Origin of the sequence: Microcoleus sp. AT3-D2, from assembly GCF_036705715.1 — a bacterium.
GTDB lineage: Bacteria > Cyanobacteriota > Cyanobacteriia > Cyanobacteriales > Microcoleaceae > Microcoleus.
Genome location: NZ_JAUBVE010000014.1, coordinates 1 through 56876, shown reverse-complemented (window position 1 = coordinate 56876; position 56876 = coordinate 1). Strand labels below are relative to the sequence as shown.

The 56876-nt window shown below is 45.5% G+C and carries 60 protein-coding genes and 2 pseudogenes (1 of these 62 running past the window's edge); 26 read left to right on the top strand and 36 right to left on the bottom strand.

Features of this window, described 5'->3' with window-relative positions; genetic code table 11:
- A protein-coding gene (locus QUB44_RS08825) for a cytochrome P450 (RefSeq protein WP_333365671.1) crosses the window boundary here: on the top strand, positions 1 to 387 show its 3' end. The gene continues 918 nt to the left of window position 1, outside the view; 387 of the gene's 1305 nt are visible here — the last part of the coding sequence; the start codon falls outside the window, past its left edge; its stop codon occupies positions 385 to 387.
- A gap of 187 nt (positions 388 to 574) precedes the next feature.
- On the opposite strand, the gene QUB44_RS08820 is transcribed toward QUB44_RS08825, so the two are convergent.
- Positions 575 to 1180, bottom strand: coding sequence for a chorismate lyase (locus QUB44_RS08820; RefSeq protein ID WP_333229969.1), 606 nt, complete (start codon positions 1178 to 1180; stop codon positions 575 to 577).
- Positions 1181 to 1364: 184 nt separating this feature from the next.
- Here QUB44_RS08820 and QUB44_RS08815 point away from each other — a divergent pair, with 184 nt between their 5' ends.
- Positions 1365 to 2984 (top strand): NAD(P)/FAD-dependent oxidoreductase, encoded by a 1620-nt coding sequence (locus tag QUB44_RS08815; RefSeq protein ID WP_333365667.1) that lies wholly within the window; start codon positions 1365 to 1367, stop codon positions 2982 to 2984.
- A gap of 6 nt (positions 2985 to 2990) precedes the next feature.
- On the opposite strand, the gene QUB44_RS08810 is transcribed toward QUB44_RS08815, so the two are convergent.
- The 3 genes from QUB44_RS08810 to QUB44_RS08800 are packed head-to-tail and all read right to left on the bottom strand — an operon-like array spanning position 2991 to position 4287.
- The gene (locus QUB44_RS08810; protein ID WP_333365664.1) at positions 2991 to 3329 is read right to left on the bottom strand and encodes a XisI protein; all 339 of its coding nucleotides are present in this window, start codon (positions 3327 to 3329) and stop codon (positions 2991 to 2993) included.
- Positions 3317 to 3733 carry a XisH family protein gene (locus tag QUB44_RS08805; protein WP_333365661.1) on the bottom strand — a complete coding sequence of 139 codons (417 nt, stop codon included), beginning with the start codon at positions 3731 to 3733 and terminating at the stop codon, positions 3317 to 3319. Before QUB44_RS08805 ends, QUB44_RS08810 begins: the two co-directional genes overlap by 13 nt.
- A 2-nt stretch (positions 3734 to 3735) precedes the next feature.
- Positions 3736 to 4287, bottom strand: coding sequence for an acireductone dioxygenase (locus tag QUB44_RS08800; RefSeq protein ID WP_333365658.1), 552 nt, complete (start codon positions 4285 to 4287; stop codon positions 3736 to 3738).
- A 226-nt stretch (positions 4288 to 4513) separates the two neighbouring features.
- Between QUB44_RS08800 and QUB44_RS08795 the strand changes: the two genes are divergently transcribed.
- From QUB44_RS08795 to QUB44_RS08775, 5 genes are all read left to right on the top strand, one after another.
- The gene (locus QUB44_RS08795) at positions 4514 to 5479 is read left to right on the top strand and encodes a M48 family metallopeptidase (RefSeq protein WP_333365655.1); all 966 of its coding nucleotides are present in this window, start codon (positions 4514 to 4516) and stop codon (positions 5477 to 5479) included.
- 260 nt (positions 5480 to 5739) lie between these two features.
- On the top strand, positions 5740 to 6165 hold the full coding sequence (locus tag QUB44_RS08790; RefSeq protein ID WP_333365652.1) for a DUF4359 domain-containing protein: 426 nt from the start codon (positions 5740 to 5742) through the stop codon (positions 6163 to 6165).
- 227 nt (positions 6166 to 6392) lie between these two features.
- Entirely contained in the window at positions 6393 to 6959 is a 567-nt protein-coding gene (locus tag QUB44_RS08785; RefSeq protein WP_445299880.1) for a TerD family protein, read from the top strand.
- Between the two features lie 33 nt (positions 6960 to 6992).
- On the top strand, positions 6993 to 7193 hold the full coding sequence (locus QUB44_RS08780) for a hypothetical protein (protein WP_333365646.1): 201 nt from the start codon (positions 6993 to 6995) through the stop codon (positions 7191 to 7193).
- Between the two features lie 173 nt (positions 7194 to 7366).
- Complete coding sequence (locus QUB44_RS08775) at positions 7367 to 9340, top strand: TerD family protein (RefSeq protein WP_333365643.1); 1974 nt, start codon at positions 7367 to 7369, stop codon at positions 9338 to 9340.
- A gap of 12 nt (positions 9341 to 9352) precedes the next feature.
- Here the strand turns inward: QUB44_RS08775 and hpsP are convergent, their stop codons facing one another.
- Positions 9353 to 10531 carry a hormogonium polysaccharide biosynthesis glycosyltransferase HpsP gene (gene hpsP / locus QUB44_RS08770; RefSeq protein ID WP_333365639.1) on the bottom strand — a complete coding sequence of 393 codons (1179 nt, stop codon included), beginning with the start codon at positions 10529 to 10531 and terminating at the stop codon, positions 9353 to 9355.
- A gap of 12 nt (positions 10532 to 10543) precedes the next feature.
- Here hpsP and QUB44_RS08765 point away from each other — a divergent pair, with 12 nt between their 5' ends.
- Together QUB44_RS08765 and QUB44_RS08760 are read left to right on the top strand one after the other, a co-directional pair.
- Positions 10544 to 11935, top strand: coding sequence for an ATP-binding protein (locus QUB44_RS08765; protein ID WP_333166174.1), 1392 nt, complete (start codon positions 10544 to 10546; stop codon positions 11933 to 11935).
- Positions 11928 to 12560, top strand: coding sequence for an RloB family protein (locus tag QUB44_RS08760; protein ID WP_333166172.1), 633 nt, complete (start codon positions 11928 to 11930; stop codon positions 12558 to 12560). The genes QUB44_RS08765 and QUB44_RS08760 overlap by 8 nt, the downstream gene beginning before the upstream one ends.
- Before the next feature lie 137 nt (positions 12561 to 12697).
- On the opposite strand, the gene QUB44_RS08755 is transcribed toward QUB44_RS08760, so the two are convergent.
- The 10 genes from QUB44_RS08755 to hisH all read right to left on the bottom strand — a co-directional run bounded on the left by QUB44_RS08755 (position 12698) and on the right by hisH (position 20664).
- The gene (locus tag QUB44_RS08755; protein ID WP_333166169.1) at positions 12698 to 12955 is read right to left on the bottom strand and encodes a hypothetical protein; all 258 of its coding nucleotides are present in this window, start codon (positions 12953 to 12955) and stop codon (positions 12698 to 12700) included.
- A gap of 47 nt (positions 12956 to 13002) precedes the next feature.
- Complete coding sequence (locus QUB44_RS08750; protein ID WP_333166165.1) at positions 13003 to 13182, bottom strand: hypothetical protein; 180 nt, start codon at positions 13180 to 13182, stop codon at positions 13003 to 13005.
- Positions 13179 to 13526 (bottom strand): hypothetical protein, encoded by a 348-nt coding sequence (locus tag QUB44_RS08745; RefSeq protein ID WP_333166163.1) that lies wholly within the window; start codon positions 13524 to 13526, stop codon positions 13179 to 13181. The genes QUB44_RS08750 and QUB44_RS08745 overlap by 4 nt, the downstream gene beginning before the upstream one ends.
- Positions 13527 to 13567: 41 nt before the next feature.
- Positions 13568 to 14737, bottom strand: a complete 1170-nt coding sequence (gene hpsO / locus QUB44_RS08740) for a hormogonium polysaccharide biosynthesis glycosyltransferase HpsO (RefSeq protein WP_333365635.1) — start codon at positions 14735 to 14737, stop codon at positions 13568 to 13570.
- A gap of 31 nt (positions 14738 to 14768) precedes the next feature.
- Entirely contained in the window at positions 14769 to 15743 is a 975-nt protein-coding gene (hpsN, locus tag QUB44_RS08735; RefSeq protein WP_333365632.1) for a hormogonium polysaccharide biosynthesis glycosyltransferase HpsN, read from the bottom strand.
- A gap of 18 nt (positions 15744 to 15761) precedes the next feature.
- On the bottom strand, positions 15762 to 16517 hold the full coding sequence (locus QUB44_RS08730) for a hypothetical protein (protein ID WP_333365629.1): 756 nt from the start codon (positions 16515 to 16517) through the stop codon (positions 15762 to 15764).
- A gap of 26 nt (positions 16518 to 16543) precedes the next feature.
- A complete protein-coding gene (locus QUB44_RS08725) occupies positions 16544 to 17386 on the bottom strand; it encodes a glycosyltransferase family 39 protein (protein ID WP_333365626.1) in 843 nt (280 codons plus the stop codon).
- A 205-nt stretch (positions 17387 to 17591) separates the two neighbouring features.
- Positions 17592 to 19052 (bottom strand): phosphoglucosamine mutase, encoded by a 1461-nt coding sequence (gene glmM, locus QUB44_RS08720; RefSeq protein WP_333365800.1) that lies wholly within the window; start codon positions 19050 to 19052, stop codon positions 17592 to 17594.
- Between the two features lie 256 nt (positions 19053 to 19308).
- Positions 19309 to 19851, bottom strand: a complete 543-nt coding sequence (gene rsmD / locus QUB44_RS08715; RefSeq protein WP_333166153.1) for a 16S rRNA (guanine(966)-N(2))-methyltransferase RsmD — start codon at positions 19849 to 19851, stop codon at positions 19309 to 19311.
- A gap of 177 nt (positions 19852 to 20028) precedes the next feature.
- A complete protein-coding gene (hisH, locus tag QUB44_RS08710) occupies positions 20029 to 20664 on the bottom strand; it encodes an imidazole glycerol phosphate synthase subunit HisH (RefSeq protein ID WP_333309565.1) in 636 nt (211 codons plus the stop codon).
- On the opposite strand from hisH, the gene QUB44_RS08705 reads away from it, so the two are divergent.
- Positions 20654 to 21217, top strand: a complete 564-nt coding sequence (locus QUB44_RS08705) for a pyroglutamyl-peptidase I family protein (protein ID WP_445299879.1) — start codon at positions 20654 to 20656, stop codon at positions 21215 to 21217. The genes hisH and QUB44_RS08705 overlap by 11 nt on opposite strands.
- Before the next feature lie 91 nt (positions 21218 to 21308).
- On the opposite strand, the gene QUB44_RS08700 is transcribed toward QUB44_RS08705, so the two are convergent.
- The 4 genes from QUB44_RS08700 to lgt all read right to left on the bottom strand — a co-directional run bounded on the left by QUB44_RS08700 (position 21309) and on the right by lgt (position 24716).
- Complete coding sequence (locus QUB44_RS08700; RefSeq protein ID WP_333166147.1) at positions 21309 to 21791, bottom strand: flavin reductase family protein; 483 nt, start codon at positions 21789 to 21791, stop codon at positions 21309 to 21311.
- A gap of 152 nt (positions 21792 to 21943) precedes the next feature.
- Complete coding sequence (locus tag QUB44_RS08695) at positions 21944 to 22780, bottom strand: dienelactone hydrolase family protein (RefSeq protein ID WP_333365621.1); 837 nt, start codon at positions 22778 to 22780, stop codon at positions 21944 to 21946.
- Positions 22781 to 22922: 142 nt separating this feature from the next.
- On the bottom strand, positions 22923 to 23702 hold the full coding sequence (gene cobM / locus QUB44_RS08690; RefSeq protein WP_333365618.1) for a precorrin-4 C(11)-methyltransferase: 780 nt from the start codon (positions 23700 to 23702) through the stop codon (positions 22923 to 22925).
- Between the two features lie 120 nt (positions 23703 to 23822).
- Complete coding sequence (lgt, locus tag QUB44_RS08685) at positions 23823 to 24716, bottom strand: prolipoprotein diacylglyceryl transferase (RefSeq protein WP_333365615.1); 894 nt, start codon at positions 24714 to 24716, stop codon at positions 23823 to 23825.
- Between the two features lie 349 nt (positions 24717 to 25065).
- Between lgt and rlmN the strand changes: the two genes are divergently transcribed.
- Positions 25066 to 26181 carry a 23S rRNA (adenine(2503)-C(2))-methyltransferase RlmN gene (gene rlmN / locus QUB44_RS08680; protein WP_333365612.1) on the top strand — a complete coding sequence of 372 codons (1116 nt, stop codon included), beginning with the start codon at positions 25066 to 25068 and terminating at the stop codon, positions 26179 to 26181.
- A 95-nt stretch (positions 26182 to 26276) separates the two neighbouring features.
- Here the strand turns inward: rlmN and QUB44_RS08675 are convergent, their stop codons facing one another.
- The 6 genes and pseudogenes from QUB44_RS08675 to QUB44_RS08650 all read right to left on the bottom strand — a co-directional run bounded on the left by QUB44_RS08675 (position 26277) and on the right by QUB44_RS08650 (position 27416).
- Complete coding sequence (locus QUB44_RS08675) at positions 26277 to 26516, bottom strand: hypothetical protein (RefSeq protein ID WP_333365610.1); 240 nt, start codon at positions 26514 to 26516, stop codon at positions 26277 to 26279.
- 57 nt (positions 26517 to 26573) lie between these two features.
- A pseudogene (locus QUB44_RS08670) lies at positions 26574 to 26633 on the bottom strand (hypothetical protein); the annotation flags it as partial.
- Positions 26634 to 26651: 18 nt separating this feature from the next.
- On the bottom strand, positions 26652 to 26699 hold the full coding sequence (locus tag QUB44_RS08665; protein WP_333365797.1) for a hypothetical protein: 48 nt from the start codon (positions 26697 to 26699) through the stop codon (positions 26652 to 26654).
- 9 nt (positions 26700 to 26708) lie between these two features.
- Positions 26709 to 26765: pseudogene (locus QUB44_RS08660) on the bottom strand (hypothetical protein); the annotation flags it as partial.
- A 9-nt stretch (positions 26766 to 26774) separates the two neighbouring features.
- Positions 26775 to 27143 carry a hypothetical protein gene (locus tag QUB44_RS08655; RefSeq protein ID WP_333365607.1) on the bottom strand — a complete coding sequence of 123 codons (369 nt, stop codon included), beginning with the start codon at positions 27141 to 27143 and terminating at the stop codon, positions 26775 to 26777.
- 24 nt (positions 27144 to 27167) lie between these two features.
- Positions 27168 to 27416, bottom strand: coding sequence for a Calx-beta domain-containing protein (locus QUB44_RS08650; protein WP_333365793.1), 249 nt, complete (start codon positions 27414 to 27416; stop codon positions 27168 to 27170).
- A 166-nt stretch (positions 27417 to 27582) separates the two neighbouring features.
- Between QUB44_RS08650 and QUB44_RS08645 the strand changes: the two genes are divergently transcribed.
- Positions 27583 to 29703, top strand: coding sequence for a cytochrome c peroxidase (locus tag QUB44_RS08645; RefSeq protein ID WP_333365604.1), 2121 nt, complete (start codon positions 27583 to 27585; stop codon positions 29701 to 29703).
- Positions 29704 to 30204: 501 nt separating this feature from the next.
- Here QUB44_RS08645 and QUB44_RS08640 read toward each other — a convergent pair.
- The 3 genes from QUB44_RS08640 to QUB44_RS08630 form a co-directional block, all read right to left on the bottom strand.
- Positions 30205 to 31314: a class I SAM-dependent methyltransferase gene (locus QUB44_RS08640; protein WP_333365601.1), complete on the bottom strand. Its 1110-nt coding sequence runs from the start codon at positions 31312 to 31314 to the stop codon at positions 30205 to 30207.
- Entirely contained in the window at positions 31307 to 31978 is a 672-nt protein-coding gene (gene purN, locus QUB44_RS08635) for a phosphoribosylglycinamide formyltransferase (protein WP_333365598.1), read from the bottom strand. Before purN ends, QUB44_RS08640 begins: the two co-directional genes overlap by 8 nt.
- A gap of 270 nt (positions 31979 to 32248) precedes the next feature.
- Positions 32249 to 32824 (bottom strand): GNAT family protein, encoded by a 576-nt coding sequence (locus tag QUB44_RS08630; RefSeq protein WP_333365594.1) that lies wholly within the window; start codon positions 32822 to 32824, stop codon positions 32249 to 32251.
- A 59-nt stretch (positions 32825 to 32883) separates the two neighbouring features.
- On the opposite strand from QUB44_RS08630, the gene QUB44_RS08625 reads away from it, so the two are divergent.
- Positions 32884 to 33774 (top strand): sugar ABC transporter permease, encoded by an 891-nt coding sequence (locus QUB44_RS08625; protein WP_333365591.1) that lies wholly within the window; start codon positions 32884 to 32886, stop codon positions 33772 to 33774.
- A 272-nt stretch (positions 33775 to 34046) separates the two neighbouring features.
- On the opposite strand, the gene QUB44_RS08620 is transcribed toward QUB44_RS08625, so the two are convergent.
- Positions 34047 to 34664, bottom strand: a complete 618-nt coding sequence (locus QUB44_RS08620; RefSeq protein ID WP_333365588.1) for a DJ-1/PfpI family protein — start codon at positions 34662 to 34664, stop codon at positions 34047 to 34049.
- Positions 34665 to 34742: 78 nt separating this feature from the next.
- On the opposite strand from QUB44_RS08620, the gene QUB44_RS08615 reads away from it, so the two are divergent.
- On the top strand, positions 34743 to 35108 hold the full coding sequence (locus QUB44_RS08615; RefSeq protein ID WP_333365585.1) for a hypothetical protein: 366 nt from the start codon (positions 34743 to 34745) through the stop codon (positions 35106 to 35108).
- A gap of 197 nt (positions 35109 to 35305) precedes the next feature.
- Here the strand turns inward: QUB44_RS08615 and QUB44_RS08610 are convergent, their stop codons facing one another.
- Both QUB44_RS08610 and lipA read right to left on the bottom strand, forming a co-directional pair.
- Entirely contained in the window at positions 35306 to 35410 is a 105-nt protein-coding gene (locus tag QUB44_RS08610) for a photosystem I protein PsaX (protein ID WP_333097955.1), read from the bottom strand.
- A gap of 168 nt (positions 35411 to 35578) precedes the next feature.
- Positions 35579 to 36535, bottom strand: coding sequence for a lipoyl synthase (gene lipA / locus QUB44_RS08605; RefSeq protein WP_333365582.1), 957 nt, complete (start codon positions 36533 to 36535; stop codon positions 35579 to 35581).
- A 198-nt stretch (positions 36536 to 36733) separates the two neighbouring features.
- Here lipA and QUB44_RS08600 point away from each other — a divergent pair, with 198 nt between their 5' ends.
- Positions 36734 to 37285 carry a response regulator gene (locus tag QUB44_RS08600; protein WP_333365579.1) on the top strand — a complete coding sequence of 184 codons (552 nt, stop codon included), beginning with the start codon at positions 36734 to 36736 and terminating at the stop codon, positions 37283 to 37285.
- A 286-nt stretch (positions 37286 to 37571) separates the two neighbouring features.
- Positions 37572 to 38663: a PfkB family carbohydrate kinase gene (locus QUB44_RS08595; protein ID WP_333167266.1), complete on the top strand. Its 1092-nt coding sequence runs from the start codon at positions 37572 to 37574 to the stop codon at positions 38661 to 38663.
- Positions 38664 to 38749: 86 nt separating this feature from the next.
- On the opposite strand, the gene QUB44_RS08590 is transcribed toward QUB44_RS08595, so the two are convergent.
- Entirely contained in the window at positions 38750 to 40504 is a 1755-nt protein-coding gene (locus tag QUB44_RS08590; protein WP_333365576.1) for a CapA family protein, read from the bottom strand.
- Between the two features lie 906 nt (positions 40505 to 41410).
- On the opposite strand from QUB44_RS08590, the gene QUB44_RS08585 reads away from it, so the two are divergent.
- The 5 genes from QUB44_RS08585 (at position 41411) to QUB44_RS08565 (ending at position 46780) form a co-directional block, all read left to right on the top strand.
- Positions 41411 to 42601: a HEAT repeat domain-containing protein gene (locus tag QUB44_RS08585; protein ID WP_333365573.1), complete on the top strand. Its 1191-nt coding sequence runs from the start codon at positions 41411 to 41413 to the stop codon at positions 42599 to 42601.
- A 99-nt stretch (positions 42602 to 42700) separates the two neighbouring features.
- Positions 42701 to 43777, top strand: coding sequence for a glycosyltransferase family 4 protein (locus tag QUB44_RS08580; RefSeq protein ID WP_333365570.1), 1077 nt, complete (start codon positions 42701 to 42703; stop codon positions 43775 to 43777).
- Between the two features lie 44 nt (positions 43778 to 43821).
- The gene (gene map, locus QUB44_RS08575; protein ID WP_190659689.1) at positions 43822 to 44583 is read left to right on the top strand and encodes a type I methionyl aminopeptidase; all 762 of its coding nucleotides are present in this window, start codon (positions 43822 to 43824) and stop codon (positions 44581 to 44583) included.
- 319 nt (positions 44584 to 44902) lie between these two features.
- Positions 44903 to 45832 (top strand): LD-carboxypeptidase, encoded by a 930-nt coding sequence (locus tag QUB44_RS08570; protein WP_333365566.1) that lies wholly within the window; start codon positions 44903 to 44905, stop codon positions 45830 to 45832.
- A gap of 165 nt (positions 45833 to 45997) precedes the next feature.
- Complete coding sequence (locus tag QUB44_RS08565) at positions 45998 to 46780, top strand: hypothetical protein (protein WP_333167276.1); 783 nt, start codon at positions 45998 to 46000, stop codon at positions 46778 to 46780.
- Positions 46781 to 47686: 906 nt separating this feature from the next.
- Here QUB44_RS08565 and QUB44_RS08560 read toward each other — a convergent pair.
- Entirely contained in the window at positions 47687 to 48190 is a 504-nt protein-coding gene (locus QUB44_RS08560; protein ID WP_333365563.1) for a YetF domain-containing protein, read from the bottom strand.
- A 315-nt stretch (positions 48191 to 48505) separates the two neighbouring features.
- On the opposite strand from QUB44_RS08560, the gene hemE reads away from it, so the two are divergent.
- The 4 genes from hemE to QUB44_RS08540 all read left to right on the top strand — a co-directional run bounded on the left by hemE (position 48506) and on the right by QUB44_RS08540 (position 53998).
- Entirely contained in the window at positions 48506 to 49570 is a 1065-nt protein-coding gene (gene hemE, locus QUB44_RS08555) for a uroporphyrinogen decarboxylase (RefSeq protein ID WP_333365560.1), read from the top strand.
- Positions 49571 to 49865: 295 nt separating this feature from the next.
- On the top strand, positions 49866 to 50831 hold the full coding sequence (locus tag QUB44_RS08550) for an NAD(P)-dependent oxidoreductase (RefSeq protein ID WP_333365557.1): 966 nt from the start codon (positions 49866 to 49868) through the stop codon (positions 50829 to 50831).
- 373 nt (positions 50832 to 51204) lie between these two features.
- Entirely contained in the window at positions 51205 to 52797 is a 1593-nt protein-coding gene (locus tag QUB44_RS08545) for a DUF4070 domain-containing protein (RefSeq protein WP_333365554.1), read from the top strand.
- Positions 52798 to 53101: 304 nt separating this feature from the next.
- Complete coding sequence (locus QUB44_RS08540; protein WP_333365551.1) at positions 53102 to 53998, top strand: M48 family metalloprotease; 897 nt, start codon at positions 53102 to 53104, stop codon at positions 53996 to 53998.
- A gap of 139 nt (positions 53999 to 54137) precedes the next feature.
- On the opposite strand, the gene QUB44_RS08535 is transcribed toward QUB44_RS08540, so the two are convergent.
- From QUB44_RS08535 to QUB44_RS08525, 3 genes are all read right to left on the bottom strand, one after another.
- On the bottom strand, positions 54138 to 54521 hold the full coding sequence (locus QUB44_RS08535; protein WP_333365548.1) for a type II toxin-antitoxin system VapC family toxin: 384 nt from the start codon (positions 54519 to 54521) through the stop codon (positions 54138 to 54140).
- Between the two features lies 1 nt (position 54522).
- Positions 54523 to 54744: a type II toxin-antitoxin system VapB family antitoxin gene (vapB, locus tag QUB44_RS08530; RefSeq protein WP_333365545.1), complete on the bottom strand. Its 222-nt coding sequence runs from the start codon at positions 54742 to 54744 to the stop codon at positions 54523 to 54525.
- Positions 54745 to 54855: 111 nt separating this feature from the next.
- The gene (locus QUB44_RS08525) at positions 54856 to 55059 is read right to left on the bottom strand and encodes a hypothetical protein (RefSeq protein ID WP_333365542.1); all 204 of its coding nucleotides are present in this window, start codon (positions 55057 to 55059) and stop codon (positions 54856 to 54858) included.
- Positions 55060 to 55178: 119 nt separating this feature from the next.
- On the opposite strand from QUB44_RS08525, the gene QUB44_RS08520 reads away from it, so the two are divergent.
- Positions 55179 to 56840: an NACHT domain-containing protein gene (locus QUB44_RS08520; protein WP_333365538.1), complete on the top strand. Its 1662-nt coding sequence runs from the start codon at positions 55179 to 55181 to the stop codon at positions 56838 to 56840.
- The last annotated feature ends 36 nt before the right edge of the window (positions 56841 to 56876 follow it).

The window sequence follows — 56876 nt, the reverse complement described above, 5'->3', positions numbered from 1 at the left end:
CCGGCGGGAGGTGTTTTTCGGACAGTAATTAATGCTTGTGAGTTCGGCGGCTATGAAATTCCCAAGGGTTGGAGCGTTGTTTCTGGGATTACTCAAACCCATCAGGATAGTCAACTTTATCCTGAACCCGATCGATTCGACCCCGATCGATTTAGCTCGGAGCGATCGCCTAAACCTTTCAGCTACGTGCCATTTGGCGGCGGTTTGCGAGAATGTTTGGGCAAAGAATTTGCCCGGTTAGAGATGAAGTTGTTTGCAGCAAAGATGGTTCGGGAGTACGAGTGGGATCTGTTACCGGATCAAGATTTGAATTTGATCGCAATACCGATGCCTCATCCTCGCGACGGTTTGCGAGTAAATTTTCGTCGAACAACTATGAATAGGTAGAAAATCCAGCTCCCCGACTTCTTCAAGAAGTCGGGGAAGCTCATACCAAATCCGGCTGTATACCCTCCCGATCTATCTTCCTCTTCTTCTTTGTGTCCTTCGCGGTTTATCAAAAAGAACTAAGGCAAGCGTGTCACAATTAGTAAAGTGCGTCAGATGCCCAAACCCTAGATAAGCCGATAGCATCTCAATCCACATCCAATTTCATCGGGCCCAAATACTTAGTTAAATAAGGAGAAAAAACCTCATAAATCAGAGTCAAGGGCTTACCATGATGCCAAAACAAATAGTGTCGTCCCCAAAAAGGCCCCGACTGTTCAAAAGCTGACTCCAAGGCCACCGAATCACCGCAATAAATGCCCTGCACATCGCGATACAATTCTGTTCGCAGCCGCGCTAAACTAGCCCAAATTGGCAAAGATTTATTTTGTAAATATTCATCTACATGACTCGCTTCCCACCAAGAAGTCGCATAGGCTAAGCGCTGTCCCGAAGCAGTCCGCAGCCACACTTGGCGGCGCAGGCGCGGCCCCGGAACCGCGACAATTTGCTGGGGCGCGCCGTCTGCGTCTTCACCCACTAAAGACATATCGATGACATCAACTTCTGTGGGTTCCCCTGTCAGCAGTTGCAGGTGACGGGTGGGGGAACCGTCGCCCAGGAGCAGTATTTGCCATGCCGGCGCGAGCTTGGTATGGGGCAAACCCTTCTGTACTGCGTCTTCGGCTCCTTGCCAGAGGGGGTTGAGAGCGTGCCAGGTGCGGCTGTTTTTGGGTGTAAATGTTGCAGTCAAGGGTCTTTACAAAACTTAATTTTTTGCTTATTATAACGTTTCTTCAATCTAAAATCAAAAATCGATCAACCCATAACGATCGCCCGTAGGAGCTCCGGTTAAATAGTTATAATACTTCTGTTCGGGATTTTTATTCTTCCTTCTTCCTTCTTCCTTCTTCCTTCTTCCTTCTTCCTTCCACTATATGTTACGAATAACCGAAATAAAACTCCCCCTAGATCATCCTCAAGATGCGATCGCCAGTGCCATTCTCAAAAAGCTGCAAATTCCCCCCGAAGAATTGCTCAGCTATTCCATCTTCAAGCGCAGCTACGATGCTCGTAAAAAAGCAGAAATCCTCCTTGTCTATATTGTGGATGTAGAGACGACACAGGAAAAGCAACTTCTCCAACGCTTCAAAAAAGATCCTCATGTAATGGTGACACCAGACACGAGTTATCGCTTTGCAGCCAAAGCCCCCAGCAATTTGACGATTCGCCCCATTGTGATTGGTACAGGGCCGTGCGGTATGTTTGCAGGTCTGATGCTGGCACAAATGGGGTTTCGTCCCATCCTTTTAGAACGCGGAAAAGCAGTGCGCGATCGCACGGTTGACACCTTTGGATTTTGGAAGAAAAAATCAGAATTCAACCCAGAATCTAACGCCCAGTTTGGCGAAGGTGGTGCGGGTACTTTTTCCGATGGAAAACTCTACAGCCAAGTTAAAGATCCTCAGCATTATGGGCGGAAGGTGTTGACGGAACTTGTGAATGCGGGAGCTTCACCAGAAATTTTATATATTAATAAACCGCATATTGGCACGTTCAAACTGGTTGGAATTGTCCAAAGTCTTCGCGCCCAAATTGAATCATTAGGCGGAGAAATTCGGTTTCAAACTCGTGTAGAAGATATCCATATCGAAAATGGAAAAGTGCAGGGAGTTACCCTAGCCAGTGGAGAATATATTGCTAGTAATTATATAGTTCTGGCGGTGGGACACAGCGCCCGCGATACTTTTGAAATGTTGTTTTCGCGCGGGGTTTACATCGAGGCTAAACCTTTTTCTATTGGTTTTCGGGTGGAACATCCGCAGACTATCATCGATCGCTGTCGTTTTGGCGATCGGGCGGGCCATAAGCTTTTGGGCGCCGCCGATTACAAACTGGTTCACCATTGCCAAAACAATCGTTCTGTATATAGTTTCTGTATGTGTCCCGGTGGTTTGGTAGTAGCGGCTGCGTCCGAACCGGGGCGACTTGTTACTAATGGGATGAGTCAATATTCTCGCAATGAACGCAATGCTAACAGCGGGATTGTGGTAGGTATCACGCCGGAGGATTATCCCGGTCATCCCTTGGCAGGAATTGAGTTTCAGCGTCGCTTAGAAGAACGGGCATTTGAGTTAGGAGGTGGCACTTACAACGCCCCTGGGCAGCTTGTGGGTGATTTTTTGGCAAATCGCCCTTCCACGGCGCTAGGCAGTGTGCAGCCGTCTTATACGCCGGGAGTTGTGATGACTGATTTGAGCGAAAGTTTGCCAGATTATGCGATCGCAGCCATCCGCGAAGCACTTCCGGCTTTTGATAAACAGATTAAAGGATTTGCGATGGATGATGCGGTTTTGACTGGGGTGGAAACGCGCACTTCTTCACCAATTCGGATTAAACGCAAGGAAGATTATCAGAGTTTGAATACAGAAGGTCTTTATCCTGCTGGGGAAGGTGCAGGATATGCAGGTGGAATTCTGTCGGCGGGGATTGATGGGATTAAGGTGGCGGAGGCGGTTGCTTTGAGCATTTTGCAATCTTCAAACCACAAAATTTGAGGCGGATCAACCAACTGCAAATTCGGTGTATTGTCGGACATGAGGTGCATGATAGGCTAGCACAATTTCCTGGGATGGGACACCTCGTGCTATTAATTGATTGGCGATCGCTTCTTCAGTCCCGTCATGCTGCACCCAAATTTTACCATCTTTAATATCTACATGAATCACACAGCCATAAATTCGAGTGCTACCGTTTTTCCAACCCACATTTACAAGTTGATAGCGATCACTTACCCGATCGAAAATCGTCTCGCTGGAAACTGGATCGCTAGGCGATCGTCGCTGGGATCGTTCAGTTAGCAACTCCTGAATATATTGACGATACAAACTTACTTTATCCATTGAGAAATCTCCTCTTTTTCGGTATCGTAAACTAAAAGCGGAATTTGATTGCGTTCAATCACCCTTTGAATAAATGAGTAGTTGAAAAATCTCGTGTAAACATCTAAGGGAACTGCCAAGTAGAGAGTTCTCTCTGGATCGTCATATTCTAATGCAATCCGATAGTTAATAAATTGTCCCACTGCGGTATGAAATTCTGAAATAGTCGATGGTGCTAAAAACGTTTTGATTTCAACCGCAATTTTTTCATTATCCTTTGTAGCTGCTAATAACTGTTCTGCACCCAGATCGATATAAAAATCCACAAATCCCAGATCGATATGATAAGGATCATGAGTAATTGTCCAATCCTGATTTTGGAGGGCAATCTTGACGAGTTCATGAAACTTATCTTTAGCTGGCATATTTAAACGATGGCTAAGCCCGATCGAATTTCCGTATCGGTATACTCCGGCGTCCAGCCTTCTTGGGTGGTAAAATAGCGCACCGCTTTAACTTTCCGGGCTGCTGTCAAATAAAACCAGTGTTCTGTATTCGCCGGTACGTTGATAAATTCTTCCGGCTGCACTGTGAGTTCGACTTGGCTGCCGTCGGGCCGCACGAAGCCGAAAATGCCCTCGCCTGCTACGATATAGCGGACTTCATCATCGGCGTGGATGTGGCACTTGTTGAATTTGGACAGCATGGTGTCGAGGTTGGGAATTTCTGGGTGCAGTACGATTAAGTCGCGCGATTGATAGCCTGCGGTTTCCTTGAGTTGTTGAAAGTAGCCGTCGAGGGCTTGCAACACTTGCTCTTTTTGATTGTCGTCAAGAGCATCTTTAGCTAACAAATTTTGAATTTCAGGGCTGTCACCCACGGGCCAGCGGTTGAGTTGAATGTTTAAGGGAGCGAGTTCTCGGGTAATGTCGCTTTGTTGAGTGTAGGTTGTACCGTTTTCGAGTTGCAGGATAGCCATTTTTGCACGTTCCAATTTTTGGGTGAGGCGATACACAGGCCCTGTGAAAGAGGTTTGTCGATCGCGCCTGTACCAGAATCACAATTTTAACGCTAATTTGAACAGGCTTTCCGCCCTATTCCACAACAGTTGAATATTTGTCGCGATAATATTATAAGTTAGGCGCCAGCTAGCACCAGCAGCGATCGGCAATCCTGATATCTTGAATGTAACTTTTGCAACAACTATGCCTACTTATACGGGAATTTCTAGCGAAGCATTTCAGCATCCCCTCGATCGCCAAGCTGAGGAAGCGTTACGCAGCGTGCCTGGATTTGACTTAATTGCCAGCAAATTTGTAGAATTTGTCTACGAACGACCGCAATTCGTTTACCTAATGGGAAATAGCATTCAAGTCGGGCCACGCCAATATGCCAGCATTTATCATATATTTCGGGAGTGCGTGCAGGCTTTAGATGTTTTTCCAGAACCGGGTTTGTTTGTTTCTCAGAATCCCTCAGTTAACAGCTATGCCCTGGGAAAAAACCAACCTTATGTAGTATTAAACACTGGTCTTTTAGACTTGTTGGACGAGGCGGAACTGCGGGTAGTCTTGGCTCACGAGTTGGGACACATTAAATGCGGTCATCCAACTTTAAATCAAATGGCGATGTGGGCGATGAGCGTCGCATCGACAATTGGCGAGATGACTTTCGGGCTGGGAAATATGGTCGGTAGCGGTTTAATTTTCGCTTTTTACGAGTGGCGGCGCAAGGCTGAATTGTCGGCAGACCGGGCGGCTTTGTTGGTAACGGATGACTTGAACAGTGTGATGAAGACGATGATGCAACTGGCGGGAGTTAGCAGTAAATATGCTGACCAATGCAGTTTGCAAGAATTTATCCGCCAGTCTGACAACTATCAAGAGCTCGATCGAGACAATCTCAACCAAGTGTATAAATTTTTACTTTACAACGGTGGTCAGGGCGTGATGCTGAGTCACCCTTTCCCGGTGGAACGCCTGCGGTATTTGCGAGACTGGGCCAGTTCCGAGGAATACCGCCAAATTAAGCTAGGGAACTACAAGCGGGCTGTAGCTGAGGGTGCGGTTGATGTGAAGTCGCAAACGCCTAACAGTGAGACGGAGGCTTTGCGCCGTCAGATTGAAGAGTTGCAGCGGGAGATCGATCGGCAAAAATCAAAGCGAAACTAAGTTTAAATTCCTCGTTTCCAGGCTCCTCGTCCCCACGCTTTGCCTGGGAACCAGCTAAACCAGCTAAAACCAGCTAAATGTTTTGTTGAAGATTTACCGGATTTGAGGGAGGGGGAAACGTAAAAGGAAGGTAAACCAGTGAGAGACTTACTCGCAACTGGCCTCCAATCTAAAAACTGTCCCCTCCTTTCGGAAATCGGTTTCTGAAGAGGTGTAGTTTAAATCAAGAGAAGCTTATAAATCAACGGGGCTAAAAAAAAATGAATATTGATAACGCAATGAATACTAACAAGTCAACTTCTAATTTTTTCGGCAATGTGGGAAAAGTCGCGATGGCTCTGACTCTTCTAGCCGCCGGCATGGCATTTACGAATCCTGCGAGAGATCAATACCTAACTTATGCTTCCGGCGTACTCGAAAACGAGTTGGAAAGCACTGTGTGCAAAGATTCTCGCGTGCCGAAAGCTTTGGGCGGCATTACAGATACTTTGATCGGCAGTTGCAAGAATTTGCTGACTTCGCAGCGGGGCACGATCGAAAGCTTGCTAGACAATACAACGCAGCGTCAAAATTATGGTGTTGTCAGTATTTACACAACTGAATTAGGGAAAAAAAGCTATCAAACGGTTGGAGCTTTTGGGAATTTTGTGACCTTGCCACCTAGTTCAGAAAATGTTCAAAATTAGAGTCAAACTAAGTTCAATTGTTGAAACCGGGTTTTGTAGAAAGCCCGGTTTTTGCTTAGGTAATTCTCTATGAGTAAATCTCAATAAATTCGGAGAGCGGCAGCACATATTTTTAATGAGACCCGCTATTAGAGACAAAATATTAAGTTTTCTTAAAGAACAAAAGTAATTGTCTCACTTAATATTAACATGAACGCTATAAAGTTTGATGTTTAACAAATAAGCAGATGGTAATGCAATTAAGTAAGGGTGAGAGATTTAATATATCTAAAGAAGCGCCCGGTTTGAAAAAAATGGCGATCGCCCTCGGTTGGCAGGTGACAGAGGCAGGACAAAGCTACGAGATAGATGTCTCTGCCTTTATGCTAGGTGCTGACGGCAAAATACCTAACGATAAATATTTTATCTTTTACAATAATCTGCAATCCGGTGACAGTTCGGTACTGCAATTGATTCGGGATAAAAGCAACCGAAGTCAAGAGAATAAAACGATTTACGGCGTTATCTTAAAAAGACTTAATCCTGAAATTGAGGAAATAACTTTTGTTGTCACTATTCACGAAGCAGAAAAGATTAATGCAAATTTTAGCCATATAAAAAATGCTTTTATCAAGATTTACAATTTGGATACAGAAAACGAACTTGTTCGCTATGAATTAAAAGAGAATTTTTCGCGAGAGACTGCTGTAGAATTTGGTCGTTTGTATAGAAAGAATGGAGAGTGGAGATTTCAGGCGGTAGGAGCAGGATATCAGGCAGGATTGCAGAGTTTTGTTGACAAGTATTGCAGCTAAAATCGTAATAATATTGCTCCCATTACTCACGACTTGGCAGCGGGAACTGCCGATTATTTGCAGTTTCCGGCTGGGGAGTTGGAGGTGAAGCAAGAACCGGAAGCGGAACAGTCTCGTCTGGAGATTTTAGTAAATTTGTTACCTTGTTACCTAGTCCTGAAAATGCTCCAAACCAATGTCAAATTAAGTTCAATTGTAGAAACCGCTTGGGAATCAAGCCCGGTTTTCACTTAGGTAATTCTCTGTAAGTAAATCTCAATAAATTCAGATACAGGCAGCAGATATTTTTAATCAAGCCCGCGATTAGAGAAACTCTGTTAAATTTCATTAATTAAATAACTTATTGTGCCACTTAACATTAAGATTAGGAGTATAAAATTTTATGTTTAACAAATAAGCAGATGGCAATGCAATTAAGTAAGGGTGAGAGATTTAATATATCTAAAGAAGCGCCCGGTTTAAAAAAAATGGCGATCGCCCTCGGTTGGCAGGTGACAGAGGCAGGACAAAGCTACGAGATTGATGTCTCTGCTTTTATGCTAGGTGCTGACGGCAAACTACCTAACGATAAATATTTTATCTTTTACAATAATCTGCAATCCTGTGACGGTTCGGTACTGCAATCGATTCCTGACAAAAACAACCGAGGTCAGGAGAATAAGACTATTTACGGAGTTATTTTAGAGAAAATCAATCCTGAAATTGAGGAAATAACTTTTGCGGTCACTATTCACGAAGCAGATAAAATCAATGCCAATTTTAGCAATATCAAAAATGCTTTTATCAAAATTACCAATTTGGATACGGGAAGCGAACTGGTTCGCTATGAATTAAAAGAAAATTTTTCGCGAGAGACTGCTGTAGAATTTGGTCGTTTGTATAAAAAGAATGGAGAGTGGAGATTTCAGGCCGTAGGAGAAGGATATCAGGCAGGATTGCAGAGTTTGGTTGACAAGTATTACAGCGGAAATAGCCATAATATTGCTTCCATTAGTAGGGAGTTGACAGCGGGAACAGCAGCAGATGATTTGCAGTTGCCGGCTTGGGATTTGGAGGTGGATTCAGAACCGGAATCGCAACAATCTCGTCAGACTCGAAGGGTACAGCAATCACGAATTAACAATCAAGTTAATAATTCGCGAAGTCGCAAAATACCCGCAGCTTTATTAGCAGGTTTAGGGGTTTTGGTGTTGGGGACAGGTGTAGGGACGATCGCCTTTATGCGATCGGGAAATGAAACGCTGAAGCAAGCTAAAATACTGGCAGTTGAAACGCAGAATGCAGGGAAAGCCACCGATGTAAATCTGCTCAGAAGTTTCGATCGACGACTTAAAGAAACGATCGCCAATTTAGAGAAAATTCCTAACTTCCCCGGCTTTGGGTATCAGCAAGCTAGAGCAGATTTGCTGCAACTGCGCCCGAGTTTGGTTCCAGTAGCGCAAAATTTACAGGCGGCAGAAAGTCTAGCAACGGCTCAAAAATTGGCGATGGAAGCTGCTGTGGTTGTGCAAAAACCGCCTCATCCGATCGAAGTTTGGCAGCAGTCGCAAAGTAAATGGCAACAGGCGATCGCACTTTTAGAAGCGATCGATTCACGTACACCTGTTTATAATCTAGCTCAAAATAAGTTATCTAATTACCGAGCCAATCACGCTGTGATCAGTCAAAGAGTTGCGATCGCTCAAAAAGCTGCAAATTTCAGCAACCAAGGTTCTTTAAAAGTTCAAAAGGGAGATGTTCCGGGGGCGATAGCCAATTTTACTCAAGCTTTAGCGCTGAATCCGAACATACCTCAAGCTTACCTCGGATTGGGAATTGCTACTGGCCAACAGGGAAACAAGCAGCAGGCAATTTACAATTACGATCGAGCGCTGCAATTTAATCCTAACTTGGCAGAAGCTTATTTCGGTCGCGGTCAAGCATACTATGAATTGGGAAACAAGCAAAAGGCGATCGGGGATTACGAACAAGCTATTCGCATTAATCCTAATTATGGTTTGGCTTATTTGGAACGAGGTGCTATTCGCTGTATGTTGGGAACTAAATCGCAAGCTGTATCAGATTTTCAGCAAGCTGGAGAACTTTTCTCAAAGCAGGGAGACGGCAAGAATTACCAATTAGCACAAAGCTTTATTAATGATTGTCAAGAACCGATTGCAGAGGCGGCAATCTGCGATTATCGAAGGAAAATAGATTCCTTCGGCAGACCCTGCGGTCGCTCTGTTAATGTTCCGATTATAATTAGAAGAAAATCCGCGACTGCTACCTCAAACTCTGAGTCTACTGCTGTTAAAAGTAATAGCAGCGTTGAAAAAATCTCGCCTGCAAATTCTGATAGCAGCGGCACAAGAAGTCGAAGCAGGAGAAGAAGTAAAAGGTAAACGGCTGTTGCATTAGTTAAGAGATGACAAAATCTCCTGGTAAGCATCGATGGTTTGCTGGGCGATCGCATCCCAGTTATAATGCTTTCTTGCATACTCTTTGCCATTCAATCCCCGGCGTTGACGTTCCTGTGGATTCAGAAGTGCTGATTTGATTGAATTGGCGATCGCCCCTACTTCCAAAGGCCCCACCCACCCAGCTTCTGCTTGCTGTATGTCTTCCGCAATATGTATGCGATCGGAAATGGCGACAGGTACACCGGCTGCCATCGCTTCTGCTACAGCAATACCAAAGTTTTCGTAATAAGAAGGCAATACAAATAAGTCAGCTTTTGTCAATAGTTCAACTTTTAAATCACCGCTCACAAAGCCAGTTATGGTTGTGTATTTTGCTAAGCTTGAATTCTGAATTTTTACTTTAATTTGTGTTTCATAATCAGCATCTTGGGGATTAGAACCAGCTAAAACAAAGTGAAACTCTATGCCCGATCCTAAAATACTTTCTAATGCTGGAATTAGCAAATCAAGCCCTTTTTTAGGTTCAATTCGCGACATAAATAAGATGATTGGCACTTGAGATTCTCGCAATCTCTTAGGAAACAAACCTGCTGTCACCCCCAATGGAATCACCAAATCCCGTGGTACAGGCACCTTGTCTGTGCTGCCCAAACCAAATCTTTCTGAGATTTTAGCCTCTTCTTTACTTGTGAAATGAATTGCGGCTGCCCCTGCTAAATTAGGGCGTTCTAAAAGCGTGGCATAAATCTGTTTCAAGCGCTTTTTTTTCTGCAAGTCGGCGGGGTCAAGCATACCGCAGGGACGGATAATGTACGGCAAATGATGATATCTTGCAATTGTAGCCGCCAGGGTAGTTACTGGTGAGAAAAGAGCGTGAATGTGAGCCAGGTCAAACTGTCGCGCATTTTCATTTAACCACTGCAATAAACTCAGAGAAAACTTATATCTACGAAACGGAGAACAGCGGAAATAAATAATCTGATAGCCGTTTTGTTTTATTGGTTGATTTAAGGGGACATCTAAGGGATGTTGGCCGATATCTCCGTTAGAATCTGTGGTGATAATCGTCACATCAATGTTTTTGGCCGCGAGGGCGCCAGAAAGTCCGAGTACCATTTGACTCGGCCCGCCGTAGACGAGGGAAATTGAGGGGATAATTTGGAGGATTCGCATGGTTAGCACTCAGTGTTAGCTGAGGTAGATGGTTGTGTTATCATAGAAAGAATTGCAAAATTTGCACGTTATACTAATTTAGGCGATCGGAGGCAAGTTATGCTGATTGGATTCAGCCTCGGCAACTACAAATCTTTTAAAGAAACTGTCACCCTCAGCATGGTAGCCTCGTCAATTACTGAGGAAGACAAAGAGCTGAACGAAAATAATGTATTCCCAATTAATGATAAGTTAAGCTTACTCAAAAGTGCTGCTATTTATGGAGCTAATGCAAGCGGCAAAAGCAATCTTATCGATGCTATTAACTTTATGAAATGGTTTGTCCTCAACTCATCCAAAGAAACGCAAGTTTCAGAGGCGATCGATATTGAAGCATTCAGGCTAAGTACGGAGACAGAAAAAGAGCCGTCTTTCTTTGAAATCGTTTTTCTACTAGAAGACAAAAGTTTTAGGTACGGTTTTGAGGTGAACGCGCGGGAAGTTGTTTCTGAGTGGCTATTTCAAGCTGATGACAGTCAAGAAAAAATGCTTTTTGAACGGGATTTTGATAATTATATATTAGATGATTTCCCAGAGGGACAAGGCATTAGCGATAAAACCCGAAGTAATGCTTTATTTCTTTCTGTAGTCGCACAATTTAATGGTAAAATTTCTGGCAAAATATTGCTGTGGTTCAGTAAAACTTTGCAATTGATATCAGGCTTGGAAGATAGAGAATACCGCAAGCAAACCTTGGAGTCTTTGGAGAATGCTGGGCACAGACACGATATTATTGAATTTATCAAAAAATTAGACTTAGGTATTTTAGGTATTGATGAGATCAGGATTAATATTCCACCTCCTGTATTTTTTATTTCTAATAATACAGCAAAATACGGTGGCTCCTACGGTAATTTATACCCTAACTCTGAAACCAAAACTACGGTGCACGTGCACACACTTCACCCAAAATATGATGCTGACGGTAAGCAGACTTCTAAGGTACTATTCGATATCGAAAAGCATGAATCCGAGGGAACAAACAAACTGTTTGCATTAGCAGGCATTCTTCTGGATACTTTAAGGACAGGAAAGATTTTATTAATTGATGAACTTGATGCCAGACTGCATCCGCTGATTACTCGCGAATTAATCTGCTTATTCAATTCTAACGAGACTAATCCGCACAACGCACAGCTTATATTCACGACACACGACACAAACTTGCTCAGCAGCAAGACTTTTCGCAAGGATCAAATATGGTTTACCGAAAAGGACAACAAGGGCGCTACTGATTTGTACTCTTTGGTAGAGTATAAAGTAGGAAAAGATGCCTCACTTGAGCGCGATTACATTATGGGTAAGTATGGAGCTATCCCTTTTATTGGTAATTTCAAAGAACTAATAGGTGAACTTCATGAATAAAAAAAGTTCGTCTAGAAAAACAAATATTGATTACTACAATAGAAAGGTTAAAACTAGAAGATGGTTTTTAATCGTGTGCGAAGGTGAGAAAACAGAACCCAACTATTTTAGAAGTTTCCCGGTAGACACAAAGGTAATTAAGCTGGATATCAAAGGAGAAGGAAAAAATACGAAGAGTTTAGTAGAAAAAGCTATTGAGTTAAAAAACGACACAGAATCCGACGAAAAAGACCGATTTTGGTGTGTGTTCGATCGCGATAAAAACCCTAAAAATCCTAACGACTCGCAAAATTTTAATTCAGCCATAACTCTTGCAAGAAATAACGGCATTGACGTAGCTTATTCAAATGATGCTTTTGAATTGTGGTATTTGCTGCACTTCCATTTTTATAATACGGGAATTTCTCGCCAGGATTATCAAAATATGCTAACCAAGTTATTGGGACACGAGTATAAGAAAAACAGCGAGACGATTTATGAGGAACTAAAAGACAAACAGCAGGATGCAATTAAACACGCAAAACGGCTTTTACAGGAATACAATCGCCCCAATCCTGAAACTGACAATCCTTCAACAACAGTACATTTGCTAGTCGAAGAACTTAACAGTTTTATTCCTGATTGATGAGTAATTTTGGCAGTACATACATCTGATCATCAAAAGACCTCAAACACCCGATTTCTTCGTATATTTCTCCTGACTCGTCGCAAAACTCGTAGAAAGCGGGTTTCTAGCCGCCCCATGCTTAAGCCCTGAAACTTTCACTGCAATAACGAGAGTGAAAACTTATATCTGCGCCAGGGAGAACAGCGGAAATAAATAATCTGATAACCGTTTTGTTGTATTGGTTCATTCAGAGGAACATCTAAGGGAAGTTGACCGATATCTCCGTTAGAATCTGTGGTGACAATCGTCACATCAATGTTTTTGGCCGCGAGGGCTGCAGAAAGTCCGAGTACCATTTGACTCGGCCCGCCGTAGACGAGGGAAATTGAAGGGATAATTTGGAGAATTCGCATGGGGGATAGTTATTTAAATCAACATACCAACATCTCCCATTACAAATTTAATTATCTGGAAAAGGCTGCCCCTCTAGCTGTTCAGCTTCCTCTCTCTTTGTTGCTGTAATTTGGGTATTGTGAGATATTTTCTTGGAAAATTCATACATCTCACTGGCTTTGGCTTCAGCGGCTTTCACAATTTCAAGGATTTCCAGGAGTTGGCTTTCATCTGGTAATTGTTTCATGGCAATGCTTCTAATCTCTCAACTACTTTGTCTATCATAATTTTAGATTCTGGAGCCATCTGTAGCAAGGCTGCTACATAATCTCCTGCTTTTTGAACATCTTCATCGGGCACACCAGCCATCAATACATTGCCCACCATGTGCTCTGCTTGTAAGCGAGTACCTGCTACGTTGAATTGAAAATTCGTGATGGAAGAAAAATATTGCATCAGTATTTCATTCTGGGGAAAAAGAGACATTGCTCTTCTAAGTGCAAAAAGTCCCAGCGTTGCTTGGCGATCGCTATCGTCTAGTACCTGGTAGAGTTCGTTAACCAAAGAGCGTATGTCGGGAGGAATAGACATTTACTACTGTTTTTATTTAACACTCGCATTATAGCTAAAAGTTACAACAATTCTTTGTAGAATTCCAATAACTGCTCAGCTAAAGCTTTATTTGTATAATTGCTCATCGCTCTATGATAGCCCCGATCGCCCAAATCGGCCGCCAACTCCTGCCGCTCCATCAATTGCTGTAAACACTCTCGCAAAACCCCTGCATTTCCCTCGGGGAATATTAACCCCGCATCGCCGATGACGTGGGGAATTTCCCCGCAGTCGGAACCAATAACCGGAATTTGACAGGCCATTGCTTCGATTAAAACATGACCGAATTGTTCTTTCCAGCCCACAGTGGTCAAAGTTTTGAATTTATAGCTGGTTTGCGAAGGCAATACCAAACAGTTCATTAAGTTAATGTAGGGGGGAATTTCTTCGTGGGAAACGCTTTCTACCCAGATTATTCGGTCGCTGATTCCCCATTCAATACATTTTTCGGCGAGGTGCGTCCGCAATTTTCCTTGTCCTACTAACAGCCACTTCCAAGAGCTTTTTTTCAATCCTGCCAAGGCCTCAGCTAAAGTTAGCAGTCCTTTTTCTTCGACAAATCGCCCTACAAATCCTACCACAAAATCGGTCGGTTCAATGCCGAACCTACGCGATAAATCAACGTCTTTACCAGTGCGGCGAAACAAAGTTTCATCTACTCCGAGTTGTGGCATTACTTTTACCGCACCTTGATAGCCCCGCTGCCGCAAAATTGTAGCTCCATCTAGGTTGCCTGCAATAATTCCGTCGGTGTGCTGAAGATTGTAATTTTCTAAGACTGAAACCGGCCAATTCAATTGATAAGGCAGATTCCACCAAGTAAATAATATATTTTTTGCTTGCAGTCTTAGCAGTTTATTTAGTAAAATCAACTGAGCGCAAGCGAGAGATTTTGCACCTTGTTCAACTTGAATTATCTGCGGTTTAATTTCCTGCATAACTTGAATTAAATCTGTACCAAAAGTTAGCAAGCCTTGATTATTTTGACTCAAGTTGGAGACTGGGACTACTTTAAATGAGCCTTTTTGATAAAATTGCGTTTCTATAATTTTATTTTGTACGCCTCCGGGTTTCCAACGCTGCGGCACTACAAGTGTTACTTCAATATCGGGTTCTAGGTTGGCTAATATCTTGAATTTTTCCCGATTAATGTCCACAATATAGGTGTGACTAGCCACGAGAATTCTCATTTATTGGGAAGGGTGAAGGGGGAATAGGTAATTATTGATCCTTAATCTTGTCTTGATGGCTATAACTTTGTCCATCATTCCACAGAGATTGAACTACTGTATTTATAGCACTGAGAAAACCCAGGATATAAAAAGCAAATCTAGTTATAATTTTAATAGGCGAGGCGCTTTTATAACAAGGCGGATTTCCCAAAACGTGGCAGTCAAAGAGTTTGGCGAAAAATCGCAGGCATTGAAAGGCTGTTAAATTTTTCAATCCCATGAGGAAATGGTTGTGATAAAATGTGACTTGATATTCGATCGATCGCGTACTGACATCGTGACACCCGCCGCTTTCTTCCCCCAAGTGAACTAAACACGCATTGGGATCGTACCAAATTTTCATGCCAGTCGATCGCAATCTCAAACAAAAATCCGACTCCTCCCGCACCGCACTGCCTGCAAACCGCTCGTCAAACCTCAGCCCGCACTCGGAAAAAACCTGCCGACGAAATGACATATTGCAGCCTCTAGCCGAGAGCACCTGCTGCGGTTTTACTGTATGCACCAAATCGATAAAATACCAGGCAATGCCCGCATCCATAGCTTCTGAGGGCAAATATTCGATCGCCAAATCGCCTCCAGAATTATCCAGTTTCATTCTGTCAAAAACCCTGCCCGCCACACATCCCACATCAGGTTTTTCTAAATAGTTGTCAGCGTGAGCTGCCAAAAAACCATCTGGCAATTGTACATCATCATCAATAAATAAAATAATCTCTCCAACTGCGCGTCGCACTGCATAATTTCGAGCTCCCGGCAAACTCGCCCAATCTACCCGAAACCAGCGAATTTTGTCAGCACTTGCCAATTCCTCTAAATAAACTTGAGTTTCTGACTCGTGGGTGCGAGTTTGATCAATTACCAGCACTTCAAAATTCGGGTAATTTTGCCGAAGCGCATCAGCCAATGTCTCTCGCAGAGGTTGCTCGCGGTTGTAGGTGGGGATCACAACAGAAATCATCATTTGCAGTTGCCACTTTGCTTATTTCTCTACACGCCAAAGCCAGCCATCGTCCGGTTTGTAAATTGGTGTAATTTTATATTTTTGCACTTTTTCTAGTTCAAATTGCAATGCTTCTGTAGCTCGGTATATAAATACATCGCTAAAACCGTCAGGAATTTTAACTTGCTCGGTTTTTACTGCCAGCAAAAGCTGTACTTGCGGCTTCAGCAGATAGCTAAGAGACAGTATTCTTCCTGTGATGTTGTTGCCTCCGTGAGTGATTACTAAAGGTTTTTTCGCTTCATTGACAATCGCGGCTACTGCGGGATTGTATTTAGTGCTAGAAGGATACTTGTTCCACCAAAGTTGCGACTGTGAGCTGACGGCACAAGAAACTATTCCACTCGATATTAGCGCTATTAAACCGAGCTGCCACAACTTTTGTTGTCTGGGATTGGTGGCGGATGCAATTTTAGCAGTGAAGAGATAGGCAACAGCTAGCTGAATTCCTAAAATATAGGGAACCATATACCGATCGGCAACGCCTCGCACTGCTATCAATACTATCGCTGTAATTACGATCGCTGTCAATAGAAACAGCCAAACTATTTTGGGAGTTGAGCGGCAGAGCGAGTATATTGAATGTGCGATCGCTAACAGCAATACGACCATTACAATCAGTCTCATTAAATCTGTAGCCATATTGCTCGAACCCAATTTGATAATTCCGCCGGCCCAATGCGTGTCAATAAACATTCGGCAGGTGAGGAGAATTAAAGGTTGAAGTGAAGACATCCAAGGCAGGTAAAAGCGGGGAAACCCTACTGTTGCGTCAATTTTTCCCAGTTATAAAGTAATATCCAAATCCAAGGCGCAAAAATAGTTATTGCTGCCGCTGAAGCTAGTAAATAAGCAATTAATGTTTTGCCAAAACGCCAATTTTCTGTGATAATTACATAGATGCCGTGGGCGAATACTACTAAAAAAAATAATAAACTAGAATACAGTCCGAAACTCAGGGCGATCGCATAAATAGACCAAACAGCCTTACTCAATTTAGATGTGGCGGGAGAGTTTTGTAGGGCAATCGCCCGCAGCAGAATTGCATTCGACAGCAAGACGAGGACTGCAAACATCATGTAGGGTCTTGCTTCTTGCGCGTACAAGACGTGAAAGGGTGAAACAGCAACGATTGTAACAGCAATCCATCCCACAGACGCAGAGCGAAATAATTCCCAGCACAGCCAATAAATGCTGGGAAAAACTAACAAACTAATCAAAGCTGAAAGACTTCTGACAGTCGCCACTTGCGGGCCGAACAACTGCACCCAAAACCGGGCAAAAATAAAATATAACGGCGATAGTTGGGGTTCTTCTGTAGCTAAACCTTTAACAGTATCCAACCAACCTTTTTCGGCATTTATCTGCTGGTATTTCCGCTGCAAATCTGCGACGCTAATTGTTTTGCCTTGAAAATCTTGCTGCACCATTTCCGTCCAAGTGTAGCCAGAAATCCGCAGCGAGGTGATAGATTCGTCGAACGAGTAGACTTTGCTATCCAGATTAGTAAAGCGAAACCATATGCCCGTTATTAATATGACGACAATTAAAAATTTTAACGAAATTCGATGCAGCCGCCCATTTTGAATTGATTTGGTGTTCATACAATCAGAAATGGGGAAATGAAGAAAGAAGGATTTAGTTATTGAGGAGAGAGGGAATAACTAAGAGGGAATAAAGAATGAGAAATTGGTTTCAATAGCCCCTATATTTATCTAGAGGCTTCTCCCTTCTTCCTTCTTCCTTCTTCCTTCTTCCTTCTTCCTTCTTTCTTCTTCCTTCTTCCTTCAGATTAATTCCCCATTTCCATCAGATAGCGATGTGTTGCTGAACGGCTAAAACTAAATTTTCAGTCCAGAAATTAGCCAATTCGGCGCTGGCCGCTTCCACCATAACTCGAATTAGCGGTTCAGTGCCAGAAGCGCGAACCAAAACCCGTCCCTGTTCTCCCATTGCTGTTGTAGCACGTTCGATCGCACTTTGCATTGCCTCGCACTCGTGCCATTTTAGACGTTTTTCGCGATCGTCCACCCGAATATTTCGCAACAACTGCGGATAAGTTTGGAAACTGCCACTTACCAATTGTGCCAAAGATTGCCCGGACTGGCGCACCAGCGAAGCCAAATGCAAAGCTGTTAGCAAACCGTCGCCGCTGACACCATAATGCGGACAAAGAATGTGTCCCGACTGTTCGCCGCCCAACATCGCACCAGTGCGCTGCATTTCAGCGTGAACGTACTGATCTCCGACGTTGGTTCTAGTTAGTTTGCCGCCCAATTCTTCCCAAGCTCGCTCGAAGCCGAGGTTAGCCATTACAGTAGAAATAATTAAATTGGATGGTAACTGTTGGGAGTCGCGCAACTGCCGGCCCCACAGATAAAGAATGTAATCGCCGTCAATCGTTCGACCTTGGTTGTCAACACACAAAACTCGATCGGCATCGCCGTCAAAAGCAAATCCCAAATCAGCATTGTGTTCCAAAACTGCCGCTTGCAAACTGTCGAGGTGAGTAGAACCGCAGTTAACATTAATACGAGATCCATCAGGAGAGTCGTGCAAACAGATCACATCCGCCCCCATTTGCGCGAACACCGCCGGCGCCAAACCCGCGGCCGCCCCCCAAGCCAAATCCAAAACTATCCGCATTCCCTCCAAATTCATCTCTTGCAGCGAATCACAAAGCGAAGTGGCATAATCTTTAACCAACTCAGCGCGATGGTAGTGGTGTCCCCAAGCCAAGCTAGCAACCGGAACCTTTGCCCCCCGGATTCCCGCTTCGATTTGTTCCTGCAACTGCTGCGACAGCTTGAAGCCGTTTGACCCGAAAAATTTAATGCCGTTGTCTTCTGGGGGATTGTGAGAAGCCGAAATCATCACTCCGCCGACCGACTCCGAAACGCTTGCCAGATAAGCAACGCAGGGAGTGGGACACAATCCCAAATTCCACACTTCCAAACCGGCGGCCGTCAAACCCGCTGACAGTGCCATTGCCAGCATATCGCTGGAATTCCTGCTGTCTTGCCCCAAAATCACAGGCCCCTGGTTGGGGGAATGTTGCCGTAGAACTTGTCCAGCCCAGAAGCCCACTTGCAGGGCTAAGGGTGCATTCAGCAATTCTCCAACTTTCCCGCGAATGCCGTCTGTGCCGAAGAGTTTGGTATTGGGCAGGGAGAGGCTATTTCCCAGCAGAATCGTATCGCGTTTGGCTGGCTGTACCGAGTTAACAGCTTGAAAGTCGCTGCCACGAGGGCGCGAAGGTGTCTGAACCATATTCACTCCTTTAGGAATATTCACACTCACACTTTGGGTTCATGTTACAACTGAAAGCTTTATTTTCAGCCTAAACTCCATTTATTTCGTCGATTGCTGAGGCAACTTGCTCTGACAACCTACGCACAAAGCTTAACCTCATCGGAAAAATTTGTATTTTACCCAAGGGAAAAACTTTTAGTACCGGGGCGCGCCCACGCCACGAAACCCGGTTTATTTCTCTCTCCAAGAGTTACGCTACTGCCGTTGTAGCCTATCAGGCACTGCGTGTGTAGAAAGTTAATGCTGTGTTACCGTATATTTTCTGGCGGCAAATTTCTAGACCGGAAATTGGTTGTGTCGATCGCTCAGGGCTGTGTTCGATCGCGATTTCGCCGTTTGGTGCTAGCATTTCTTGGCTGGCGATCGTGTTTAACACAGGTTCGTACAAGTCGCTGGCGTAGGGCGGATCGAAGTAAATGCGATCGAACTGCTGCCCCGCTAGTGCCGCCAACTTCGCCGTCGCGTTTCCCCGCAGTATTTGGAATGTTTGGGACGAGTCTGCTACTTGCTCCCAGTTTTCGCGGATAATCGCACAAGCTTTCGCCGACTGTTCGATGCCAGTGACACTCGCAGCTTGACGACACAAAGCTTCTGCGCCCATCGAACCGCTGCCGGTACAAATGTCAAGCCATCTGCAATCTGCGATCGTCCCTTGCCAAATATTAAATAAAGCTTCTCTGACTCGCGAAGGTGTAGGGCGAGTGGCGAGTCCCGGCAGGGTTTTGATTTGGCGATTGCCAGAGATTCTTAAACTCATTTAGGAAGAAGGAAGAGGGAAGAAGGAAGAAGGAAGAGGGAAGAAGGAAGAAGGAAGAGGGAAGAAGGAAGAGGGAAGAAGGAAGAAGGAAGAGGGAAAAAGGAAGAAGGAAGAAGACTTTTAAAAATGTCAAACCCGGTTTCGGCAATTTACCGGGTTTTTCAATATTCATGCCACCTAAGCAGGTACTTTTTCCCGAACCAGACTGACAAAATTTGACAGCATTTGCAATCCCGTACTCGAAGACTTTTCCGGGTGAAATTGCACGGCCATCAGATTGTCTTTAGCTATAGCCGCCGTCACGTTTTGACTACCGTGAGTCACAATTGCCGATCGCACTTCCAAATCCACCGGATCGACATAATAAGAATGCACGAAATAAACCCAAGGATCAGACGGTAAATTTTGCCACAGCGGCAAATTCTGCTGAGTAAATTGCAATTGATTCCATCCCATGTGGGGAATTGTCAAACCCGGTTCCGAGCGAAATCGGCGCACTTTTCCCGCAATAACGCCCAATCCCGGTTCTACACCTTCTTCGGAACTTTCAAACAGAATTTGCAAACCCAAACAAATGCCTAAAAAAGGTTTTCCAGAGGCGATCGCCCTTTTTATCGGTTCTATCAAATTGCGCGATCGTAAATTCTGCATTGCCGGGTCAAACGAACCCACCCCCGGCAAAACCACCGCATCAGCCTGCTCGATTATAGCAGGAGAATCTGTTATTTTTGGCACTGCACCCACATTTTCCAAGCCTTTACAGACCGAGTGCAGATTGCCCATGTCATAGTCCACTACTGCAATGACAGACATTGACTTACTTGCCTTATATTATCAATATAAGTATTATTGCACAAATATGACGGCGAAAATCCTGCTAACCTCATTTGATACTTGGCTTCCCCATCAGCAATCCAACTCTTCGGACGACTTATTAGCCAAGATTTCCCAAATCAAATCTTTGCCTGATTCCCTGACTTTTTTGAGGAAACTGCCAGTAGATTTCCAGCTAGCACCTAATTTAGCGATCGCCGAAATCAACCATATCCAACCTGACACTATTATCTGCTGTGGCATGGCCGAAAGCCGGCAAAAATTAACCATAGAATCTTGCGCTTGCTGCGATCGCGACATTCTGAAAACAGCAGTTAATCTCGAACCGCTAGTCGCTGATTTAGCTGCAACAGAAATCAGTCACGAAGCCGGAAAATTTGTTTGCGAAGCCCTGTATTATGCGGTTTTAAAACACATTGCACATTCTAAACTTAGCACCAAATGTATTTTCGTACACGTACCAATTTTAACTGATGAAAACACCGACAAGATTGTCGCCGATTTTTTATTAATTTTAACTCGCCTCCCTTAACAACTGACAACTAACAACTAACAACTGACAACTGACAACTGACAACTGCCAGTTGCCAACTGACAACTGCCAGTTGCCAACTGCCAAGTCTTTAGCCGCCGTAATTCCAACCCGTGCTTTCTAGCAGCAACGGATTGCCTTCTCGGTGGACGCCTGCAGCCACAACTTCTCCCACATAAACCGTGTGATCCCCGTGTTCCACAGCGCCGACAACTTTGCACTCGATGTAACCCAGAGAATCCGAGATAATCGGACAACCAGTTTCCGCGCCGGGATAAAATTCTACATCCTCAAATTTATTGCCAACGCGGCGCTGCTGCTTAAAGAATGTCTGGGCTAACTCTTTTTGCCCTGCTTCTAGGAAACTCAAAGCAAAGACACCGCTGGCTTTGATCATGGCGTGGGATTTGGAGTCTTGCTTAACGCAGTTGACAACTAAGGGAGGGGTAAAGGAAGATTGCATCACCCAGCTAGCGGTGAAACCGTTGACTTCCTCCCCGTCTTTGACACCGCAGATGTACAATCCGTGAGGGATTTTGCGTAGGATGGTCTTTTTAGCTTGTTCGTCTAGCACGGGCTTACCTGTTCGATCGATAATTCTACACCGCTCAGTTTACCAATGTCGGGCCCACAAACCCACCTGTCTTAAGGGCTATTCGCTAATATTGCCTTTTTCGATCCCAAACTTGACACCTGTTTTAAGTCAAAATTAAGAACTCACAAATACTATGAAACTCCATACTTTTTAAACCAATCTTGCATCCGTTTCCAAGCATCCTTAGCTTCTTTTTCCCGGTAACTGGGGCGATAGTCGGCGTTAAAACCGTGCGGCGCATCTGGATAAAGCACAATTTCGGAACCACTGCTGCCAGTTTTGAGAACTTCCCGCATTTTTTCGACTGTATCGTTGGGAATTGACTGGTCTTTGCCCCCGTAAAGCCCCAATACGGGCACTTTCAAACTGGCTGCAATGTCGATCGGCTGTTTGGGAGTTAAAGCCGTAGAATCGCCAACCAAACGCCCGTACCAAGCCACTCCAGCTTTGACTTTTGGGTTGTGAGAAGAGTACAGCCAAACAATTCTGCCACCCCAGCAAAATCCTGTAATTCCCAACTTATTAGTATTGCCTTTTCCTGACTTTTGTGCCCACTCTACGGTAGCATCTAAATCGGACATAACTTGCTCGTCAGGAACTTTCGAGACAACTTTACTAATAATTTCTTGAACCTCGGTGAGTTTAGAAACATCACCTTGACGGGCAAACATTTCTGGGGCGATCGCTAAATAACCTAATTTTGCCAAACGGCGGCAAATATCTTGAAGGTGTGCGTGAACTCCGAAGATTTCTTGAATTACTAAAATTACTGGAAAATTGCTGCCGCTGGCTGGCATTGCTCTGTAGGCTGGAATTGAGCCGTCTTTTACGGGAATTTTTACCTCACCGGCAACTAAACCAGCAGCATCCGTATTGATAACGGCAGCCGCCAGAGGATGAACTGCTAAAGTAAATCCGGCGCTTAATGCGGTGACAATGATAAATTGTCTGCGAGTTAAATCTTTCATAGATAATTGGTAATTCGTAATTGGTAATGGGGAATTGGGCATTGGTAATTGGTAATTAGTAATTGGGCATTGGTAATTGGAACTAACCAATGACTAATGACTAATGACTAATGACTAATGACTAATGACTAATGACTAATGACTAATGACGGAAAAGCCGATCGTGCTCTGGATGGTACAAGCGCGATCGTCCTTCTGCAGATTTTCCCAACGCCGGACTAATAACATACATTGTCGTTCTGATCAAATTATTTTCGCGCGTAGCAACAGCCATTTTGTCAAGGGGAACTAGCACAATTTTTTCATCGGGCCAGCCCAACCGATAACAAATCGCTATCGGCAAATCCGATGGGTAATGTTCCATCAATTTAGCTTGAGCTTTTTCGACATGGCGGGCGCTCAAATACAGGCACAAACTCGCTTGATGAGCCGCTAAACTCGCCAATTCTTCGCGTTCCGGTACTTCGGTTCTGCCGCTAATTCGCGTCAAAATAATTGTCTGCACAACTCCCGGAACTGTCAACTCAATTTTAAGTTTAGCCGCCGCAAGTTGGAAAGCGCTAATTCCCGGGATTACCTCAAAAGCAATTCCCTCGGAAGCCAAAGCTTGCATTTGTTCGCCGACAGCCCCGTAGAGACAGGGATCACCCGAATGCAGGCGGACGACGCTTTTTCCGTCGCGCACTCGTTCCACCATCAAAGGTACAATCTCTTCGAGGGTCTTATCCGCAGTTTGGATCACTTCAGCATCCGCGCGCACACCCTGCAAAATTTGCTCTGGGACTAAGGAATCAGCAAATAATATGACATCGGCTGCAGCCAGTAATTTTTGAGCCTTAACAGTCAACAAATCCGGGTCTCCCGGGCCTGCACCTACAATGTATACCCCTGGAATTAGGGCTTCAATCTCTGTCAAACTCATGGCTGCTAAAAAATTTGCTAAATTTACGGACGCTTCCGGATGTACCTATTTTGGTTGGAAGTAATAGATGGTAGATGCACCCTGGTTTTGAACCCTAGAGACTAACCTCTCTGGGGTTTTTTATTGATCCTCTGGCAATTTCGGAGTGATCTTTGCCCGATCGCTATTCGGGGAGACAACATCGGGTAAAGGTCGATCGGCAAAATAAAGCCAAGCCAACCCACCCAAGCCTAAAACAATCCCAGTCAAGCTTACCATCTGTGCCGTCCGCAGCGGCCCGAACATCAAACTATCAGTCCGCAACCCTTCAATCCAGACTCTACCGGAACTGTAAGCTGCGATATAAACCAAAAATAAAGCACCAATTTTCAAGCGAATTTTGCCCTGCAAATCGCGGAAAAACAAAGTCAGAAGCAACCCAAATACTGTCAAATTCCACAGGGATTCGTAGAGAAATGTGGGGTGGAAGTATTCAAAATTTGCGTAGGCGGGCGGGCGGCTGTTTGGCGGAATATAGAGTTTCCAAGGCAAATCCGTAGGACTGCCAAAAGCTTCGGAGTTAAAGAAATTTCCCCAGCGTCCGATCGCCTGACCGAGAATTGCCGAAGGCGCGATTAAATCTGCCAATTGCCAAAAAGAAACTCGCTGAATTTTGGCAAAAATTAAAGCTGCGATTATGCCGCCCAAAATCGCCCCGTGAATGGCAATTCCGCCTTTCCAAATCGCAATAATATCCTCTGGCCTCTGGGCGTATTGCGGCCACTCGAAAGCCACGTAATAAATTCGAGCGCAGGGAATAGCGCCGATAACCAGCCAAATTGCCAAATCACCCAACAATTCCGGGTTGACGCGGCGTTTTTGAGCTAAGTATTGGGACAGACTGACTCCAATCAAGACGGCAGAAGCTATCAACAGCCCGTACCAGCGAATGGCTACGGGGCCAAGTTGAAAGATAATTGGGCCCGGCGATGTAAATTGAAAGCCTAAAGGCAGCGCAAGAATATTTAGCACCATAAAAGTTGCATTAATTGTGATGGAAAGCTGTCAAATTTGCATACCCTTTAACAAACTCCAGAGTTTATTTTAGGTGGCTGCGGTCATTTACACGCAATATTTGGGGAATTTTGCCAAAAATTAACTTTGTTGCGGACATTGGTGTCTGGACTTTTCTTTGTGAGTCCACAATAAGATACCCCCTAACCCCCTTTCAAAAAGGGGGAACCGGATTATTCTCAAAGTCAACCCCTACTCCCCTTCTTAAAGGGGATTTAGGGGGATCGAGACTTCGCCTTTTTGAGGATTAACGGCAGTTTTGGTCGATAAGTTTTAATATGGAGGATGGCTTTAAATTTTCTGATGACCTATGTCTCCTACTTCCGTTTCTCAGGTGTACTCTTCTGGTAATTCCAAGGGTGCGAATCAGTCTCGCAAGACTGCTGCTTTGGCTGTTGAGTCGGGTAAAATTCCGCCCTTGTTGGGGGCGAGTTTAGCTGAGTTAACGGAGTGGGTGCAGCAGCAGGGACAACCGGCTTATCGCGGAAAGCAATTGTACCAGTGGATTTATGAGAAAGGTGCGCGATCGCTCTCTGACATTTCTGTATTCTCGAAACAGTGGCGCGAGACTGTTGCTAAAATTCCGATCGGGCGATCGACCATTCACTATCGATCGGTCGCACCAGACGCCACGGTAAAGTATCTCTTAAAATTGGCAGACGGTCAAATCATTGAAACAGTCGGCATTCCCACCGATAAACGGCTGACTGTGTGCGTCTCAGCCCAAGTTGGCTGCGCGATGGGCTGCGACTTTTGCGCTACCGGAAAAGGCGGTTTCAAGCGCAATTTAGAAAAACACGAAATCGTCGATCAAGTCTTGACAGTACAGCAAGATTTCGGCCGCCGAGTCAGCCACATTGTATTTATGGGAATGGGCGAACCCCTGCTGAATTTCGATAATGTTGTAGCTGCTGTCAAGTGTTTGAATCAAGACGTAGGGATTGGACAGCGAAACATCACCATTTCTACAGTAGGAATTCGCAATCGCATCAGCCAACTAGCCGAACATCAACTGCAAGTTACCCTCGCCGTCAGCCTCCACGCTTCTAATCAAAGATTGCGCGAAGAGTTAATTCCTAGCGCCCGCCCTTATCCTTTGGGTGAGTTAGTAGCAGAATGCCGGGAATATGTGCGATCGACTGGACGCAGATTGAGTTTTGAATACGTACTTTTAGCAGGTGTGAATGACTTACCGGAACACGCAGCCGAGTTAGCAACTCACTTGCGCGGTTTTCAGTGTCACGTCAATTTGATTCCTTACAATCCGATTCAGGAAGCTGAATATCAGCGCCCGACTCCCAATCGAATTAACAGTTTTGTGTCGGTTTTGAAGGAAAAGAAAATTGCAGTTAGCGTGCGGTATTCTCGCGGCTTAGAAGCAGATGCAGCCTGCGGACAATTGCGGGCTTCTGAGGTGGAGGCTTAGGTTTTTAACCGCCAAAAATTGTCGTAGGGTGCCCCGGAGTGCGTGATTTTCTCGATGATTGAGAAGCTACGATCCGGGGCATCTTTTTACTGTGCTTAAACTGTTCGGAAATCGTTAACACCAATTAGCGAAGCGTTGACTCCGATTAAAGAGGCGATCGCAATTCCATTCACTTTCATCAAATTCTTGTTATTACTCTGACTAATTTCCAATTGATTAAAACTTAAACCGCGAGACAATCCTAACACATCTTCGCCTTTAACAAAATCGGAAATAATATCAAGTTCGAGATTACTTGCGATCGCAAACGTGTCATTACCAATCCCGCCAATCAAGCTGTCCTCTCCTAAATCTCCGAACGATAAATCCTTGCCAGTACAACCGAGGATAGTGTCGTTGTTTTCACCCCCATAAATTGTATCATTTCCAGCACCGCCATCTATCAGGTCATTATTCTCATTGCCACCGAGTCAATCATTGCCAGCATCGCCGCACAGGGTGTCATTTCCTGATTGTATGACATAGTTATCTTGGCCGCCGATGAGGATATCGTTGCCTTTGCCACCATCAATAAAGTTGGCTCCTTCATTGCCCTAAATGAAGTCATTGCCATTTTTACCGTTAATCGAATCGTTGCCTTCCTTGCCGTTGAAAATGTCTGGGCTGTTGCCACCAATTAGGTTGTCCTTACCTGCTTTGACATCGAATATATTGGGACTGTTGCTGCCCAAATAACCGTCATTTTTGGAAGTACCAATTAGGATGCCAGAATTGCCGTTGATAATATTATCGACTGGATTTGGTCGATCGAGGTTTGGTCGTTCAATGCGATCGCCAATCCAGTTGGGAGCGGGTGCGGGCGTACCTGTAGGCGTTGGCGTGGGAGTTGGCGTTGTATCTACGATCGTCAAAATCGCCGTATTTTGATTTCCCCAACTAGCATTATTTGTGGCATTTTTCAAACTGAGATTGACAGTTTCATTCCCTTATACTAAGGTGTCCTGAGTGATGGGAATAGTAAAAGTTTTGCTAGTTTCGCCAGAGAGAAAGTTTAACGTACCCGACGTAGCAGTGTAATCACTTGCGGCGGTGGCGCTACCGTCAGCAGTACCGTAACTCACAGAGGCGGAGACATTGGTTCCACCTGTATGATTAACTGCAATTGTTTGGGTTGTGCCGTTTTCATTAACGCTGTAAGCAGCGCTACAGTAATTAAAGGTTCCCGGTGCTAATATCTCAAGTTTACGATCGGAATGCTATTCAAGGATTTGAGGACTCAGTTTTGGACAAATGAGTTTATGAGCCAAACAAATAAGCAAAATGTTGAAAAATTTCATTGTGATGCCTCTAACTAATCTCTTTCGGTTGGTAGCAAGGCTGCTTAAGCGAACAAACCACAGTATGGCAATCGCTACAGTTGTCGCTGTTGCCATCTTAGCCGGACACACAGCATCGGCTCAAGTCGGTCCTCCCAGACCGCCTAATCCACTGGCTTCGCTTAAAACCGTAGCAGTCCCTGAGCCACCAAACTTAGGAGAATTCGTCAAAGACAAACCGGCTGCAATTGCTTTAGGAAAATCGCTGTTCTGGGATTTGCAGGTTGGCAGCAACGGAAACCAGTCTTGCGCCAGTTGCCACTTTCACGCTGGAGTTGATAATCGTGCTAAGAACCAGCTCAGCCCAGGGCTGTTGCGGGTAAATGCCAGCGGTGAGGCAAATCCAGACATTACCTTTAATGCAGGTGGTCCCAACTCTGTGCTGCAGCCAGCGGACTATCCGTTCCACAAGCTGGCAAACCCGGACGATCGCTCCTCGCAAGTTCTAGCTGACAGCAACGATGTTGCAGGATCTCAAGGGGTAAGTCAGACAAAATTCATCGATATTGTCCCTGGTAGTGCGGTCGATCGGGTAGAGGTTCTGCCAGATCCGGTCTTTAAGGTCCAGGGCATCAACGTGGGTCAGGTAACAGAGCGCAACACGCCCAGCACAATTAACGCTGTGTTTAACTTCCGCAACTTTTGGGACGGACGCGCCCAAAACGAATTTAATGGTGTGAATCCGTTTGGGTCAAGAGACCCAGGTGCGTTTGTCCTGAAAGCACCTACAAAGCAATCCCCTCTGCAGCAGGTGAAAATTAGCCTGAAGAATTCAGCGCTGGCGTCGCAGGCAGTGGGCCCACCGCTAAGCTCTGTGGAAGAATCGGCAACGGGTCGGGTATTTCCTGATATCGGGCAGAAGTTCGATCGGATTAAAGTCAAAAAGCTGCCTAGAGAGACAGGTAAAAAGCTCAAACAGCTACGGCCACTTGGGCAACAGCTTGTCCATCCCGAAGACAGCGTTCTGGGCAGCTTGAGCCGTTGGCCCCAGCCCGGACTCAAAGACAAAAGTTACGAAAACATGATTGAGGATGCGTTTAAGCCGGAGTGGTGGGACTCGAAGCAAATCATCAAGGTTGATGCTACAGGAACTCGGTCTTTCAAGCAGCCGCAGGGAGCGTTGGCAACCGATGAGTTTACACTGATGGACTACAACTTCTCATTGTTTTTCGGATTAGCGATTCAACTGTACGAGTCCACCTTGATTTCTAACGATTCACCCTTCGATCGATTTATCGAGGGAAACAGCAACGCGCTAACTGTACAGCAACAGCAAGGCAAGGATCTGTTTGAAGGTAGAGCGGGGTGTGTCTTCTGTCACGGTGGGGCTGAATTTACCAACGCCTCCGTCAACAATGTGGAGAATCAACGGCTCAGACGGATGAGGGTGGGAAATACTGGACAAGCTGTCTATGACAATGCCTTCTACAATATTGCCGTTCGACCGACTGGGGAAGACTTGGGCGTGGGCGCCAATGATCCTTTCGGCAATCCCCTTTCAGAATCGCGGCTAGCTGCGCGAGGACTCTTTCCGTCATTACTAAATGCAACTCCAAATATACCCGTCGGTGCAGATGAACGCATTACAGCAGACGGTGCATTCAAAACGCCTGGACTGCGGAATATTGAGTTGACGGCTCCCTACTTCCACAACGGTGGGGAACTCACCTTGCGACAGGTCGTTGATTTCTACAATCGAGGGGGGGATTTTCGTGAGAACAACATTGACAATGTTGATATTGGCATCCAAAACCTAAACCTCACCGAGGAACAGAAAACGTCTTTGGTCCTATTCATGGAATCTCTGACAGACGATCGCGTTCGCTATGAGCGTGCCCCGTTCGATCATCCACAACTGTTTATTACGAATGGGCATCCCGGAGATCAGAACGGCGTGACCAATGATGGCACAGGGCAAGCGACCACAACAGTGCTTGAGTTGCCTGCGGTGGGTCGGAACGGGACTACTGTTCCTCAACCAAACTTCTTGGGGGTTTCCTCGGAGCGATCGCCGACAACGATTACTCCGCAATCTACTCCGCCATCATCAAGGAATCCACTTGAGGGAAGCATTACTGAGCAAGACTGTCCACCAGGCTCAACACCTAAGTTTGTGAGCGGAGGATATATGTGTGTCACTAAGTAATGATTTACTGCGGTATTGAACACCGCTTTAAAGGGGATTAGCAGGCGATTTTCGCGGTTGAAGTCTGAGAAAACCCCTGCGAGCGATCGTGAAATCTATCGCAATCCCCTTTGAGTCGTCAACTTAACCGTTAAAATCCCCAACTTCTTAAAGAGGTTGGGGATTTTGTATTCATCAGCCACTGTCGAGCCCGAACGAGCTTTGCAGGAGGCACAAAAAGCTTGCTCAACTTTTCAATACATGGTTGCCGGTGATGCAAGGGTTTTGAGGCATTATATCGCTATTTTTTTTGCATTCCCCCACCTTTTTTCTGTCAAACAACCCAACGCCGCGTCTCCTTTTTCACTTTATTCAGCAAGCCGTATATAAAATCCTGACCTTTAACAAAATTCGAGATAATACAGCAGATTCTCGCCGATTTCCCAGACAAAAGTATCCTCGCCCAAACCTCGGACAAATTTCGACAATTTTTACCTAAAAATTCAGCTAAAACAATACACTCTACAAGCGTTTAACAAGTATCCACCGCAACTCTAGCGGCGGTGTTTGTTGCACAGAAAATAAATCTCGCCCGCTAGCCCAACTGACAAACCAAGGTGTCGGCGGCCACGCAGAGTCAGGCAAATGTTTTTGTTCGTATTCAATCACAGATTCATCAGAAATAATTTCTAACGGCAAACCCTCTATTGCTGCCTGCAATTCTTGTCTGGTAATCAGATAAGACCAACACAATTCAGACATTTGTTTTGCCATCTCATCTGGTTCGTACCCATCTACAGCTAAGAAAGTGCTGAATAAGATAAACCCGCCGCTTAAAACAGCATCGGACATTTTGCCGAGGAAAAGACGAATTTGTTCGGGGTAGCGGAAATGAGAGAGAACTTCGGTAGCAATCGCTAATTTGTACCGATAAGTTTTCATCCTCAATAATGGGTCTAAAACGTCGCCTTGGGTGACATTTACCGGCAAGTTTTCGGCGGTGGCTGCTGCTGATAGTTTCTCGGCAAATATGGGTGTTAGTTCGATCGCATCCACGGAATGCCCTAATCTTGCTAAAGGCAAACTATTGCGCCCTGGGCCCGCACCGACATCTAAAATAGGTGCTTTTCCCGGTTCGCCTAATTCGGCGGCAATGGCGATAACTTTGGCATCGGGATGGCTGCCGAATAAAGGTTCGGGGCGAATATCCGGCCAGCTATGATATTTCTGGGCCATAGATTCGATTTGAATCTTGGTATTCAGAGTAATGCCGCCGGCTAAACCACTTTGGGAATTGGCGGGAAAGTATGAAACTATGAGATTAGCGTGGGGGGAATTTTTGAATCCTTCTGCTAAGGCGTTGGCGATTAATGTTCGCAAGTTTTCGGCTTGGGCAGCGTCGATGTTTTGTCCGAGAATGTTTAAGAAGTCTGACAGTAATTTAAGATAGTCGTCTAGCATCGATGGCAAGCAAGGCAGATAGAATTCTCCCTTGAGACCGATGCTCTTTTTTAGCCTTTCTTTGAGAATTAATTTCAGGCGATGCGAGTCTATCAGCGGCGGGCCTGTTTCGGGTGAGTCGCTGACGGGCAATTCGGGGATAGATGCGGCACTGGTGAGGTTTTTAGTCACAATATTTTTGATTAGATTCGGCAATAAGTGCGATCGCGCCCAGCATAATCTTGTGCTCTTGCACCTGAATTCTCGCGTGCAGCGTTTCTGCGGTATCATCAGGCAATACCGGCACCGCAGCCTGCATTAAAATCGGTCCGCTGTCTACTTCTAAACGGGCGATATGCACCGTACATCCGGTGATTTTAACCTTGGCGGCTAGTGCTTGCTCGACGGCGCGAATTCCTGGGAAACTCGGCAGTAAGCTGGGGTGAATGTTAATAACGCGATCGGGAAAAGCATCGAGCAAAACTTTGGTAACGATCCGCATCCAACCCGCCATCACTACCCATTCTACATCATACTCTTGAAAAGTTTTGACAATTTTTGTATCTAATTCTTCGCGGCTTTTGCAGTCGCGGTGATTGAGAAGAATCGAGGGAATGCCGTATTTTTCGGCTCTGGCTGCCGCTTTGGCTTCGGGGTTATTGTAAATTAATACTGGGATTTTAGCGTTGAGTTGTTGGTTTTGGATGGCTTGGGCAATTACCTCGAAATTGCTGCCGCTTCCTGATGCTAAAACTCCTAATTTTAATGGAGGATGAGCCGGATCGATAGAACTTTTGCCAATCTCAGGAGAAATCAGGCAGGCATTGGAATTAACAGATACTGGATTAGCGGTCATTCGATTTTAGATTTTAGATTTTAGATTTTGGATTGACTTGCGCGAGATAAATTCGGGGCGTGAGGATTTTAGATTTTAGATTTTGGATTGATTCCACGGATAAATCACGTGGCGGGTACCACATGAAGAAATTCGCTTGTCATAAAGATAATAACTATTCACTCGTCTTCTACAATACAGGTAAAGGGTAAGGTGTGCTTCGGCGCACTCTACATGGAGATATTGCGTAAGTCCTAAGTATATTTTATTTTGTCACTTACTGATTCAATTCTATTCTACAATATTCTCAAAAAACTCTTCCCTGAGAAGCGAATAAATTTTTAGATCCCAATATCTGTCTTTCACAAATAGGTGCTGTCGCAATATCCCTTCCCTTTGCATCCCCACTTTTTCCATCACCCGCGCGGAAGCAATATTGTTAACTTCACATCGAGCCATAATTCGATTCAGCAACATCTCCCGAAAGCCGAATTCAATAACTGCATTAACAGCCTCGCTCATGTATCCTTCGCCCCAATACCTCCTAGAAAGTGCGTAGCCAATTTCCGCGCGGCTGTGCGTCATGCTCCATTCCACAAATCCGCAAGTTCCGATAAACTTTTTCTCGGTTTTATGAACGATTCCCCAATCTACAAGCTCTCGTCTTTTGTACATTTTAGTAAGTGACCTGAGAAAGTATTTAGTGTCTTCGATCGAGGTGTGAGTTGACCACATTGTGTATTGTGATACTTCGGGATTTGAGGCATACTCAAACATATCGCTTGCATCGTCTAAAGTAATTTTTCTGAGCAGGAGCCTTTCAGTTTCTATAGTGGGTAAATGAGCTAATATATCGAGAAGGTTCATTTTGACATTGACCTATATTGTGATACCATTTAAAACTAAAAGCTAAAATTTACAAGCCAATGGTTCAGATAAAATTTGGGCGTTTTAACTGGTTGGATAATGATGCGATCGCAGCTTGGACTTTCCTGGCCCCAGCTTTGCTGTTTCTGGGTACTTTTTTGATTTGGCCGATCGCCTATTTATTTTACCTCAGCTTTACCAGCGGCAGCTTTACCCAGTCGGGAGTGCGTTGGATTGGCTTCAACAACTACTGGCGTCTAGTCACAAACCCGGATTTCTGGCAAATTATCCAAAATACGCTCTATTTTACTACTGCGACAGTCATTCCCAGTTTAGTGATTCCTTTGGGTTTGGCAGTTTTGCTAAATCGCTCGTTTGCTTGGCGAGGAGCTCTCCGCACCGCTTATTTTATTCCTTCGATTACCTCTTTAGTTGCAGTTGGCTTGGGTTGGCGGTGGTTGTTTCAAACCGAAGGCCCGGTGAATAGTCTGTTAATGGCGATCGGCTTAAATCCAATTCCTTGGCTTAGCAGCACAGTTTGGGCAATGCCTGTGATAATTCTGCTCAGTGTTTGGAAACAATTAGGCTTTAATATGGTAGTATTTTTAGCAGGATTGCAAGCAATTCCGGTAAATCGTTACGAAGCCGCAGAATTGGATGGAGCTAATGCTTGGCAGCAATTTTTGTACATAACTTTACCAGGTTTGCGGCCGACTTTAGTATTTGCTACTGTTACTACTGCTATTTTTACCCTGCGGAGTTTCGAGCAAGTTTACGTCATCACCGGCGGCGGCCCTTTGAACTCTACTAATTTGCTAGTTTATTATATTTACGAGCAAGCTTTTTCGCAATTTGATTTTGGCTATGCAGCCGCAGCGGCAACTTTCCTGATGGCTATAGCTTTGCTATTAGTTTATTTACAACTAAAAGTTTGGGGCGAAGATGCTTGATTAGCTAGGGGTATGGACACGGCAATGCCCATTGGTGTTAAGTTAACGTCCAAATTTACCAGTCTTTTGTCCATCTAATAAGCCTCTCGATCCCCCCTAACCCCCTTAAGAAGGGGGGAAAAAGAGCGTCAAAGTCCCCCTTCTTAAGGGGGATTTAGGGGGATCTAATTTCGGCTATAAACGAGAGATACAAAGGATTTGAAACTTAAATTGACACTAAGGGTTCATGCCGTGTCCGTACAAATAAAATGTGCAATTAACTAGATTCACCATTACCGATTCCCAATTTTATATTCCATGTGATTTGCTGTTTGTTCAGCTTGTGCTGTACCCAAAAGTTTGCCGACAACGTGCAAAGACATATCAATTCCCGCAGCAATTCCCCCAGAAGTGATGATTTTGCCGTTATCTACAAATCGCTGATTTTCGATAATAGTTGTGTTGGGCGCTAATTTTTTCAATAAATCCAATGCTTGATGGTGGGTAGTTGCGGCCAAACCTTCCAACAAGCCAGCTTTTGCCAAAAGCAGCGAACCCGTACAGACGGAAAGCACTAATTCTGCTGTTCGCGCACAATCTTTTATCCAATCAATAACTGCTGAATTATCGATTAACTTTCTAGTACCTTGGCCTCCCGGTACAATTAAAATATCCGGTGGCGGACAATCGGAAATGGTGCAGTCGGGATTTACGCTCAAACCATTGCGGGTGTTGACAGCACCGGGATGTTCGGCTACGGTAGAGACTGCAAAAGGTCGTGAAGCGAAGCTATCCCGAAGGGAATCGCCCTTACTTAATTCTGATGTCACCGAAAACACTTCAAAAGGGCCTGCAAAGTCCAGTACCTCGACATCATCGAACATTAAAATAGCTACCTTCCTAGTTGCCATAAGACCTACTTCTGATAGAGGCAAAAAATCTCGGCGATTTGTTATCGTAGAACAGGTATAATTTAAATTATTAAAGCTATGCCGAAAAATATTCGCCATCGCGCCCTAACAATTTGTCTTTTATGTCTGGCTTGCGTCTTAGCAATTGCTGTTGCGCCAATTGTCACGCCCGCTCAATCCACAAGTCAATTAGAGTTTCGCATTACTCAATTAGAAAGGCAAATTTCTGAACTCAGGGGACAAATCTACAGCTTGCAGAACCAAGGTTCTAGAGTTAACCGGCCTCAGTCTCCTTCCCCTTCAGGTTCGGGTCGCACAAATCCTAGACCGCTGTCGGGAGACCCGATGTTTGACAATTTAGCAACTTTGGCAATTGAAACTAAGCAAGATGTTATTAAAATTCAAGAGCGGTTGTCAAAGCTAGAAGCGTCGAGAAATCGCTAGAGAAGTCATTAGTCATTAGTCATTAGCCAGAAGGAAGAGGGAAGAGGGAAGAGGGAAGAAGTCAGTAGTCATTAGTTAGAAGGATGAAGTCATATTCTCGCCAACTCAAAACTCAAAACTCTCCCCCTCTCCCACTCTCCCACTCTCCGACGTTGAGGTCGAGAACAGCAGGGTCTGCTAAAAGTTAACTGGCAGAACTATTCAATGATATGGAAATAATAGGCTGCAACCAAAAAATTGATAGCTAACAGCAACAGAAACCAGCCTGCGCGAAAGGTGTAAGGGAATTTGCCCGTTTTCATCACGGACTCGGATTTTAATTGGTTCTTGGCTATCTCTGGCATAGGTAAAGCTCCTAATTCATAATGTCACTGTATTTACAAATAGCAGAGAGCGTCGCACTTATGCACAATCCTCTAGAGTTATTTTTTGTAACAAGGAGTTTATACCGAGTTGAATTCAAATTAGTTTCAATCGCTCTCTCCGGCGTGGTAGGAACTGCGGACGAGAGGCCCCGATCGCACGCGCTCAAACCCCATCTCCCGGGCGATCGACCCGAAACGGTCAAATTCGGTCGGCGTCCAGTATTTACGCACTGGGAGGTGCTCTAGAGATGGTCTCATGTATTGACCGAGGGTGAGCCGATCGCACTTGGCATCCCGCAAATCAATCATCGCTTCGACTATCTCGGCTTCGGTTTCCCCGTGCCCCAACATCAAACCGGATTTGGTGGGAATAGTTGGGTTATATTGCTTAACAATACGCAGAACGTCGATCGAGAGATCGTACTTAGCTCCCCTCCGCACCGGCCCTTGCAACCGCCGCACCGTCTCAATATTGTGGTTGTAACAAGCCGGTTTAGCCTCCACCACCGTGCGAATTCGCTGTCGCTGCAACTCATCAAGGCAGGAATTCTCCCCCTCTGAATTCCTCCCCATTCCCCCCCAAAAATCCGGCGTCAGTACCTCAACTTCAGTATGCGGGTTGAGAATGCGGATTTGGGCGATCGTCCTCGCAAACCAACCAGCACCCCCATCCGGCAAATCATCCCTCGCCACCGAAGTCAGCACCGCATACCGCAAACCCAACAACTGCACAGCCTCGGCCACCTTTTGCGGTTCCTCCGGGTCTAGGGGCATCGGAGAATGACCTTTATCTACTTGACAAAAAGCACAAGCGCGGGTGCAAGTCGGCCCCATCAACAAAAAAGTCGCCGTTTTTTGCGCGTAGCACTCGCCCCGGTTGGGACATCTCCCCTCCTCACAAATCGTGTGAATTTGCCGCTGTTTGATAATTTTTTGCACTTGGGAAAGTTCGCTAGCTTTGCCAACGGGCCTACGCAACCACTCCGGCATCGCCTCGATTTCACCCCGCATTTGGGCGGCAACTGCTTTGACAGTAGGAGTTTTAGGAGTTTGGGGCGACATAAAATTAAGTGGCGATTGAGTTAATATATTCGATCGTATCCGAAATCAAAGCCCCTGAACTTGTAGGAGTACCACCCGAAATCAGAATCGCGCCGACGTGCAACAAAACTAAACTCGCCCAGAATTATGGGTAGAATTCTGTTAGGGATATACTGAAGGTTGCAAATCATCACTCATTCATTACTGAAGGAGTCAGTCGTGGCTGGTCAAAAAATCTTGGTAATCGATGACAGTAAAGTCATCCGCGTCCGAGTCCGAGAGATGTTGCCGCAGGGTAACTTTGAAGTTCTAGAAGCAAAAGACGGCGAAGAGGGACTCAAACTGATCCGTCAAGCCCGGCCAAATCTAATTATGTTAGATTTCCTACTGCCCAAAGTCAGCGGTTGGGAAGTGTATCAAAAAGTGCAAGCCCATCCTGAGCTTTCTAAGATACCTTTGGTGATCATGTCGGGCCGCGAAGAAGAGGTGATGGAAAAAATTCCGAAACCCTTTGAGAAGCATTTTTTTGCATTCATCGCCAAACCGTTTGAAAAGAAGCAGCTAACCGAGGCAATCAAATCGGCGATGGTACTGGCCAAAAAGAAACCAGTGCCGGAAGCCCCAGCCGCCGCCGCTGCACCCAGCTCTGGAGCGGGCGCCGCCGAAATTCAGGCGATGACTGTGAAAATGGCGAAAATGCAAGCGGAAATTGATGCACTCAAAAAACAAATGAGTCAGGTGATTACGATCATCAAGCAGAAATTGAAATAATTCTGCTGTTTTTTGAAGGCACTTATGTAGAAGGAAACTTCCACACCGTGAAACTTTCAGTTGAATCTCAATGGCTGCGATTTTATCTGCATTTTTTTGCCAAATTGTTTGAGCGAGTGCGATCGCCAACAGCCTGCAACTGGTTTCTCAAAATCCCAGTGAGAAAATCAATTAAAAGTTAAAAATAAAACAAGGGAGGAAATTAATTATTAATTTATATTAGGATTTTTAATTCCCGCTCGTTCCACACTCAATTATCAACTCCTCAGTCTCATTTTTTTGGTTAATGACTAACGACTATTCCGATTTTTTGCCTCAACTGCGTGCCTCCACAGAGCAATTATTGAAAAGATTAGACTGCTTCGATCAAGCGCAGGTATTAGCGATCGGAGATTTGACCTTGGACGAGTTTCTTACCGGACAAGTAGAGCGAATTTCCCGCGAAGCACCTGTGTTGATTTTGCGCTACGAAAATACTCAGCAAGTACCAGGAGGTGGCGCAAATGCTGTCTATAATTTAGCCAAACTGGGAGGCAAAGTAAAAGTTGCTGGTTTGGTGGGAAAAGACGACCAGGGAAAGGCTTTGTGCGGTATTTTTGAGGCGGCGGGAATTGATACGGGTGGGATTTTAATCGATTCGCAGCGTCCAACTGTCACCAAAACTCGAATTTCCGGGCACGCGCGGCAGTCAGTGACTCAGCAGATTGTCCGAGTCGATCGCAAATCGGACGAGTTGCCGGATTTAGATTTGCAGTTGCAATTGGCAGACTACATCCGGCAGCAAATACCGACAGTAGATGCAGTGGTTTGTTCCGACTACGGCGACGGAGTTTGGACGAATTTGGCGATCGAATCGGCAGTGGTTCCCGGCAAAACAATTGTAGACGCTCAAATAAATTTGCAGCGATATTCTGGAGCAATGTTATTTACTCCGAACTTGCCAGAAGCCGAGCAAGCCGTCGGATATGCTATCAAAAACCCTCAAACTTTAATGCAAGCAGGACGCGATTTATTGAACTTAACTCAAGCTCAAAAAATCCTGATTACTCGCGGCGAAGAAGGGATGACTTTGTTTGAAAGGGCCAACGGCGAAGAAATCAAAAATTCACCCCCTCCAACATCCATTTGTGAAAAGGGGGAATTTGCCCTTCAAAGTTGGGACATTCCCCCTTTTAACAAGACTGATGTATTCGACGTAACCGGTGCTGGAGATACAGTTGTAGCAGCAATGACTTTAGCTTTGTGCGTCGGTGCATCTGGTTGGGAAGCGGCAGTTTTGGGAAATTTGGCGGCTAGTATTGTCGTGCGTCAATTCGGTACGGCAACGACGACAGCAGACGAAATGAAAGAAGCTTTGAAAGAAATGAGCAGTCAGTAGGCAGTAGGTAGGGGTGGTGCCTGTGAGTGCCCGCTACCAACTGACTACTGACTAATGACTAATGACTAATGACTAATGACTACTGACTACTTACTCTTTTTCAAAATTTGCCCCTTGTCATCAATTGTCAAACCGCTATTGGGAAAATCGCTCTTTGTCAAACGGTTAATCAACCCCACACTCCTAAATTTGTTATCAACAGCCGGAACACCTCGCCCGTCAAGTTGGACGGGGATAATCTTACCAGAAACAAAATCCCCTTGCGGAGTCATTTTCACATCCAAAATTAGAGATTGACCGAGTACTCCTGCTGAGGACAAAGTGCGATAACCCAAAAAATTGCCTAGGGAATAAGCAATCAATTTCCCTTTATAAAGTTCCATCGCTCGGGGAACGTGCGGGCCATGTCCCAAAATCAAGTCTGCTCCCGCATCAATCATCGTCCGCGAAAACAAAACCATATTTCCCCGGTTTTCTCCGTAAAAGAACTCAGTTTTATTTCTCACATTCAGAGCTCCCGTTCCTTCAGATCCAGCATGAACTGATATCACTACAATATCAGCGTTTTGCTTGGCTTTTTTGACAACTTCTGCTCCCGCTTTCAGTTCCAGCAAGGAATTGTGAACTTCGCCGTAGTTGCTGAAACCGATAAAGGCAAAATTCACACCCTTGACATTTTGATAAACAATTTGATCTCTTTTGCCAACAGCCTTCATGCCGTTGCTGTCGATGTTTTTAATCGTGTCCTTAAATCCTTGCTCGTTAAAATCGTAAGAGTGATTGTTGGCAATACTCAAAATATCAAAACCAACATCTTTGAAAATTTTGGCATAACTCGGAGGCGTCCGAAAGGCAAACAGCAGTCGTCCGCCGCCTGCTTTGGAACTGTAAGGATAATCGGTCATCGTGCTTTCAAAATTGCCAAACAGAATATCAGCTCCTTGGAGGTACGGTTTTACGGACGCCAATAAAAGCTCTTTTTTTGCCGGCAGTTTGTTGTAGGGATAATTTGTGCCGGGGATCATGTCACCAACTGCTTTGATGCTGACAGTGGCGGGCAAAATGGCAGGTTTTTTGGCTGCAGGGGAGGGCGGTTTTGGAGGTGGAAGGGGTTTGGCTGAGGCTGCTGGTGCTGGTGTCGCTCTCACTTCTTGTACCGCAGGCTTTGACGTTAGAGGGTTATTAGTAGCGGTGGTTGAGGATTTGTAAAGTTGAGAAGCCAGAACAAAGCCGGATATCGGCACGAGAATTAGACTCACAGCACCAACTGACACCCCTGATTTTTTAGTTTTAGTGCCTGCTAATTCTGGCTGCGGTGATGGCTTTTGCTGCCTTTGGGTTGGGGGTTTTCGAGTTGGGATTTTAAGGGGTTGGGGCGGAGATTTTTCTAATGTTTGAGTGGTCGTAGTTGTGACATTTTGAGGTTTTTCTAGCTTGGGCAAAGTCACAGGAATCGGAGAAGCGGCTACACTAGCGGCTACTGCTGCACTCGCAGCTACTGCTGCATTCACGGCAACTAATGCACTCACGGGTGCGGAAGTCAAGCGTTTTTTTAATTCTACCGTCTGAGTCCAAGCGGGCAATTGCTCGCCGCCGCGCCGCCCGTAGACTGTCACTGAGTAAAGGTTATTTGGTTGCAGCCGCTGCAACCCTTTGACTGCGACTCGGAGACAGGCTTCTTCTGCAGGCAAATGTTCTGCTTCCAGCAGCAGGTGCAGGGTGTCATTTTCCCGGCTGGCTTTAGCCGTGACGCCGAAGCTTTGGAGTGCTTGGCTGATCAGAAATGCGATCGCCCTGGCATCGCCTTCTTTTGCTAAATTTAAAATATCTTGTTGGCTCACAAACGCCTCTACTCTCACACTAGAAATTTAGCTCGATCTTATATCAAATTTGGCGGCACAGCATTAAATACCGATTGATTTAACTTAAGTAAGTGGGTACAAATAAACAGAACGTTGACAGAGGGCGCCTGCGTGAAAGGGTCTACTCGCTCTCACTATAGCTCCTAACTAAATCTGACCCTACTTTTACAAGATAGTATGATTTTTGGCGCTTGCTAACTGACTACAATATTTCCTAACGGTTATCTTAGTCGATCGCCCAAACACTTCTATCCGGCATAATTGTCCCCTTCAAATTAACATCGGTCAAATCAGCGCTCTCTTTCTTACAGCATTTTTGGTAAATAAAACTGGTTTGTGAGCGTCGAGAGTGCATCCTGGAATGTACGGAAAATATGCGGTTTAGCAGTGAAGAATTAACGAAAAAACCGAGTTTCTCGTTACCAGTGCCAATTCCCCTGTCCCACTTGGGCCCAAATTCACACAAAAACGATCCACCTGCAGGCTCGGAAGCTTGTTAAACTTTTGGTCATGCCACGCTATTAGTAAGAAATCGACAGCTAGCCACGATCGTCTGCTAGCGCCCCCCCAGCGCAGTGCTGCGGGGCCTGCATTGCACACTGCACGTAGGTGAGATGAGCTGCAATCAACTTTCGGGATGCCGCTGCTAAAGTCGTAGCCGCCGATGTAGTGGTTCGTTTTAAACTAATTATTTAAAGGAGTTGCACGTCAATGACACAATTGTGCTTATAAGATCTGGCTCAGTGCCCTCTCAAACCAGGGTTTTTCGCTAGTCTGGTGGTATTTGTAAGTTAGTTAAGCCCATAGCAGCTAGGATCGAGCTAACTCAAGGTTAAACTAAAGCTCGTCATGCGGCGTTGCCTCTCAAAACCCGGATTGAGTCTTATGGCGCATTACCGCTCCTGTGTATGTTTGTTCACCTGCATTGCCTGTCTGGGCGCTGTGTTCAGTCCAAGTGCCGACGGAGGGCACCAGGTACTCAATGCCTCTGCGCGTGCTGTTTCCCAAGAAATTGCTCAGGCAAACTCTCCCCCGGACGATCGCCAGGATTCCAAGCCTCCAAAACCGTCTCCAGCGGCCGATAAAAACAAATCTCAGCCGTCCAAAACGTCCAAATCTAATTCTAAGATCCCGAAATCGGTATCCAATTTGATCGTCATCTTGTCTCGTCAGCGGGGGTTCTTAATGTTGGGTTTGGCAGCAGTTGTCGTTACGGCAGCGGCAGTATTTATCATGCTCAAATTAGTTAGCAGTGACGAGTCAAATTATCCTAAGCGAAGACGGGGAAGATTAGAGCGCCACAACCAAAAAAACTCTCAATTTACTAATCCCGATTCTCCTACAAACTCGCACGCAATTACACAGCAAGAGGGTTCTTTTGGGCTATCAAAACCGCTGTCAGCCTTTCCTTACCCTTTGGATTTGCCAAAAGACAACAGTCTCGACAGCAGCGATCGACCTTTTAGCAAGGAATCCGGGGAACCAGAATCCGAGGATGCAGCAGTCGAGGGCGATCAAATTAATTCCGACACCTCGCCCTTGGAAACTCACAGCAATGGGTACAGCAATACAGGTTTCAACATTCCCGAAACAACTAATCAAGGCGATTCCCTAGCGAAGAAGAAAGGTATTGCCCTTCCCGAAACGGATGGTAGACCTAAAGTTGATATTATTGAAGCACTGATTGAAGATTTGCAGCAGCTAAATCCCGCAAAGAGGGGCAAAGCAATTTGGGAACTAGGCCAGCGGGGAGATTCCAGAGCAGTTGAGCCGTTGCTCGATTTGCTACCAAATTCCGACTCGAAGCAGTACAGTTTAATTTTGGCAAGTCTCTCGGAAATTGGCATTCGCACGCTCAAACCCATGAATAATGCCTGGTCAATTTCCCTGCAAAATGAAAATCCCGAAGTGCGTAAAAATGCAATTCGCGACTTAACGCGGGTTTACGAATTGGTGAATCAAATCAGTTACTTGTTGCACCGTGCGACGGACGATCCCGATCCAGAAGTTCAGGAAACTGCTCGCTGGGCAATCAATCAGTTGAACCGCCTCCGTCCGCGTTCTGGGATGGATTGATAAGTTTAGCAATTTTAAAGTTATTTTAGTTTTAGATTTTAGAGGGGAGAATTTATAAGTTAGATTATGTTAGAATTAGTGACTAATGACTAATGACTAATGACTACTAACTATTTGAAAATATTGTTGCTCTCAACTTCGGTCGGTCAACTCGGTTCGGGTTTGGGCGGCGGAGTCGAACTTACAGTCCTTAACATCGCTAAAGAATTGCACCGCCGAGGTCATAAAATAGCAGTGGTAGGGCCGATAGGTTCAGTCTTAGAATCAATTCCTGTAATCGAAATAATGGGCGATTTGCAAGTAACCGCCCAAACACAAGATTACAATGATCCTATTGTGATGCCCGCAGATTCGGTGCTGGCGAATATGTGGGAATATGCTCGCCAAGTTCAGGATGAATGGGATGTCATTGTTAATTTTGCCTACGATTGGCTGCCGTTTTATTTGACACCATTTTTTAGGACTCCGATCGCACATTTGATCAGCATGGGATCCCTTTCTGCAGCCCTCGATCGCATCGCCGGACAAACCGCCCTCAAGTTTCCTGGTACGATCGGAGTTCACACCGCTTCTCAAGCCAAAACATTCGCCTTTGCCGATGAATGTCAGTTGTTGGGAAATGGCATAGATTTATCCCTGTACAAATTTTGCGACAAACCGCAGTCTAAATTAGCTTGGCTAGGCCGCATCGCCCCGGAAAAAGGCTTAGAAGATGCAGTAGCAGCAGCGAAAATTACAGGCATTCCCCTGAAAATTATGGGCAAAATGCAAGATGAGGATTATTGGCAAAAAATTTGTGCTGATTACCCGGATGCTCCGGTAGAATATTTAGGGTTTCTGACAACAACTCAAATGCAAGAGCAAGTCCGAGAGTGTCAAGCATTGTTGATGACACCACGTTGGGTGGAAGCTTTCGGAAATGTCGCGATCGAGGCTTTAGCGTGCGGTGTGCCTGTGATTGCTTACGAGCGCGGGGGGCCGGCGGAAATTGTTAGAGACGGACTGACGGGCTTTTTAGTGGCTCCTGATAGTGTAAATGGGTTGGTAGGTGCGATCGCCCGCTTAGACCAAATTGACCGCAGCGCTTGCAGGCGACAAGCAGAGGTAGAATATTCTTTAGCAGCTTTGGGCGATCGTTGTGAACACTGGTTCAAATCTATTCTCAAATTGAGTTAAATAAACTCTTAAGCGACCAGAAAAAAAGGAAACAGAAAAAAACTATGGCAACCGAACGTTTAGTGCTTTTATCCAGTAGAGAAATCGAAAAAATGCGCCAAGCAGGCCGTTTAGCTGCCGAACTTCTGCTACATCTCGAACCAATGGTTAAACCGGGTGTAAGCACTTTAGAAATTAACGACGAAGCCGAACGTTGGACTTTGGCACATGGAGCCAAAAGCGCTCCGCTAGGCTATAAAGGATTTCCCAAATCTCTGTGTGCAAGCGTCAATGAAGTAGTCTGTCACGGCATCCCCAATGCGAAACAAATTCTTAAAGAAGGGGATATTATTAATATTGATGTAACGCCTTTAGTTGATGGTTATCATGGCGATACTTCCAAGACTTTTTTTGTCGGGAAACCTTCACCGGTAGCGAAAAAGTTAGTTGAAGTAACCGAGGAATGTTTAAGAAGAGGAATTGCGGAAGTCAAACCGGGTGCTCGTACCGGTGACATCGGTGCAGCGATTCAAGAATATGCTGAAGCACAGGGCTTTTCGGTAGTGCGAAATTTTGCGGGACACGGGATTCACCGAGTCTTTCACACTGAACCGGAAATTCTGCACTACGGCAAGCGGGGCACGGGAAAGAAGCTCAGACAAGGCATGGTTTTTACGATCGAGCCGATGATTAATGAGGGTACTTGGGAAGTGGAAATTCTCGCCGATGGTTGGACATCTATCACTAAGGATGGAAAGCTTTCGGCTCAATTCGAGCACACTCTGGCTGTGACTGATTCTGGGGTAGAAATTCTAACTTTGCCGTAGCAATCATTAACAAATAATCTCAAAAACTCACTCCTAAATCAATAATCAACCAGATCCGGTAGGGGCGGGTTTTACAGACAATATCTAACGATAATCAACAATCTAGATAAACCCGCCCCGCCACAACCGATAACCCAAATCAACCTGAAATTTGCATCGAATCCGAAAATGTAGGTTTGTGTTTATGGGTGGGTGGGGGCGGGTTTTCGAGATAGTCTGTTTTAGTCATAAATTGTCTGTAAAACCCGCCCCTATAGAATTACGCTCGATTCACCAAACACGATATAACTAATAACTAATAACTAATAACTAATAACAAATGACTGACCTAAAATTTCTGCAACCAGGAGATTTGCTCAAAGTAATTGCCCCTAGTGGCACTTTGCGAGAATCAACCAACTTTGAAAAGGGTGTAGAAATTTGGAAATCTCGCGGCTATCGAGTTGAATTAACACCGGGTTTTGACGATCGCTGGGGCTATTTGGCAGGTTCCGATGAAAACCGCGTCCGACAGCTAGCAGAGGCCCTCAATGACCCGGATTGTCGCGGTATTCTGTGTGTTCGTGGCGGTTTCGGCAGCACTCGACTTTTGGAAAAAGGAAATGTGGGAAAGGCGGAAAATTCCCAATTTCCAACTCCTGATTCCCATTCGCCGAAATGGTTAATCGGCTTTTCAGATATTACTGCTTTGCTGTGGAATCAGGCTAAATTGGGTGTTTGGGGCGTTCACGGGCCGATGCTGACAACTTTGGCGGATGAACCGGATTGGTCTGTCGATCGACTTTTTGACTGCATAGAAGGTCGTCCCTTACAATCTTTGCAAGGTAAAGGATGGGGCAGCGGAAAAGCTACCGGGCGGCTGTTTCCGGCGAATCTGACGGTTGCTTCTCATTTGCTCGGAACCCCGTATCAACCGGATTTGACCGGGGTTATTCTCGCATTTGAGGATGTTTCCGAGGCTCCTTACAGGGTCGATCGAATGTTGACTTTGTGGCGGATGGCGGGAGCTTTCGCTGGGGTGCGGGGCATTGCTTTGGGGCGCTTCAGTCGCTGCGAGATTGAGCCGAGTATTCCCAGTTTTAGCATTGAAGAGGTTTTGCGCGATCGGCTGGGGGATTTGAATATTCCGATTGTCTCGGATTTGCCCTTCGGGCACGAGGGAGTTAACGCTGCTTTACCGATGGGAATTATGGCGAGTCTCGACGCTGAATCGGGGTTGCTGATTTGTGGCGATCGATCGCAACTTTAGATTAGGGATCAACGTCTATAACTTTAACATGAGATTTTGCACCAGCTAAATAGCCGGGTTGGGTGAGGTTGACACGGTTGGCAGAAATTACATTTAAAATGGATTGTGTATGCAAATGTCGGCACAAAAAAAGCAAAAAGATTTTAAAATTTTCGAGAGGTTGATATGAGAACTCACAACTTGTTAAACAGTATTGCTGCCGCTGTGCTAGTTGCAGGATTGGCACTCACTGGCATTTCGTCTAGTGCAGTTGGCGAACAGATACAGAATAACGATCGCATTGACGGAGTAATTCGCCGTACTTCTCCGATCTACCGTTTTCGGAATATGTGGACACCCGGCTCTCCGACGGAAGAATTGCGTGGCCAAGAATACACATTCAACGCTCGGGAAGGCGATAACATTGAAGTGTTTTTAGATACAGATAGAAGTCGCGGTTTTACTCCCGTGATGGTGCTGTTTTACGGGAACAACAAACAAGTCGCTTTTACGCAAGACCGCTCTTTTAATTATCAAATTCCCCGTAGTGGCGATTATAAACTGTTAGTGTTAGCAAAAGATGCTGCCAGGGGCGGTAGCTACACGCTGGAAGTTTCGGGAATTGATGGGGGCGACAGACGATCTCGCAATTCGCGGGACGATTGGTATACGAGGCGAGATAACGATCGAAATGACGGTCAATATGACAGAGCACAGCTTCTGCAAGATGATTTTGACTTGCGGTCTGTTGATTGTCGCGAGAGACGTTCTATGGTGAGAGTAAGGTTTGACGATGGAAATCAAGACTCGACTTACTGCGCTGTCCCGACTAGAAGGTTTCCGGCGGGAGATTATTACTACAATTCGCGGACTAGAGATTTAGATTCGGCGAGGCGGAATGATAATAGATTCGATGCGGGCCCAGATCAATGTCGGGTAGTGGTGGGCGGAGTCTGCGTGACTAGGTAAGTTGTTTCTTCTCAATGCGAGGACTATTTCTTGTCATTGCGAAGACTGTTTCTTGTCATTGCGAGGAACGAAGCAATCGCAGGATTTGTGCTTCATCGGTTCTATATTTTGGACTATAGCGCGGGTTCATCAACCCGGTTTCTTGGTAGAAATCGGGTTTCTTTGCCTCGCTAGTGTCCATTCAATTAGTTTCCTCAGCGAGTGGAGAGTATGTTCGTGGTGCCTCTGGATCATGTCCAGAGGCATCAATCCTGTTAGCACTATCCTGGTGAACAAGGAGATGATATGGTAGTCAAGTGCTTAGGTTTGTTTGTAGGTATAATCCTTGGCTTGTACCTTGCGTACTGGTTAAAGGTACGCCTGAATATCAATTTAAATGTAGCAGGAAATGAACACTTCCCCTCCTTCATCGAAAGGAAGTCTCATGGGTTGGTTAAGTGTAGGTGGTTCCCCAACAGCCATCACTGTAAGTAGATAATGTTTCCATTCAATTAGTTTCCCCAGCGAGTGGGGAGTCTGTAGAGTAACACCTATACCACGCTCCATGAGGTGGTTTCCATTCAATTAGTTTCCCCAGCGAGTGGGGAGTGATAATTTCGATGCTTCTACAATGGAAGCAGTCAGTTTCCATTCAATTAGTTTCCCCAGCGAGTGGGGAGTGAAGCTCTCAATCTTTTTGGAGAAGATACTGTGCTGTTAGTTTCCATTAAATTAGTTTCCCCAGCGAGTGGGGAGACCTCCATCAGACACCCTATACAGCGCAAGATGTCCAGAGACCATTTGCGAGGGTTCCCAAAATATCCGTCAAAACTCCTTCAACCCCGAAAAAAAAAATCGCTGAAACCCTTGCCCAGCAATGCTGCGAGGGCATCGATGAAATACCGTCGTTCCAGCGATTTTTCATTCCTAAGCTACATCTTGGAGAGCCGATCGCGAATTGTTCGGAGATTTTTTGATAACGCTCATGCTGCCGTCGGTTTCTAGCACGACTGCTTCGATTTCTTCGATCGACGCGCTGCCCGTCCCCCGAATCGCCGCCCGAATTTCCGATTCACCCACGCGCTGCTGCCGCATCGCCACAGGCAGAAATTGGCCTTGGCTGAGCAGCATAGTAGGTTCGGCTTTGATGAGATTTTTTACCCACTTTACCCGCACCGCAAGCCACGTGACGATGAATTGCAGCCCGATGAGTAAGCCGAGTCCGAAAACGCCCTCGACCAACGAAACGTCTTTTGACATGATGACAGTCGCCAGCGTCGAACCAAGCGCGATGGTAACGATGAAATCGAAGGCATTCCACTTCGACAGAGTTCGCTTGCCGGAAACTAGCAGCAAAAAAATCAGCGCGGCGTAAGCGGAAACGCCGATCGTCAAAATCCGAATTATTTCAAACCAATTGTCAAAAAACATATTTTTATCTCGCCGTGCTGATTTTGGGCGCTTTGCTGCTGCGCCAGTGCTAGATGCTTCGTCTGCTTGAGGTCGCGGTCGCGGCTTCTGTTAGTTTGCATTGTCATTGTAGCAGAAGGGTGGATGTGAAAATTCCCTATTAACAAGAGTTTCAGCTATTAAGAATTCCTTGACCGTGCCAGAAGGTTGCTATCGAACTCAGCCACTCCCCTGATCTCCCTCCCCGCTGACAGATGAATTTTTTGTCAAAAAGGACGATCGCACAGTGGTAAGCTACCAAAGGCATTAAAATACCTAAATCAGAGAAAAGTTAAGATGTCAGCATTAAATGAAGTTCCCTTGTTGTTGCGGGCAGCCCGCGGCGAAACCCTAGACCGCCCGCCCGTGTGGATGATGCGTCAAGCCGGCCGCTACATGAAGGCTTATCGAGATTTGCGAGAAAAGTATCCCTCGTTTCGCGAACGTTCCGAAATTCCCGAAGTTGCGATCGAAGTTTCCCTCCAGCCGTGGCGCGCATTTCAACCCGACGGCGTAATTCTGTTTTCCGATATTGTCACCCCCATGCCCGGTTTGGGCATCGACATGGACATCGCCGAAGGCAAAGGCCCGATTATCCACTCACCCATTCGCACTCAGCAGCAAATCGACAACCTGCAACCGCTGAACCCGGAAGAAAGCTTGCCGTTTATCAAAACTATCCTGAAATCCCTGCGCCAGGAAGTCGGCAACAAATCCACCGTGCTCGGCTTTGTGGGCGCGCCGTGGACGCTGGCGGCCTATGCGGTTGAGGGCAAAGGTTCTAAGGATTATGCCATCATCAAAAACATGGCATTTTCCGATCCAACTTTACTGCATCAGTTGCTGTCGAAATTCGCAGATGCGATCGCCGTTTACGTGCGCTATCAAATCGACTGCGGCGCGCAAGTAGTGCAAATGTTCGACTCCTGGGCCGGCCAACTGTCCCCGCAGGACTACGACACTTTCGCTTTACCCTACCAGAAACAGGTGTTCGAGCAAGTCAAAAAAACCCATCCCGACACCCCGCTAATTTTGTTAGTCACCGGTAGTGCGGGCCTCCTCGAACGCATGACAACATCCGGCGCGGATATCATCAGCGTCGATTGGACAGTGGATATGGCAGACGCGCGCCGACGTTTGGGCCCCAATATGAACGTTCAAGGAAATCTCGATCCGGGCGTGTTGTTTGGTTCTCAACCGTTTATTCGCGATCGAATTCTTGATACAATTCGCAAAGCTGGTCATCGCGGACACATCCTCAATTTGGGACACGGCGTATTACCGGGAACTCCCGAAGACAACGTGCGTTTCTTCTTTGAAACCGCAAAACAAGCCGACAAATTGCTTGCAGTTGCTGCTTGAAATTGATTGCGAACTGGTTTTAACTGGTTCCCAGGTTCTGCCTGGTGAACCCATATCTAGAGGCTCTGCCTCGCGTAAAATGGAGGCAGAGCCTCCTGATATGCCTTACCAGGTCAGAGCCTGGTAACGAGTAACAACCCCTGACAAATCTCGCTTATAACCGAGTATAGATCCCCCTAAATCCCCCTTAAGAAGTGAGAATTTGACAATAATCTTGTCCCCCCCTTAAGAAGGGGGGCGAGGGGGGATCTTAGCCTCAGCATCAAGTCAAAAAACCCTCTTCCCCTGCGGCAAAATGAACTCTAAAAAAATTTTTGTGACGGGTGCAAGTGGCTGTATCGGTCACTACATGGCCGAAACTTTGATTCAAGAAACAAACCACGAACTTTACTTATTAGTTCGCAACCCAGAAAAATTAAAATTTGACTGGAAAGCCCGCCCCGGCATCCATATATTAAAAGGCGATATGCGAGATATCGATCAACACGCCGAAATTCTCCAAACAATAAATGTAGCAATTGTAGCCGCTACTGCTTGGGGAGGAGCTCAAGAAGTTTTTGATGTTAACGTAACCAAAACTCTCCGGCTAATTCAACTACTTTCGCCACAGACTTGCCAACAAGTAATTTATTTTTCAACGGCTAGCATTCTCGGTCGAGACAACAATTTGCTCAAAGAAGCAGGAGAACTGGGGACAGATTATATTAGTTCAAAATACAACTGCATGGTGCATCTGTCAGCTTTGACAAATGTGCCTCCAATTACGGCACTTTACCCGACATTAGTATTGGGAGGAGACGCAGAAAAACCAGTTTCTCACTTGTCATCTGGTCTGCCACTTGTTGCTAAATGGATTGGTTTGATTCGCTGGTTTAAGGCAGATGGAAGTTTTCACTTCATCCACGGCGCAGATATTGCTAAAGTAGTTAATTATTTAGTTGAACATCCGCCGGCTTCCGAGGAACCGCGACATTTTGTGCTAGGAAATCCGGCGATTACAGCTAACGAAGTGGTAGAACAAGCTTGCCAGTATTTGAATAAAAAGATATTTTTTCGGATTACTCTGTCACCTTGGCTGGCAGATTTCTTTATTTGGCTGTTCCGAATTCAGGTGGCTGCTTGGGATAGATTTTGCATCAGCTACCGCCATTTTACCTATCAAAATCTTGTGAATCCCGAAACCATAGGAATGCCGAGTTACTGCGGCACAGTGGCCGATATGTTAAGAACTAGCGGGATTCCCGGCAAAGATTCAAATTAGGCGAGAAGGAAGAGATCAAGCGTGAAGAAGGAATGTGCACCAAACGAGTAATGTAGGGTGATTCGCGCGAACCAAACGACTAATTTACTGTTTCAAGTTCTTTTTTGCCTTAATCCCATGCTTTTTAAATGCGATTATCGTCAATTAAGGGTCAAATACGATAAGATATCAGCATTTGCAAACTTTAACAGGGAACTGCAAGCTAAAAATTGCGCTGACGATCTTTGTCTTAGGGGGTCTAACCCCTCGCCAGATATTTGATCGAGTGCAAGATCGTAATTTTAGCCTTAACATTAAGTCTTGAGAGTCGATCGAACTCTCAAACACGCCAGCCCGATCGCAAGTTGTTTACTGATGTGAGGTTTAACATATAATGCGAGTTCTTCTAGTTTACCCGCTGTTTCCGAAAACATTTTGGTCTTACGAGAAAATCCTAGAATTAGTCGATCGTAAAGTGCTGCTGCCACCGCTGGGTTTGGTAACGGTAGCAGCTATTTTACCCCAAGAATGGGAATTTAAGTTAGTCGATCGCAATATCAGACAAATCACCGAAGCAGAATGGGAATGGGCAGAGCTCGTTATTCTCTCCGCAATGATTGTCCAAAAAGAAGATTTGCTAGACATAATTCGCGAAGCAAAACGGCGCGGTAAATCCGTAGCTTGTGGCGGTCCTTACCCGACATCCGTACCCGAAGAACCTCAAGCAGCGGGCATAGATTACCTGATTCTCGACGAAGGCGAAATCACCTTGCCGATGTTTGTCGAAGCAATAGGGCGCGGCGAAAAAAGCGGAATGTATCGATCGGACGGCGTAAAACCCGATGTTACCACAACCCCAGTTCCCCGCTTCGACTTGCTGGAATTAGACGCCTACGACTCAATGTCAATTCAATTTTCCCGAGGCTGTCCTTTCCAGTGCGAATTCTGCGATATCATCGTCCTCTACGGCCGCAAACCCCGCACCAAAAACCCCCAACAATTGATAGCAGAATTAGACTGTCTCTACAACTTGGGCTGGCGGCGCGGCGTGTTCATGGTAGACGACAACTTTATCGGTAACAAACGGAGTGTCAAACTGTTGCTAAAAGACTTAAAAGTCTGGCAAGAAGAACACAAATTCCCGTTTACTTTCAACACAGAAGCATCCATCGATTTAGCCCAAGACCAAGAATTGATGGAGATGATGGTAGCTTGCAATTTCAATGCAGTATTTCTAGGAATTGAAACCCCTGATGAAGAAAGCTTGCAAATGACCAAAAAATTCCAAAATACCCGCAATTCCTTGATAGAATCGGTAGAGTTGATTGCGAAAACTGGTTTGCGAGTAATGGCCGGATTTATCATCGGATTCGACGGCGAAAAACCCGGTGCAGGTCAGCGCATTGTCAACTTTGCCGAAGCAGCAGCCATTCCGAGCACAACCTTTGGAATGCTGCAAGCTTTGCCACACACTGCGTTGTCCCACAGATTAGCAAAAGAAGGGCGGTTGCGCGACAAATCTGGCAACCTCAATCAGACTACTTTAATGAACTTTATCCCGACGCGGCCTCTCGAAGATATTGCCCGCGAATATGTCGAGGCATTCTGCGAAGTGTACGATGCTGAGAAATATTTAGACCGGACGTATCGCCACTTCTTAATGTTAGGCGCGCCTACCGCAAAGATACCCGCTAGAGTTCCGAGTTTGATCGATTTGCGAGCACTGTTAACTGTGGTTTGGCGGCAAGGAGTTAAGCGCAGCACTCGCTGGAAGTTCTGGCATCATTTGTTCAGCATTTTCAAGCGGAATCCGGCGGTTTGGGATCACTATTTAACAGTGTGCGCTCACAACGAGCATTTTCTGGAATACCGTCAAATTGTGCGGGATGAAATTGAAGCTCAATTAGCTGACTTTTTGGCTAATGAGTCTCAGACAGTATATCAACAACCTGTTGCTGTTGAGGAAAAGCAAGTGCAAGCGGTTTAGGGTTGGAGAATTCAACCGCAGATAAACGCAGATAAACGCAGATGAATTTAAGATTGTCTGCGTTTATTTTGTTTTTAATCTGGTTTCCAGGTTCAGGCTGGAAATGTCATATCCTGCGGCTATGCGGCCTCTTGAGAGCAGGCGAGAGAGTCTCCCGACGCATTCCCAGTTTCTGACTGAAAAGGTGAAATACTACTATTGGCGGCAGCAGTTATTTCGGCAGATAGAGGCGCGATCGCCCCCAAGTATGGAAATCTAATAACAAGCTCAAAAATATCAAAATATCGATCGCCCTCAACCCGCCATGCTAGGAACAAATCAACTCAGGACTGCAGCTCTTTTAGGACTCTTAAGCGGCCTTCTAGTTTTAGGAAGTTATTACTTAATCGGCAACGAGCAAGGACTTTACATCGGTTTAGCGCTAGCCGCCTTCTCAAGTTTTAGCTCTTGGTACTATTCCGACACGGCCGCTTTAATGGCTTACCGCGCTCGCCCCATCGCCCGTAGCGAAGCACCAGAAATCTACGATATGGTAGCATCGCTGAGTGAAAAAGCCCAAATTCCCGTACCGAAAATCTTTGTAGTTCCCACTCAATCTCCGAACGCATTCGCCACAGGAAGAGACCCGGAACACGCGACAATAGCAGTTACCGAAGGCATCATGAATCTGCTTTCCCGCGACGAATTGGAAGGCGTTATAGCGCACGAACTCACGCACATCCGCAACCGCGACACCCTCACTCAAGCAGTTGCAGGAACAATTGCCGGTGCAATTACATTTGTCGGGCGAATTCTGACTTTTGGAGCGCTTTACGGCCCGGTGACGCGGGATAGCAGACAAGGCGCGAATCCGTTTGGTTTGCTATTTTTAATCATTTTAGCACCGCTATCAGCAACGGTAATTCAATTGGCGATTTCTAGAACCAGGGAATTTGCAGCCGACAGCGGTGCGGTGGAAATTACCAATAACCCGATCGGTTTAGCAAACGCGCTGCAAAAATTGGAGAAACTCGGTCATGAAATTCCGATGCACGGCAATCCTGCGATGTCGCCGCTGCTGATTGTGAATCCTTTTTCGACTAAAGGTTTGCAGTCTCTTTTCCGCACTCACCCGCCGACAGAGGAGCGGATTCAGCGCCTTTTGGAAATCGCGCAGCAGCAGCAAGGTTCTCCAGTGATGGCTTACGTCAGCGGAAGTTAATCAGTCGAAAATGCAGAAACAATATTTAGAAACCCGGTGTTTTGAAGCAGCCGGGTTTCTGTATGTTTATAGCGATAGCTTTATGGAGCGACTAATTAGATAGGTAGGGGCGATCGCTAGTATAAAACTTTTGCCTTCTTCATGACCAAACTCGCTGAATTGGATAAGCATCAAAAGCCTCATCGCGACTAATCAAAACCAGCGAATGATTCATTGTCTGTGCTACCAGAATGCGATCGAAGGGATCTCGATGATGCAGAGGAAGGCTTGCGTAAAAGTCAGTGTCTTCAAGTGTAATTGGTAGAATTTGAGCGTTAATGTATTGCAATTCCTTCGGTAGGTCTTCAAATGGTCGATTCAGTTGAAGCTTACCGACATTAATTTTAATAGAGATTTCCCACAGGCTGGCAATACTAAAATATAAATCTGTTTTAGTATCGATCGCTTCTTTTGCTTTACTACCTAGATTGGAATCGCCAAGCAAATACCACAGAAAGGCATGAGTATCTAAAAGAGATTCCATGTTACATATATTCCTTTAAATCTTCCAGCGGTTCATCGAAATCATCAGACATAACGATCTGACCGGCCCAACTACCATAACCATGAGGTTGTTCAATTTGTTCGGGAGATGATTCTGTTTTGGCGTGTTTTTCAAGTAGATATTTTGCATAATGCAATATCTCTTGTTTGAGAGATTCTGGCATCTTGAGGACAGTTTGAAAAATCTGTAGCTCGATAGTCATGATTTCTGTACAATTTTTACTGTGTCATATTCACCAATTATACTGTAATGGCAGTCAGAAGGTATTTGGTGCGAAGGGAGAGCGCTCTGTGATTGCTCTCCCTTAATACGATTACTTGCGATCGCACAAACGCGGGTTTGTCTGTTTGCCCTGGTCTGTTTCAGTCGGCTCATCTTTCTGCAACGCTGTCAGGATTTGAAAGCACAGCTTGAGCAAAAACAGTAATCCGCCTGCAGTTGGATCGCACAAAGTTGCAAAGCCAACCACCGCAAACTCGATTACTTTGAGCCATTTCTTTTTGTTGAATTTAGACATTAGGAGAACCTTTTTTAATGCTTAAATCCATTGCAGCAACTGGATTTCAGAGTTAGTTAAGCTGACTTAGCTGACTTGCGCTGATTTAGCCTGACATAGGGAAAAAAAGTAGCTATACTATGCCTGTAGCCTTCACTGACTCGCCTGCAATGCCATTTCCTAATGACTTTTTGACCGAAATCGGTAATGAAAAAAATCTCACCGATAAGCAGAGAGATGTTTTTGTGCTGCTATTTGGTGAAGATAAAGATAAAGTCCAAATCGCGAATAAGCTTGGGACAACTGACACGGTTATTAGTACCCGACTAACTGAGATCTACAAAAAGTTTGGAATTAATGATTCTGGCCCTGTTAAGGAAAAGCAGTTACGGCGTTATTTGGAGAAGTGCCAGAAACGTCAACCACCGAGTTCACTCTCCGATCTGCCTGCCGAGAGCAAGAAAGATGACATTGATGCGTTAGTTCAGCAAGTACGATCGCGCTTTCACGATGACATCCAACGATTGCACGGCACCATGCCGCTTTGGGGTGTTGATCGTTGGGTGCCTTTGGGTGACTTGTTTGTGGATGTCAATATTCTGGAGGAACTGAGTAGTAGTCGTAAATCGGAACTAGATGACTTATGGCAGGATTTTAGCAACAATCCCAGTCATCGCAGTTTAGATCGCATTGGCTTGGGCATGGAACGGCAACGGGTGTCAGGCTTAGAGCTGCTGGCGAAGAATACAAACCTAATGGTGGTGGGCAAACCGGGTTCGGGGAAAACTACGTATTTGCAGCGAGTGGCGACGGAGTGCAATGCAGGAAAGTTACAAGCGTACCGGATTCCTGTTTTGATTAGGCTGCGGGATTTTGTGAGGGATGGACGTGAGGTAGTCTATGCGCTGAAGCCTTATCTAGAGAAGTGTTGGCAATTATCAGATGCAGAAACCTTACTCAAGCAAGGTCGGGTGTTGGTTCTGCTGGATGGGTTGGATGAGTTGACCGGAGAGGATGGAAAGAAGATCACCGAGGAAATTAAGAAGTTGGCTCGTGACTATCCGCAGGTGCAAGTAATTGTGACGTGTCGAACGCAGAGTTTTACAGGGGAAATGGACTGGAAATCTCTAAACTTTGAGTTTGTGGAAGTGGCGGATTTTAATGAAGGCCAGGTGCGATCGTTTGCAGAGCATTGGTTTATGACGGTGATGGGAAATGAGTTGGCGGGAGTGGCGAGGGCGGGGAAGTTTCTGGAACAGCTCTTTTTGGAGTCGAATAAGCCGGTTCGGGAGTTAGCAATTACGCCGATTTTGCTGAGTTTAACCTGTGTGGTTTTTCACTCCACTGAGAAGTTTTACTCGAAACGTTCCAAGCTGTATGAAGAGGGTTTGGAGTTGCTACTGGAGCAGTGGGACAAGTCGCGGGAGATTGAGCGAGATGAGATTTATCGAGATTTGTCGGTGGAGCGAAAGTTGGAGTTATTGAGCTATCTGGCAGTGAAGAAGTTTGAGCAGACGCAGTATGTGTTATTTGAGCAGACGGAGATTGAGGGATATATTGCGGAGTTTTTAGGGATTGGCCACCGAGATAGTCGGACAGTGTTGAGGGCAATGGAAGCACAGCATGGGTTGTTAATTGAGCGAAGTCAGAAGGTTTGGTCATTTTCACACCTGACATTTCAAGAGTATTTGGTAGCCAAAGCAATGATTAATAGTCCTGATTTTCCTAACATAAGAACTATAAAGAGCAGTGTTTTGCAGTCAGGGCTATTTCATTCTAAACAGCTTCTTCAAAACGTCTAGACCATAGCCCGCGAGCCGTTGTGCCTGTGCCATATT

Coding starts and splice junctions, on each gene's coding strand:
- QUB44_RS08785 (WP_445299880.1), top strand. CDS start 6,393: ATGGTAATGCAATTAAGTAAGGGTGAGAGATTTAATATATCTAAAGAA.
- QUB44_RS08580 (WP_333365570.1), top strand. CDS start 42,701: ATGACTACTAACTATTTGAAAATATTGTTGCTCTCAACTTCGGTCGGT.
- QUB44_RS08795 (WP_333365655.1), top strand. CDS start 4,514: ATGCCTACTTATACGGGAATTTCTAGCGAAGCATTTCAGCATCCCCTC.
- map (WP_190659689.1), top strand. CDS start 43,822: ATGGCAACCGAACGTTTAGTGCTTTTATCCAGTAGAGAAATCGAAAAA.
- QUB44_RS08535 (WP_333365548.1), bottom strand. CDS start 54,521: ATGGAATCTCTTTTAGATACTCATGCCTTTCTGTGGTATTTGCTTGGC.
- QUB44_RS08570 (WP_333365566.1), top strand. CDS start 44,903: ATGACTGACCTAAAATTTCTGCAACCAGGAGATTTGCTCAAAGTAATT.
- lgt (WP_333365615.1), bottom strand. CDS start 24,716: ATGGTGCTAAATATTCTTGCGCTGCCTTTAGGCTTTCAATTTACATCG.
- hisH (WP_333309565.1), bottom strand. CDS start 20,664: ATGTCTGTCATTGCAGTAGTGGACTATGACATGGGCAATCTGCACTCG.
- QUB44_RS08805 (WP_333365661.1), bottom strand. CDS start 3,733: ATGCCAGCTAAAGATAAGTTTCATGAACTCGTCAAGATTGCCCTCCAA.
- vapB (WP_333365545.1), bottom strand. CDS start 54,744: ATGACTATCGAGCTACAGATTTTTCAAACTGTCCTCAAGATGCCAGAA.
- QUB44_RS08560 (WP_333365563.1), bottom strand. CDS start 48,190: ATGTTTTTTGACAATTGGTTTGAAATAATTCGGATTTTGACGATCGGC.
- hpsN (WP_333365632.1), bottom strand. CDS start 15,743: ATGATGATTTCTGTTGTGATCCCCACCTACAACCGCGAGCAACCTCTG.
- purN (WP_333365598.1), bottom strand. CDS start 31,978: ATGACCGCTAATCCAGTATCTGTTAATTCCAATGCCTGCCTGATTTCT.
- cobM (WP_333365618.1), bottom strand. CDS start 23,702: ATGAGTTTGACAGAGATTGAAGCCCTAATTCCAGGGGTATACATTGTA.
- QUB44_RS08525 (WP_333365542.1), bottom strand. CDS start 55,059: ATGTCTAAATTCAACAAAAAGAAATGGCTCAAAGTAATCGAGTTTGCG.
- QUB44_RS08585 (WP_333365573.1), top strand. CDS start 41,411: ATGGCGCATTACCGCTCCTGTGTATGTTTGTTCACCTGCATTGCCTGT.
- QUB44_RS08595 (WP_333167266.1), top strand. CDS start 37,572: ATGACTAACGACTATTCCGATTTTTTGCCTCAACTGCGTGCCTCCACA.
- QUB44_RS08730 (WP_333365629.1), bottom strand. CDS start 16,517: ATGTCTTCACTTCAACCTTTAATTCTCCTCACCTGCCGAATGTTTATT.
- QUB44_RS08620 (WP_333365588.1), bottom strand. CDS start 34,664: ATGGCAACTAGGAAGGTAGCTATTTTAATGTTCGATGATGTCGAGGTA.
- QUB44_RS08725 (WP_333365626.1), bottom strand. CDS start 17,386: ATGAACACCAAATCAATTCAAAATGGGCGGCTGCATCGAATTTCGTTA.
- QUB44_RS08550 (WP_333365557.1), top strand. CDS start 49,866: ATGAACTCTAAAAAAATTTTTGTGACGGGTGCAAGTGGCTGTATCGGT.
- QUB44_RS08745 (WP_333166163.1), bottom strand. CDS start 13,526: ATGTCTATTCCTCCCGACATACGCTCTTTGGTTAACGAACTCTACCAG.
- glmM (WP_333365800.1), bottom strand. CDS start 19,052: ATGGTTCAGACACCTTCGCGCCCTCGTGGCAGCGACTTTCAAGCTGTT.
- QUB44_RS08815 (WP_333365667.1), top strand. CDS start 1,365: ATGTTACGAATAACCGAAATAAAACTCCCCCTAGATCATCCTCAAGAT.
- hemE (WP_333365560.1), top strand. CDS start 48,506: ATGTCAGCATTAAATGAAGTTCCCTTGTTGTTGCGGGCAGCCCGCGGC.
- rsmD (WP_333166153.1), bottom strand. CDS start 19,851: ATGAGTTTAAGAATCTCTGGCAATCGCCAAATCAAAACCCTGCCGGGA.
- QUB44_RS08775 (WP_333365643.1), top strand. CDS start 7,367: ATGCAATTAAGTAAGGGTGAGAGATTTAATATATCTAAAGAAGCGCCC.
- QUB44_RS08800 (WP_333365658.1), bottom strand. CDS start 4,287: ATGGCTATCCTGCAACTCGAAAACGGTACAACCTACACTCAACAAAGC.
- lipA (WP_333365582.1), bottom strand. CDS start 36,535: ATGTCGCCCCAAACTCCTAAAACTCCTACTGTCAAAGCAGTTGCCGCC.
- QUB44_RS08705 (WP_445299879.1), top strand. CDS start 20,654: ATGACAGACATTGACTTACTTGCCTTATATTATCAATATAAGTATTAT.
- rlmN (WP_333365612.1), top strand. CDS start 25,066: ATGTCTCCTACTTCCGTTTCTCAGGTGTACTCTTCTGGTAATTCCAAG.
- QUB44_RS08645 (WP_333365604.1), top strand. CDS start 27,583: ATGGCAATCGCTACAGTTGTCGCTGTTGCCATCTTAGCCGGACACACA.
- QUB44_RS08790 (WP_333365652.1), top strand. CDS start 5,740: ATGAATATTGATAACGCAATGAATACTAACAAGTCAACTTCTAATTTT.
- QUB44_RS08755 (WP_333166169.1), bottom strand. CDS start 12,955: ATGCGAATTCTCCAAATTATCCCTTCAATTTCCCTCGTCTACGGCGGG.
- QUB44_RS08540 (WP_333365551.1), top strand. CDS start 53,102: ATGCTAGGAACAAATCAACTCAGGACTGCAGCTCTTTTAGGACTCTTA.
- QUB44_RS08630 (WP_333365594.1), bottom strand. CDS start 32,824: ATGAACCTTCTCGATATATTAGCTCATTTACCCACTATAGAAACTGAA.
- hpsO (WP_333365635.1), bottom strand. CDS start 14,737: ATGAGAATTCTCGTGGCTAGTCACACCTATATTGTGGACATTAATCGG.
- QUB44_RS08625 (WP_333365591.1), top strand. CDS start 32,884: ATGGTTCAGATAAAATTTGGGCGTTTTAACTGGTTGGATAATGATGCG.
- QUB44_RS08615 (WP_333365585.1), top strand. CDS start 34,743: ATGCCGAAAAATATTCGCCATCGCGCCCTAACAATTTGTCTTTTATGT.
- QUB44_RS08565 (WP_333167276.1), top strand. CDS start 45,998: ATGAGAACTCACAACTTGTTAAACAGTATTGCTGCCGCTGTGCTAGTT.
- QUB44_RS08695 (WP_333365621.1), bottom strand. CDS start 22,780: ATGAAAGATTTAACTCGCAGACAATTTATCATTGTCACCGCATTAAGC.
- QUB44_RS08810 (WP_333365664.1), bottom strand. CDS start 3,329: ATGGATAAAGTAAGTTTGTATCGTCAATATATTCAGGAGTTGCTAACT.
- QUB44_RS08520 (WP_333365538.1), top strand. CDS start 55,179: ATGCCTGTAGCCTTCACTGACTCGCCTGCAATGCCATTTCCTAATGAC.
- QUB44_RS08610 (WP_333097955.1), bottom strand. CDS start 35,410: ATGAAAACGGGCAAATTCCCTTACACCTTTCGCGCAGGCTGGTTTCTG.
- hpsP (WP_333365639.1), bottom strand. CDS start 10,531: ATGCGAATCCTCCAAATTATCCCCTCAATTTCCCTCGTCTACGGCGGG.
- QUB44_RS08545 (WP_333365554.1), top strand. CDS start 51,205: ATGCGAGTTCTTCTAGTTTACCCGCTGTTTCCGAAAACATTTTGGTCT.
- QUB44_RS08760 (WP_333166172.1), top strand. CDS start 11,928: ATGAATAAAAAAAGTTCGTCTAGAAAAACAAATATTGATTACTACAAT.
- QUB44_RS08750 (WP_333166165.1), bottom strand. CDS start 13,182: ATGAAACAATTACCAGATGAAAGCCAACTCCTGGAAATCCTTGAAATT.